Origin of the sequence: Photobacterium sanctipauli, from assembly GCF_003026495.1 — a bacterium.
GTDB lineage: Bacteria > Pseudomonadota > Gammaproteobacteria > Enterobacterales > Vibrionaceae > Photobacterium > Photobacterium sanctipauli.
Genome location: NZ_PYMA01000012.1, coordinates 57,672 through 115,342 on the forward strand (window position 1 = coordinate 57,672; position 57,671 = coordinate 115,342).

Consider the following 57,671-nt stretch of genomic DNA (forward strand, 5'->3'; position numbering starts at 1 on the left):
TTACCGTATCGACCACTACCTAGGTAAAGAAACGGTACAAAACCTATTGGTGTTCCGTTTTGCTAACGGCATGTTCGAGCCGCTTTGGAACCGTAATTTTATCGACTATGTTGAAATCACAGCGGCTGAATTCCTCGGTGTTGAAGAGCGCGGTGGATACTACGATGGGGCAGGGGCGGTACGCGACATGTTCCAAAACCACCTGCTTCAAGTATTGGCCATGGTAGGCATGGAGCCGCCTGCGGCCATCAATGCCGATTCAATGCGTGACGAAGTGATGAAAGTGTTCCAGAGCTTACAGCCACTTTCTAATGATGATCTTCAAAATAACTTAGTATTGGGTCAGTACACTGAATCCGATGTACGTGGTGATCACCTTGTAGGCTACCGTGAAGAGCCGGGCGTGGCAGAAGACTCACGTACCGAGACTTACGTTGGCCTGAAAATGTTTATTGATAACTGGCGTTGGAATGGTGTGCCGTTCTATGTCCGTACCGGTAAGCGTCTACCGACACGGGTAACGGAAGTGGTTATTCACTTTAAGAAAACACCACACCCAGTGTTCGGTGCTAATGCCCCGGAAAACAAGTTGATCATCCGCATCCAGCCTGATGAAGGCATCTTGATGAGCTTTGGTTTGAAGCAGCCGGGGGCTGGCTTTGAAGCCAAAGAAGTATCGATGGACTTCCATTACGAAAGCTTGGAAGAAACCCACATGCTAACAGCCTACGAGCGTTTGTTGTTGGATTCGATGAAAGGTGACGCCACCTTGTTTGCCCGTACCGATGCGGTGAAAGCGTGTTGGAAGTTTGTTGAGCCTATTTTGCAATACAAGCAAAACCCGGAACATTTATACGGCTATGCAGCCGGTACATGGGGACCAAAAGAAGCCGATGAGCTACTGTCTCGTGACAAGCGCGAATGGCGCTTCCCATGTAAAAACCTGACTAATACTGATTACTGTGAGCTATAAGTAAATGAATTATCAAGTATTCGATAGTTCAGCTGACGTTGTTGCTGCGTTAGCTGAAAGCCTGAAGGAATATAGCCAGCAAGGCCGTCCGGTTCATATTTCTCTATCTGGTGGCAGCACGCCGTCCCAGTTGTTTTCGTTCCTAGCAAGTTCTGACTATGCGACAAGCATCGATTGGTCGAACCTGCATTTCTGGTGGGGCGACGAGCGTTGTGTTGCTCCGGAAGACGAGCAGAGCAACTACGGCCAAGCAAAAGCCTTGTTGTTTGATCACATCCAGATCCCCGCTGAAAACATCCATCGTATTCGTGGTGAAGACTTTGCCGCAATGGAAGCCATCCGCTTTGCAGAAGAGATGCGCGAGGTGATCCCGGCAGAGAATGATGTGCCGGCATTTGATTGGATTTTGTTGGGTATGGGTACTGATGGCCACACGGCATCCTTGTTCCCAGGTCAAACCGATTACGAGACCACAGAAATTGCGGCCATTGCAGCGCACCCAGAGTCACGCCAAATCCGCGTGACGAAAACCGCGCATCTTATTCAGAATGCCAAGCGTATTACTTACTTGGTATTGGGTGCGAGCAAAGCCCCTGTATTGAAAGAAATTGCCGAACAAGCCACTGCTGCAAAAGCGTATCCAGCAGCACATGTGAAAGCCAACGCTGGCATCACGGAATGGTATTTAGATTCAGAAGCAGCCAAAGAGCTGGCCTAAGGAGAAGTAAATGAAAGCTGATATTGGTGTTATCGGTTTGGCGGTTATGGGTCAGAATCTGATCCTTAACATGAACGATAACGGATTCAAGGTTGTTGCATACAACCGTACAGTGGCGAAAGTCGATGAGTTTCTAAACGGTGCAGCGAAAGGCACAAACATCGTAGGCGCAACTTCTCTAGAAAACCTTGTTGAGCAGTTGGAAAGCCCGCGTAAAGTGATGCTAATGGTTCGTGCCGGTGATGTGGTTGATCAGTTTATCGACAACCTAGTCCCGCTATTGGATGAAGGCGACATCATCATTGATGGTGGTAACACGAATTACCCAGATACCAACCGCCGTGTTGCTGAGCTACGCGAGAAGGGCATCCGCTACGTGGGTGCTGGTGTCTCTGGTGGTGAAGAAGGTGCGCGCTTTGGTCCTTCAATCATGCCAGGTGGTGATCCTGAAGCATGGCCACATGTGAAGCCTATTTTCCAGGCGATTGCAGCGAAGACTGACCAGGGTGAGCCTTGTTGTGACTGGGTTGGTAAAGAAGGTGCTGGCCACTTTGTGAAGATGGTTCACAACGGTATCGAATATGGCGACATGCAGCTGATCAGCGAAGCATACCACTTCATGAAAGAAGGCTTGGGTATGTCTCACGATGAGATGCAGGCGACTTTTGCTGACTGGAACAAGACTGAACTAGACAGCTACTTAATCGAAATTACCGCTGACATTCTTGGCTACCGCGACGAAGACGGTGAGCCGCTGGTTGAGAAGATCCTCGATACAGCGGGTCAGAAGGGGACAGGTAAGTGGACGGGTATCAACGCACTTGACCATGGTATCCCGCTAACGCTGATCACAGAGTCTGTGTTCGCGCGTTGCCTATCGTCGCTAAAAACACAGCGTGAAGAAGCAGAGAAGGTGTTCAACAACCCTATCATGGCAGTTGATGGCGATAAGTCTGAGTGGGTCGACGCACTTCGTCAGGCGTTGCTTGCTTCTAAGATCATCTCTTATGCTCAGGGCTTTATGCTAATTCGTGAAGCTTCAGAGTCGAATAACTGGGATCTAAACTACGGCAACGTTGCTCTGATGTGGCGCGGTGGTTGTATCATTCGCAGTGCATTCCTTGGCAATATCCGTGATGCATTCGAAGCAAACCCAGAGTTGGCATTCCTAGGTCTAGACAACTACTTCAAAGACATCCTTGAAGGTTGTTTACCAGCATGGCGTAAAGTGGTTGCTAAGTCATTTGAGACTGGCCTACCTATGCCTTGTATGTCATCCGCGCTTACATTCCTAAATGGTTACACGACAGCACGTTTGCCGGCGAACATGCTGCAAGCGCAACGAGACTACTTCGGTGCTCACACTTATGAGCGCACCGATAAGCCACGTGGTGAGTTCTTCCACACAAACTGGACTGGTACAGGCGGTGACACCGCATCGACTACCTACGATGTTTAAGTGTTAGCATTTAGCGACAATTAAATTGGATAGAACGCAGACTTCGGTCTGCGTTTTTTTGTATCTGAGCTGTCTATTTTATTCTTCATAGGTTCATGATTTAGGCTATTGAAAGTGATCTATGTCTGCCTATACAGCGAAAAATTGTGATGTAGTAAAAATTTTTAGGTTTGTTCGCTTGATTATTGAACGATTTATCTGGCGGGAAAATATGGCTTCATGGTTTCATAGACTACGTGATTGCTTCTTTCCAGTTAAAATAACGTGTTGTTGTCAATTTGTTGCTGGATCGTGCTATTCCTCACGTTGAATTGAGTGATAAAATAAAACCCTTAACATTTAACTTACAATTTGCGTATTATACTGACGAAGCATTAACCAAGCAGACAGGGAGTTTTATTAATGCAGTCGTTAGTTGATTTTCTTAATGGAATAATTTGGAGCCCGGTACTGATTTATCTTTGCCTTGGCGCCGGTTTGTTTTACTCCATTACTACGCGTTTTGTGCAAATCCGTCATTTCCGCGAGATGTGGCGCTTGCTACTTTCAGGTAAGAGTTCAGCACAGGGTATCTCTTCTTTCCAGGCGTTAGCCGTTTCACTATCTGGTCGTGTGGGTACTGGTAACATCGCTGGTGTTGCTGCTGCTATCGGTTTTGGTGGTCCGGGTGCCGTATTCTGGATGTGGGTTGTTGCCTTCCTAGGTGCAGCGACTGCTTACAGCGAGTCTGCTTTGGCTCAGATTTACAAAGAAGAAGATGAAGACGGCCAGTTCCGTGGTGGTCCGGCTTACTACATCGAGAAGGCGATGGGCCAGAAGTGGTACGCATGGATCTTCGCAATCGCTACTATCTTCGCATGTGGTGTACTACTACCAGGTGTTCAGTCGAACAGTATCGGTAATGCGGTTGAAACTGCGTTCGGTTCAGGTGGTATGATTGAAACTACTATCGGTACATTCAGCCTAGCGAAGATTGTAACCGGTGCGTTCGTATCAGTAATCCTAGCCTTCATCATCTTCGGTGGTGTTAAGCGTATTGCGAACTTCACGCAAATCGTTGTTCCTTTCATGGCTTTGGCTTACATCGTTATTGCCTTCATTATCATCCTACTAAACATCAACATGGTACCAACGGTATTTGGTATGATCATCGGTGATGCCTTTACACCAATGGCTGGTGTGGGTGCCGCAATTGGTTGGGGTGTTAAGCGTGGTGTTTACTCGAACGAAGCTGGTCAGGGTACAGGTCCTCACGCAGCGGCTGCGGCAGACGTACAGCACCCGGCTCAGCAGGGTCTAGTACAGTCGTTCTCGATTTACATCGATACACTACTGGTTTGTTCGGCAACAGCGTTCATGATCATCATCACTGGTGCGTACAACGTACACGGTGGTGCAGAAGGCGCGTTCCTTGTACAGAACCTAGCTGCTGATGTTGGTGCTAACGGCCCAATGTTCACCCAGCTGGCTATCGAAAGCGCAATGCCAGGTATCGGTAAGCCGTTCATTGCATTCGCACTGTTCTTCTTTGCCTTTACAACCATTCTTGCGTACTACTACATCGCAGAAACAAACATCGCTTATATCCGCCGTACTATGAAGGTACCAGGCATGATGTTTGCTCTGAAAGTGGTATTACTAGTTGCAGTGTTCTACGGTACAGTGAAGACAGCAAACCTTGCATGGGCAATGGGTGATGTGGGTGTTGGCCTAATGGCTTGGCTAAACATCGTCGGTATTCTGATTATCTTCTTCTTGGCTAAGCCTGCACTTAAGGCGCTAAAAGACTATGAAGCACAACAGAAAGCCGGTGTAACTGAGTTTACTTTCGACCCAGTGAAGCTAGGCATCAAAAACGCAGACTACTGGGAGAAGCGCCTAAACGGTGGCAAGTCTAAACCAGCAGCGGATGTTGACGATAGCCAGGCAGAGCCTGTTAAGCCAACAGCATAATTAGATAAGTTATAAAGTAGAAAGGGTTAGCTTCGGCTAACCCTTTTTTTGTGTTTATCGTCGCTGTTCTCTGATGCTGAGAAACAAGACATTGGGCAAGTTGATCAAGCTGTGAGTATGAAGGCTGAATTACTTGAGAATGAAACGATACCGTTTGAAGGTAATAAGGATGCAAAGTTGTCATTATTAAGTTCTTAGACCACCTGTTAAATTGGCGACTGAAGCAGGTGTAGACTTAAACTCAATGAACTTGATGTATGTATGGTCTGAAGAGTTAATGCCGTCGATGATACTTGCGCAACAACTAGGCTTTAGTGATATCTCCGCTTATGTTGAGGCGGATAAACTACAGAAGGTAGTTGAATTAGCACTGAGCTAAAGTGTGAGTTTTTTTGCTAAAAAGGGCTAGCAATTGCTAGCCCTTTTATGTGTATATATCGTTTATCTAAGCTCTTTTTTATACAGCTGTTTGTAGCTGGTAAGCAGAACGCTCACTACTTAATCCCTTTATCAGGCTGGCACACATCAGAAGCAGAACAAAGGTAAACGGAAGGGCAGTTGCCACAACACCAGACTGCAATGCCTGTAGGGCTTCAGTACCACCAATCCATAGCATCGCACCGGCAATTGCACCTTCTACAGATGCCCAGAAGATACGCTGCGGTACTGGCGCGTCAATCTTACCACCGGCAGTGATGCTATCGATGACCATCGAACCTGAATCTGAAGAGGTAATAAAGAAAATCAGAACCAGAATAATTGAAAGCACTGAGATGATAGAGCCAAATGGCAGAGCATCGTACACATGGAATAAGGTTAGCGAGATATCCGTTAGCCCGTTTGCACCAAGTTCGCCGACTTTGTTGACGACTTGATCAATGGCTATGCCCCCGAAAATAGACATCCAAATGATCACCATCAGTGATGGAATGAAGATGACTGCAATTAAAAACTCTCGTACCGTACGGCCTTTAGAAATTCGTGCGATAAACATACCAACGAATGGTGACCATGAAATCCACCATGCCCAGTAGAATACAGTCCAACCATGCATCCAAGTGGTATCCTCGCGTCCGTGAGGGTTGCTGAATGCAATGATGTTGTCTGCATAAGCTAGAAGCGTGGCTGGCAGCGAGCTGATTACAAGATCAAAACTAACGAAAGCGACAAAAACAAGTAAGGCTAAAGCAAAAAGCATGTTGATTTTGCTTAGCTGTTTAACGCCGTTATCGATACCACGAACGACCGAAATAATGGCAATAGCAGTTACAAAGGCAATGACGGCAAGCTGCATACCGATACCACCTTCGGTACCAAACACATGATTAATGCCGCTGGTGGCCTGCTGCGCACCCAAACCAAGAGATGTGGCCAAACCAAAAAGTGTTGCCAATACCGCCATGATATCAATGGCGTGTCCTAGCCATCCCCATGCCCTGTCACCAAAAATCGGGTAGAACACTGAGCGAATTGATAGTGGTAGCCCTTTGTTAAATGCGAAGAAGGCAAGAGACAGTGCAACAATGGCGTAGATAGACCAACCGTGGATACCCCAGTGGAAGATGGTCGCCCCCATGGCTAATGCTTTGGCTTCTTCAGTATGCGGTTCTACATTAAATGGTGTGCCCCACCAATCGGTGAAATAGGCGGTAGGCTCAGCGACACCCCAGAAGAGTAGGCCAATGCCCATACCCGCAGCAAACAGCATAGACAGCCAACCTGCTGTCGAGTGTTCCGATTCAGCATCTTTACCACCAATTCGGATTTTGCCAAAGGGTGAAACAATTAGTACTAAAGCAAAGAGTAAGAAGAAGTTTGTCGACCACATAAAAAACACATCGAAGCTTTCGATAATGTTGTTTTTCACGCTATTAAGCGCATCTTTTGCTGTACCGGGTTCAATGATGAAGAGAGTTGAAAGGAAAAAAAGGATCAGTCCTGCGCTAATGCCGAATACGGGGTTGTGAATATCAAACCCCCATTTCTGAATATTATCCTGACCTACTTGATAATCGGTTGTTTCAATACTGTATTTCTTAAAATTAGTATCCATAAATAAACGTAAACGTTTTTGTCCTTAATTGGCTTTCCTAGCCAAAACTGCAAGCGCTAAAACTCTACAGTGGGTAATATCGTTAGACCTCTAAACAAAAATGGAAGGCTGATGGTAACAGTAATGTTGCAAGATCACAAATATGGTTGGTATTGATACATTTTCATATTGAATGTTGTGATGAGGGTTTATGGTGTTTTTGGCTTGTAATTTGTGCTCTAAACAATTTTATATAGACCAGAGGAAATTTACGGTTTGGCTGTTACTGGTGGCTTGTTTGTCATTTGTAACTGGGGAGTTCAAAAGTATAGGTTGCAAATCCCTCCCCATAGATAAAGAATGAGTCTGGTTGATTAGAGTTCTAAATTATTAGCTTTCTTATTACGCCACATTTTATATCCTTTATGCTGCATAGCTTTGCCGAGCAAATGAGCGGCGACGGGGGCGGTAATAAAAATAAACAAGATAGTGCCAATGACCCGTGAAATAACGGTTACCTCTGGCATGGAAAAGGCCACTGATAATAGGAGAAAACAAATGCCAACGGTGCCAGCTTTTGTTGCCGCGTGCATGCGGGTATAGAGATCCGGTAAACGTAAAATACCCAGACTGGCCACCAAGGTGAAAAACGTACCCAGCAGTAATAGTAAACTAATCAATATATCCATGGTTAGCCCTTATCTTGTTTCTGTTTGGTGATAAGCCTTGCAAAGGCAATGGTGCCAAGGAATGCGACCAAACCCAGTGTAATAGCCACATCTAGCAGTGATTTTTGGCCACTGTCTAAGGTGTATACCGCGATAAAACCAATAGTGACAAAAGAGATAAGATCCAAGGCGACGACCCGGTCTGCCAGTGTTGGGCCAAGTACCAACCGGATGAATGCCAGTAACAAACTGACGACCAAACCGAAGTAGGAAAGCTGAATGCTTAGGTTGAGTAGATCATTCACGAGTTATCTCCAATATACGTGCTTCCAATCCCTGTTTGATATCCTGTGCTACCGCTTCGTGATCAGGCGCGAACATCACATGCAGGACAAGGAATTTTTTATCGGGTGTAACATCCAGACTTAAGCTACCCGGCGTCAGCGATACCATATTGGCTAGCAGGGTAATTTCGAGGTCAGTTTCAGCATCGAGTGGAACATAGACAATGTCTGGTTGGCTTAAGTGGGTTGGTGTAATCACATCCCACACGACTCTTGCAACCGACACTATCATTTCGTAGCAGAAATACAGAAATAACAAAATAAAGGCTTTGAATTTTTTGAAATAACTGGTTTTCAGCCCGAAGGGTTGGCAAAGCTTAAGTGTAAAGTAGCCAATGAAAAAACCGACCATAAAATCAATGCTGCTATATTGCCCATTGAGCAGCATCCAAGCCATTGCCAGAAAGAGGTTTAAGAAAAAGTAGATCATCTGAATTCTCCCATTACTGCTCACCTAACACAGCGCGAATATAGCCGCCCGGGTTTAATAGCTGCTCCGCTGCTTCATTAGCAAAAACAAATACAGGTTGGGCAACAAGGCCAATCGTAATTGTCATCAAGGTTAAAACAGCGATGGGTAAGCAATACAGAAGGTTGATTGATAGTGGAAAAGTTTTTCCTGACAGAGTGTCTGTCGGTGCTTTCCAGAATGCTTCACTCCAAATCTTAGTCATTGAGAAAATCGTTAATAACCCGACGATAAGTGCAGTGGCGGCTAGCACGTTATAGTCATTGATAATGCTTGCTTTAATGACTAGATACTTGCCCCAAAAGCCCGATAATGGCGGAAACCCAGCAAGTGAAAATGCAGGGATCAAGAACAAGAATGCAAGCCATGGCATGGCCTTGTAGACACCACCCAAATGGCGAAGTTGGCTTGTGCCATATTTGCTTTCAATGAAGCCGCCAATCAAAAATAGATTAGCTTTTACGATAATGTGGTGAATGATGTAGAAAATCGCACCGGCAAGCGCGATAGGCGTATAAAGCGCTAACCCCATTATCATGTAACCGATTTGGCTAATAATATGGAATGACAAAATTTTCTTGATATCAAACTGACTGGCCGCGCCAAGTACCCCCGTGAGCATGGTTAATCCACTAATCCAAAGCAACAACGGCTGCCAACTGGTATCCGTTAAAGGAAATACCAAGGTAAACATACGTATTAAGGCGTAAACGCCAACTTTGGTCAGCAATGCGGCAAATAACGCCACGACAGCATTAGGCAGCGTGTGGTAAGACGCCGGTAGCCAAGCGAACAGGGGAAACAAGGCTGATTTGATAGCAAAGGTAAATAAGAACAAAGCAGACAGTAAAAAGGTGGTTTCCGGTGCAACATCCGTAAACTTCAGATGAAGATCGGCTAAGTTCAGTGTGCCTGTTGCACCGTAGGTTAGGCCGATGGCTAATAAAAAGACTAATGTGGAAATCAGGTTGAGCAAGACGTATTTTACTGCGCCATCGATTTGCTTACGTTCTGCATCAACGATCATCAAGCCGAACGAGGCAATGAGCATAACCTCAAACCAAACGTAGAGGTTAAAGATATCGCCAGTCAAAAAGGCACCATATACACCGGCAAGGAGTACATGGAATAACACATGGTATAGGCCATATGAAGCTTTGTGTCTTAAATCAGCCATGGCGTAGAAAACGGTAACAGCGCCAATAATGGCGGTAATCACAGTCAATGCGACACTTAAAAAGTCGGCGACAAAAACAATACCAAAGGGTGCCATCCAATTACCGAAGGCGACCGCATAGGGGCCGTTTGCAGTAATGTCTTTCAGCAGTAGCAAGCTGCATACCACCGAAATAGCCACGCTGGCGCCACTGATCCAATTGATGGCCCTAGGGTTACTTCTGACAAAGAATGCACCTGTTGCCGTCAGTAACGACAAGACAACAGGGAGTGTGATCCAAACTGAGGTCATTGATCCTCCTCTGAATGTTGCATAGCGTCGACATCAGCAGAGCCCGTTTCTTTGTAGGCGCGATAAAGCAACATCAATGCGAAGACTAATAGACCAAAGCCAATCACAATTGCCGTCAGGATCAGTGCCTGGGGCAGGGGATCTGCCGCACCATCTGGTGGTAATACCGCAGTGGCTTCGATAAGCGGTGGGTTGCCGGGGGTTAAACGCCCGGCAGTAAAAATGGCTAGATTGACGGCATTACTGATGAGAATCAGCCCGAGCAAAATTCGAATGATATGGCGCTCAAGCATCAGGTAAACACCTGCAATGACAAAAACACCGACAACTATGCTCCATAATATTTCCATTAATCGAGCTCCTCATTAACTCTCAGCAGTACCTCTAATACTCCTCCAATTACGGCTAGGTAGATGCCAACATCAAAAATAAGCGGTGTACCCAAAGGTAGGATTTGCTTCCACCAAATCCCGGTTAAGAATGGCTCACCCATGGCAAAGCCGATCACACCGGCCAGGAGGCTCAAAAACACACCGAATAAGGCAATGTTCATTGGCTTATAGCCCAGCCTTTCTCGCACATATTGCGGCGACTCAGCGAAGATAAGCAGTGTTAGACCAATCACAGCAATGAGTGCACCGATAAAGCCGCCACCGGGGGAGTTGTGACCGCGAAGTAGAAGATACAGGGAGAAAACCATCATCAGCACCGCGACAATGTGGGCGGTGGTACCAAAAATAAGTGACTGAATACGGTTCTTCTGAAGCGAGGTCGTTTTGAACAAACTGATAGCGGCAATGGCCGCAATAACGACGACGATGGCCTCTCCCATGGTATCGAAGGCCCTAAAATCTACCAGAATGACATTCACGATATTACGACCATGACCACCGGGCACGCTGTTCTGGGAGAAGAAATCGGCCAGCGGTGAATGCAATGGCGAATCAGTGATGGCAATGAGCAGCGCTGTGATAGAAAGGCCGATAATCCCCGCAATGGCGGCATGAAAAATACGCCTTCTCTTACCGTGCTGTTTGACTGTACTGAAATGCGGAAGATGGCGGATAAGCAAAGCAACAAACACGACCATCAAGGTTTCAACCAAAAGCAGGGTTTTGGCCACATCCGGTGCGCTGTAAATCATGAAAACCAATGTCATCAAAAAGCCAATGGCACCCAGTGCCGCAATGGACAGTAGGCGTGACGTAGAGAAGACACAGGCTATCGCGGATAAGATAAGCAGGAAGGCAATGGCAAACTCGTAGAGCTCAACCGTTAGGATACGAGCCAGGAAATCACTGGGGATCTTGAGCGGATTCAGTAACAAGATAGCGGCAAAAACAGTGAAAAATAGCGTGGCGTAAACACTTAAACGGCGCTGTTGCAGTTTCTGGGTTTGCCAAGTCGCGGTCTTAACCATCAGCGACATACATTGCTCGAAAACTTGAGTGGCTATGGGGAGTGGGGCCAATAGCTTATTCAACAGCTGGGTTAAGCTGGACATGTACTTATAGATAAGCAGTCCCAATGCCAGCGTAACACCACTCATTAGCAAGGGTAAGTTGAACCCATGCCATAACTTAACCGGGGACGATTGATCGACTTGGTTGATTTCGAAAATTGCAGTAGATAACACGTACTCGTTCAGCCAGCCTAAGCCAAGGGTTGGTACCACCACACTGCAGCATGCAAGCACCATTGGCGGGATCCAAAAGCCGACTTCCGCCTCAATAGACTTAACGGTGGGGTTATCTTTGATGGTGTGATTTAAAAATGGACGCGAGATCACTGCCAGTGCGAGGGCGACCATCACACCGTTGATGATGACCAGAGCCAGCATCACGATACTGTGTACTTCAAGGCCCGCCTTATAGGCGTACTCCTTACTTAAAAAGCCAAGCAAAGGTGGAATACCTGCCTTCGAAAGGGCCGCTATCAGGCCAGATGCGAAACTGAAGATAAGAACGGCTTTTAAGCCATACAGTAATCGTATATCGCGGGTGCCTGTTGCTTTGTCGATGTTACCAACCACCATGAACAAAGAGGCTTTATAGAATGCATGAGCAAGAATAAACAGGATGGCAGCCGCGAGTGCAGTTTCAGAGCCGATGCCAAGCAATAAAGTAAGAATGCCCAAGATGGTATTGGTACTGAAGGCCAGCATCAACTTGAGATCTTTTTGCATCAAGGCAATCACCGCAGACCAAAGCGCAGTGAATCCGCCAACGATAATAAGCGAATAAAACCATACTTCACTCTGCGCATAGACAGGCGACAAACGTGCCAGCAAATAGATGCCAGCTTTAACCATGGTGGCAGAATGTAAGAACGCACTGACTGGTGTGGGCGCGGCCATGGCGCCCGGTAGCCAGAAATGGAACGGAAATTGTGCCGATTTGGTAAATGCGCCTAAGAGGATAAGGACCAAAGATGGAGTAAAGTAGGCATGCTCAGAGACACTCTGGGCATCGTTAATTGCCTTGTCGATAATCGTACTTAGCTCATAACTACCTGCTATTTGCCCAAGTAGGATTAACCCCGCCAATAATGCCAAACCGCCAGCGCCTGTGACGACAAGCGATTGCAGGGCATTTTTGCGCGACTTTTCTTTCTCGTGATTAAAACCAATGAGCAAGTAGGACGTGATGGTCGTGAGTTCCCAGAAGACAAACAGCAAGATGATGTTGTCACTCAGGACGAGCCCGAGCATAGAGAGCATGAACAGTGTGAGGTACAGATGAAACGAGAAGCGCTCTGCTTTCCCTTTCATGTAAGCCAGTGCGTATAGTTGGACAAAAAAGCCGATACAACTGATTAGCCCGACGAAAACAAAAGATAACGCATCAAGCTGTAAGCTCAAATTAATGTCGAGGCTGGGAACCCAAGGTATTGACCAGCGCAGCCCTTCGGGTGACGGCTGGTAATAGGAAATGGCAGTAAGGAATAGCACAGCCGGAAACAACACAAACCCCAAGAGTGCATAGTTGTGTTTGCCCTTGTCGAGTATGGGTCGTTTGTTATCTGATTTTCTCGCTGCTGACTCTGCCACTGATGCTATATGTCCTTGCTCTGGACGAATTGAACAATGCGTTTATTCGCTCATCAATTCGTATTAATTGATATTGTTAAGGTTAATCCATTAACCCATCTCTCAGTTCTAAGATATTAGTTGCAGTTAATAGGCTTGAGTACCACTGTAATAGCGTTACATAATGTATGAATTTGTTAACATTGCATTAACTTTGGTGCTAGGTATTTGGTGTTGAGTGCTAGGTGTTGGCTTTAAGTGCCGAAATCAGGACTCCGGCACCATTGGGTATTAATCGATTTCGGATATGTACCGCTCAAGGTAGTGATTATTTCGTCTTTCCTTTAGGTTGTGGCTTTCTTCTTCGAGGCGAAATGCCTCATATCCGTCATAGATGCATTCCCCAATTTCATTCCTAGGACAAACATAAGCATTGGATCGATCAAACAGTTCTGTATTGCAGCAAGGACAGTACTTTTTCATCACTACCTCCACATGTATTACTGAAAATGTGCTGTATTGATTAGCTCTGATTACAATGTAGACGTGAAATAAATCTCGTGATGACGATTCACAATCGGTCTTACAGCTGTTTACACTCTATTACAGTTGAGAATAGTCGGACTCGACAGGTTACATCTTGTAAAGCTAATGCATTGAACTGGGCGTGAAGGGGGATGTGAGAGTTAAACACAAAAAATTCGCCCCTTATTTTACAACTAAGCGTCAAAGTGCTTTGCTGAATAGAATAGGGGGCGAGGAAATTTAATGAGTCAGTTTAAGCTTCTATCAAGTTCGTCATTTCATGGAGTAACTTCTCCCGTCTGACTGGCTTGGGTACATAGGCATCCATACCCGCATCAAAACAGCGCTGAATATCATCATCCACAACACTGGCTGTGAGGGCGATGATTGGAACCGGTGAGATTTCGTTGTCTGATTCAAATGATCTGATAGCCTTGGTTGCTTCAAACCCGTCTTTTACCGGCATCATACAATCCATCAATATCAACGCGAATTGCTGATTTTCAGAGTAGATATCAATCGCTTCCTGACCGTTGTTAGCGATATCGTACTCAAAGCCTGCTTTTTTGAGATGAAGCGAGGCGACTTTCTGGTTTACTAAGTTATCTTCTACCAGCAGCACTCGTTTACTCACAGTGCTATTTGTTCGGTTACTCTCTGAAGTGACAGAGGGTTGTTTAGAGATCGTGCGAGTAGAGATGATTGCCAAGATTTTTTCTTGTAAAACCTCGGCCTTGAATGGCTTAGGTATGTAGTCATCCATGCCCACATCAAAGCACCGCTGGATGTCATCATCAACCACGCTGGCCGTTAAGGCGAGGATTGGGGTTGGTTCGATTTGTTGCGCTTTTTCATAGGCTCGGATTTCTTCTGTGGCTTGCAGACCATCCATGACTGGCATCATGCAATCCATCAATACAAAGTGATAGTGGTTACCACTGGTGAAGAGTTCAACGGCCTCTTGCCCATTGTTGGCAATATCATAAGTACAGCCGGCCTTTTGCAGGTGCAATGACGCGACTTTTTGGTTAACCAGATTATCTTCAACCAGAAGCGCATGGGGCACTTGTACTTGTATATTGGAAGTAGCAGTTTGTTGGTTGATTTCTATGACTGACTGGTAACAGTGCTGGAATGCTTTTATTAACCGGCTGCCAAGCAACGGGTAGGTAATGAGTGCATCGATACTGTCGCCAAAGTCGGTCGCTTCGCTGCTCATGTTCCTGATTAAGCATAAGGTGCGGTGTTCACCCTTAAGTGCTTCAATTGTGTTGAGAAGGTCACTAAGCGGAGTTTGGTTATTTTCGCTAATAATGACTACTTGCTTGCCATCAGCCGTTGCCGGTGGGATGAGTGCAGGATCATTAAGGCGTGTATTGATATCAATGCCAAAGAACGCCAGCTCTTTTGTAATGCGAGAGAGTTTTAAAACATCGGCGCCCAGCAAGATAACCTCAGCATCTTGGGAGTGGGCTTTTTTGTCAGCGTCCCTTTCATCAACAGGCAAGGAAAGGGTGAAGTAAAAGCGGCTGCCCACGCCCTTGGTTGAATCCAATCCGATTTTGCCGCCCATCATCTCAATTAGCTGGCAACTGATCGCCAACCCTAGCCCAGTCCCCCCAAATTGCCGGGTGGTAGATTCGTCTTCCTGAGTGAAGGGTTCAAATATGCTGGCCTGACGATCTTCATCGATCCCTATGCCAGAGTCTGAAACTTCGAAGAGTAACTGGGTGACATTATCTGTGTCGTCTTGGCACTTAATCCCAATCGAAACGGTGCCTTTGTCAGTGAATTTGACCGCATTAGACATGAAGTTCATGAGAACCTGACGTATACGGTGATCATCGATAACGACACGGTTTGGCACGCTTTGATCAATATTGACATCAAGGTTGATCCCTTTCTCTTTGACCTTAGGCGCGACAATTGATGCAATGTCGTAGATGGTTTCGCGAATGGCTGTGGAATGGGCACTGATGTGTAACATGCCAGATTCGATCTTAGAAAAATCGAGGATATCGTTGATCAGGCTAAGTAGCAGGTGAGATGAGGTTTCTATCGTATTGACGTAATCTTTTTGTGTGGCGGTCAGTTGGGTATCTGCCAATACCTCTGAAATACCGATTACGCCGTTAAGTGGCGTACGTATTTCATGGGACATATTGGCAAGGAAGCTACTTTTGGCCTTGCTTGCTTGGATAGCCGCATTTTTGGCGGTATCTGCTTCTTCTTTGGCCTCGATTAGTTTCTGTCGCTGCTCAAGTCTTTCAACCGTTAGCCGTTTTACTTCCTTGGCAAACGTACTGAGTTCGTCTTTCCCATTCACGTTTACTGTGATGTGCGAGTCGTCACTGTCTTTTACGCTCAGGAACTTCAGTACAAGCTTCAAGTTGCCTGTGATCCTCATGCCCAAGCTAATACCAATTAGTAGCACGATAAGAAACAGCGATAAGCTAATCGCGAGAAATAGGTTCTTTTGGCTAGTGAAGACGGCGATAGATTCTTCAATCTCCAACCTAACTTGATCCTCGATTTGCATGCCAACAGATTGGAGCCGAGAAAGGCGGGCATTGAGCGCTGCTGTGCCAGCTGCCATCTCTTCGGGTGTAAATTTAGCGATGTTATCACTTTCTAGCAATTGTGCCCGGAAGTTGTTGCTCTGTTGGAATACAGGGTCTGAGAAGGTTTCAAGCAGCAATTTAACTTGCTCTTGATCGGCATTGATGGCCAAGAAGCGATTTAAGAATAATTGTTGGTTTTGGGCGAGCAGGCGGATCTCGTTCAATACTTCTGTACTACTGCGCGAACTGTCTTGGCTGTCGGCAGAAAGCAGCCACTGGCTAAACCAACCCTCTTCTTGGGACCAAAACATTAACCATTCTAATTGGTACAGTGCCCTTAGGTGGTTATCGACTGATTCAAGCAGTTCAGCATAATGTATCTTTTCTACTTCAAGTATGACTTGTCGATAGATATCGACTTGCCATTCAATCAGTTCAAGTAATTCTTCCCCACTTTCTGCACCTTTTATTTCAGTAATATTGGCAATGTAGTTATCAAGCAGCATGTTGACGTTTTTGGCATCTTCGCCGGTGCCAAAGAGTTGGACAACATCATTGCGGATATCACTTGCCAGCGAGTTAGCGGGCTGAGATTGATTTTCAACGATCGCTAAACGGTTAGAGAAGTGGTATTGCGATAAGTCTTCAAGAAACTTGACGGCATGTTGGGCTTTCTCAAGCGAGGTAACTTGAAGGTTGATATGTGAGAGTTGTCGATTAACCAAAAACAGTGAAAGACACAAGGGCATCGCAACGAGTAAGAATAATTTATGTTTTATTAGCAAGCTATTCCAAAACTGACTGAACACTATTTTCATCCTGAAATAATTTATGTGTTTAAAATTATTTTAGGATAAAAAATCAGCAGAAAAGCCAAAACAACAATATGAATGCAATTACATAAAAATTGTGAGTAATGTAGCGCTTTTTTACTTCTTTATGGGTATATAGCTAGCGATGGTATTTTGTTGCATACAAAAAAACGGCCCATTAAGGGCCGTTAACGTTTGAATGCAAAATCAATAGTTAAACAATAAACTTGCTCAAGATTTGATCTTGCTGGCGAACATTGTCTGTTTGCGCTTTTAGCGCAGACTCTGCTTCTTTAGCGGCAGTTGCCACTTCGACACTTAGCTCTTTGATATTAAGCGTATTAGTGTTGATTTCTTCCGCGACTAAGCTTTGCTCTTCGGCAGCAGAAGCGATTTGTAGGTTCATGTCGTTTATTTGCTGAATCGCATCACTGATTTTCACCAGTGCTTCATCCGCCTCTTGTGATTTAGCCACAGTGGTAGAAGCTGTGTGCTGGCTTTGTCCCATCACTGACACCGCAGATTGGGCACCTTCTTGTAGCTGCTCAATCATCTGACGAATTTCAGTGGTGGATTGCTGGGTGCGTTGGGCTAGGGTGCGCACTTCATCGGCAACCACGGCAAAGCCACGACCGGAGTCACCTGCGCGAGCTGCTTCAATGGCTGCATTTAGCGCAAGTAGGTTGGTCTGGTCGGCGATCTCATTGATCACTTTCAAGATAGATTCGATATTGGTGGTGGATTGCTCTAGCTGACGAACAACATCTACCGCCTGTTCAATTTGACCTGAAAGCTCTGTAATTGCGGTGGCAGTATGAGACACCAATAAGGTGCCGTCTTTGGTGGCTTCATCTGCTTGTTGCGCTGCGCTGGCTGCGTTTTGTGCATTATTGGCCACCTCACCCGAGGTTGCAGCCATTTCATGCATAGCGGTGGCGAGTTGGTCTAGCTCTTTTAGCTGAGATGATACCGCAACCGCTGATTGGTGTGCGCCAATGGCGGTTTGTTCGCTCCCGGCTAAAATCCCCTTGCTGAGTGACTTCGACTCAATAATGAGTTGCTGCAACTTCTCGGTAAAGCCATTGAACCCCTTGGCTAATGAAGCAAATTCTTCATCAGCATTGGTTGATAGTCGCTGGGTGAGATCGCCTTGGCCGGTGGCGACATCTTCCAGTGTGTTGTTAAGCTGAGCCAGCGGCTTCATCAGCATTTTTATGACGAGCAGTAGGGCTGCGATACCCGCAACAAGTGCAATAACCGAATAAATAATCGATTCGGTACGCAACTCGGAGACAGTGGCAAAGGCACGGTTCTCATCCAGTACTGCGCCGATATACCAGTCTAGTCCGTCAATCTTACTGAAAGAAAGCTGGGTAGGGTTGCCATTGAGCTCGATATTGGCTGTTTGAGTCGAGATAGGGCTGTCGCCCAGAAATTCTGACATAGGCTTGCCGTCGTAGCTTTTCTCTGGGTGAGCGATGACGGTGCCGTTTTCCGACACGATGAATAGGTATCCCGCATCAAACAAGTTAACTTTGTTAACAAGTTCTGCCAAGCTAGCAAGGCTCATATCAAAGAAAATTGCGCCTTCAAATCGGTTGTTAACCATCAGAGGGCTGGCAATCGAAACCAATAGCTCTTTAGTGACAGCATCGCTATAAGGGGCGGTAATGATGGTATCGCGAGCCTGTTTGCTGTCAATGTACCAAGGTCTTGCCCTTGGCTCCCAGTTAGCCCCTGGATCCCAGTTCGGGTCGTTACTTGTGTAACTGCCATCTTGCTCAAAGCCAAGTCCAGTCAGGACAAATGACTGTTTCACCACCGGCTTGTCAATCACGTTATGGATGCTATCCATATTGAGGTCGTCACTGACAAGGCTCGCAACATAACCTGCCAGTGACATGCTGCTGGACAACTCGGCATTGACGGTATTGCTCACACCGCTAATGATCGCTTTGGTGCTTTGAGTGATATGCGATTCTATCGATTGTTTGGTGTTGTAGTATTGGTTGATTGAAAGCAGCGATAGGGCTGCGAGTAGTATTGCTGATGAAGTAGCAACAACTTTATGACTGAACTTCATATAATCCCTCAAAAGTACAGGTGTTAAGGTGGTACAACTAAACTGCTTTTAAGCTTCTTGGCTCTTCTTGAAGGCGCTTAATTTTAGTTATTGATATTAAAGTAACTGGGTTTAAGTAAACTCGGCTATAGAGTATGTCGGCGCGGTAATAAAATTGTTAATACTGATTTGGTGTTTGTGTGATCGCACGCATTCTTTTACGGAGTAATTTACTGCTTTTGAGGGTTTTGGTAGGCGTTGCTGTCAGAAAAATAAGACAGGGTGGCTCGTTATGGGAGGCAAGGCTGATAAAGCAAGGAACTAAAAAAGGCAGTATAAAACTGCCTTTGGTATTTGGTGACTATTTGTGTAGGTATTAGTCAATTAGGCCGTACTGCTCACGAAGCACTTCGATGATTTCTGCTTTCGGGTTCTGGCTTAGTACGATTTTCTCGCCAGTCACTTTTTCGGCAATGCCGGTGTACACCTTAGAGACTTCCATCAGCGCTTCGACAGGCAGTTCGTTATCGCGAGCAAGGGCAAAGCGCTCATCCATACGATCTTTGTTTAGAAGAATGTCTGGCTCAGGGAAGTGGTTCAGCAGCATCTGGCGGAAGCCCTCTTTTGAGTTCTCGACAATCTTACCGTCACGGTAAGCGGCTTCATCCCAGATACGAGATGAATCCGGTGTACCGACTTCATCCATATAGATCAGCTTCTCTTGACCTGCTGCGTCAGTGACGTACCCGAATTCAAACTTGGTATCGACGAAGATCTGCGCCAGAGCATCAAGCTCCTTGCTGATCACGTTGAAGCCTTCTTGCAGCAGTTTTTCGTAATGGGCGATATCATCTTTGCTGCTGAAGTTGAATGCTTCGAAGTTCGCCTCAAGATCGTGGCGAGTCACATTCACATCATCGACTTCTGGTACGCCAGGAATGCCTTTCAAGATACCTTTGGTCGACGGTGTCATGAGTAGCTCTGGTAGCTTTTGATCTTTTTCCAAGCCTTCAGGCAGCTCGATACCACAGAAGTTACGCTCGCCCTTGCTGTAAGCACGCCACATTGAACCTGTGATGTATTGGCGGCAGATGGCTTCCACCATTACGGGCTTGGCTTTTTGTACAATCCAAACAAATGGGTGAGGGATATCAAGGATGTGGCTATCAGCAAGGCCATTTTCACGGAACAGCTTGAACCAGTGATTAGAGATAGCGTTAAGGGCCGCACCTTTACCCGGTACACCTTTCAGGCCACCTTCGCCGTGCCAGATGCAGTCGAAGGCAGAAATGCGATCACTGATCACCATAATCGCAAGTGGGGCATCAGGCTTTACGTTGTATCCTTTTTCTTCGATTAGACGACGGCTGTCGGCTTCGGTCAGCCAGTAGACAGAGCGTACTTTACCACTGTGTACAGGTTTGTCGGTACGGATCGGCAGGTCATCATTTACAGCGAGAACTTGATCAGCAAGGCTCATGGCGAATTCCTATTTCAGAAGATAACGAAGAAAGTAGGCTAGCGAGGGGCAGCGTGCCCAGTTCGCTACGAATTGCAGGGGATCATATCAGAAGAACTTTGCCCTTTCAGCAAGAAAAGCAAACGTTTGCGCAAAATTATATTACATACGAGTGAGAATCTGGTTTAACTGTTCGAAATTTCTGCACGGTGAGTAGTGGAACTGTGGCAAAATCACTGTCCTTTTGTTTCTTGCTAGGCCTGCTATGACCCGTTATACCACAGAACAATCTGCATTTATCCAGCACCAAGACGGCAATGCATTGTGTATCGCGGGGGCCGGAACGGGTAAAACGACCACCTTGGTTGGGCTGATTGAGCAAAAGCTAACGTCTGTGGCGGCAGAAGAAATGTTGGTGATGATGTTCAACCGTGATATTCGCACTGACTTTCAGGCCAAGCTAAAAGGGGCAGGAATAGAGCAAGCCGTCCCGGTTCATACTTTCCATAGCTTTTGTTTGAAGTTCCTTAATCAGACGGGTTTCTTACGGGACACCGGTTTTAGGGTGGACTACCAAAGCGGTGAGAGCGACAAGGCACTAGTGAAAGGCATATTGCGTGATATTGCCGGGCTAGAGAAGACCTACCAACGTCAGCAAACTATCAAAGATCCAAAAACTATCGAATTGTTGCTGAGCTTCATTGGCTTGGTGAAAGCCTACATGTTGTCGCCCTATGAAGTGTTCAAGCTGGCAGAAATCAATCGCGATTACCTGTTTATTATTGATGCCTACGAGAAGTTCGAAGAACTGCGCAAGCAACAGCGAATTTTGTTTTTTGACGATTGGCTGGTGGAAACCGTTAAGCTGCTAGAAGGCAATGATGCGATTCGCCAGCACTACCATCAGCATTGCAAGCTGGTAGTGGTTGATGAGTTCCAGGATATCAATACGGCACAGTACCGTTTGCTCAAACAATTGCTCGGTGAGCAGACCCAGCTTGTTGCGGTGGGGGATGTTGATCAGTGTATTTATAAGTGGCGGGGGAGCGCCCCGCAGTTCATGCTCGACTTTGAGCAGAGCTTTGCCCCGGCAAAAACATATACCTTGTCGCAGACCTTCCGTTTTGGCCATAGCTTGGCACTGGCGGCCAGTCATTTGATTGCCAATAACAAGCAGCGCTTCAGTGACTTTTTGACCACTTCTTGCGAGGGGGTTGATGATACCGAAGTCATTGAATGCGGTTCGGCCCGTCAAGTTGGGGAGATTGCCCAATCGGTACAAGACTATATTCAGCAAGGTGGAAAACCATCGGAAATCGCGATTCTGGTACGCCGTTGGTCACAAACCCTATTGTTTGAATTGGCGTTTTTAAGCAAGAAAGTACCTTACCAGATGCCGGTGCCTTCGGTATTGGCAAATAGCCGTGAAGTGAAATTGCTGATGGAGCTAATGTCGCTGGCTACAGGCCGTTACCAAGCACAAGCGCCACAGCAAAAATCCGCCTTGCTATTTAGCCTGATGAGCTTTCCTCACTGTTATGTGCCGAATAAAACCTTGAAGCCATTGTGCGGTCAGTTGTCGGATATGGAACCCAGTACATGGCTTACTTTCATGGGGCGCTATGAAAAAGCCAACCCGAGCCTAAAGCTGGAAACCATGATTGAACGGTTGGATCTACTGGCACGCTTGATGCGCAAAGGAAGCTTCAAGGCATCAGAGGTCTATAATCAGTACCGTAACGAAAGTGGCCTTGATAGCTGGATTTGGAAAACTGAAGCGACGGCCAGTGAAATTGAAGAAGCCATCGAGCGATTGGATAGCGTCAGCACGGTACTTGAATCGATGGACCAAGATTGTGCCAAGGCTTTGCAATACTTCGAATATTACACTTACCAGTCAGGCCTGCAGAATAGCGGTAATGGAAATAGTAATGGCGCTAGGCAAGGTCAAAATGGCGGGCAAAGTTACGAGGGCGGGCAAGACAGTGTCCAGCTGACGACTATTTTTCGCGCGAAAGGTTGTGAATACCAACAGGTGCATTTGCCGTTTTGGGATAAGGATGCTTTTCCTTATATGAACAAGTCATCAGGCAGTATCGGTGCCGATATCGAAGAAGAACGCAGGTTGGCTTACGTTGGTATGACCCGAGCCAAACAGCAGGCGTGCATCTATTACTCTGCGCCAGAGAAACCGTCACCGAAAGTCACCAATGCAAGTCGCTTTGTGATGGAATCAAAGATCAAGGTCGCGCAAGAGCTTGGCCCTAAGCTCTATAGCGAAGGAGAGCTCCCCTTTTACCGTAGCCCGGTGGTGGAGGAATATTGTCGTCGATTGGGCCGCGCTGAAGATGTAGTGATCCCGAAAACATCGATTTATAGCGAGGCGCATAGCATTGCCGACGAGAACTACAGCTATAAATGGGCCTTGATGCAGCCATTACCCGAGAATGCTGAAAAAGTGATTTCAGCAATGATTCGAACCAAAACAGCCAAGTATTTAGATACTGAAATCAGCCGAATTATCCGAGAGTTGAAAGCGGCAACCAAGACCAAGAAAAAGGTATTGGTTAACCGCCTAATTGTGACTTCGAATGCGAGAAGTCGGGTAAGAAGGTAGTATGGTTTTATGCCTATTCTTAATTGTCTGATTCTTATATACATTTATTGCTAAGTGTGACTGAGGTGTAAATAATTCTGACAGTCACTTCTGGTGAGCTTTTGTTTCTATTTATTGCGCGCCGCAGCACAGCTTTATCAGAGAGGGCTATGGGGCTGTTTCATTGCATGAAATGTAAATCGATTGATTCAGGGTAAATATTTACACATACATTGAGGCGCATTTTTATACTAAAGGCAGGCATATTAGATTACTCCCTTACCTAATTATCAGGATGTATTGGATGTGTAAAACTAACTGTTCTTTTGACTTATCTAAGCGAAACCTATTGAAGTTGTCTGCTGGTGCGGCGGCTTTAGCTGTTGTCGGTGGATTGCCATCTGTTTCTTTTGCGGCATCACTAACCCAGGAAGAAAGGGATGCTATGACACCCGATGAAGTGGTGAAGTCACTTCTTGAAGGGAACCAGCGGTTTGTAGCGGGAAAGACAGTTGAGCATGATTATCTGGCCCAGAAGCGAACCAGTCAGCATGGCCAGCATCCATCGGCGGTTATTTTAAGCTGTATTGACTCAAGGGCGCCGGCTGAAATTGTGTTAGACGCAGGGATCGGGGAAATATTTAACAGCCGCGTAGCAGGTAACGTATCGAACAGCGATATTTTGGGCAGCATGGAGTTTGCGACCGCAGTGGCTGGTGCAAAGGTTATTTTGGTCATGGGCCATACCAAGTGCGGTGCGGTTCAAGGGGCAATTGCCAATGTTGAGATGGGCAACTTGACAGGGTTGCTGGATAAAATTAAGCCAGCCATAGCTGAAACCCACTATGAAGGTAAGAAAGAACCTGAAAATTATGCTTACGTGGATGCTGTGGCAAAAACTAACGTTCAGTTGACCATTGAAGAAATACGAAAGAACAGTGGAACAATAAAAGACTTGGAAGAAAGTGGAAAAATAAAGTTGGTTGGGGCGATGTATGATATTTCCACCGGAAAAATGGAACTGGTGTAAATAGTGTTGAGCTGAAAGAAAAAGCCGTTGCTTGGCAACGGCTTCCTTCTTAGCTGACTAATTGATTAGATTTATTTTTTTGTCACAGCCTTACGTAGCCAGTAATCAGCACTGACGTAACGACCGCCACCATAAAAGAACAGTACAAGCAGCATGACAAAGTAAGTAATAGAAAACTCCATGCCGTTATTAAGGATCACCGGGTCGCCAAGTTCAGTAATATAGTTATAGCGGCCAGGGAAGTTCTCAGAAAGCCACACAATGAAGTTATTGAAGCGCATGGCTGATTCCATGTCATTGGAAGCAATCGCCAACCAACCGTGGCTCCAGTGAACCATTGCACTTGCGACTGTCATCACGACCATCATCGGAATAGAGATCAAACGCGTGAATAAGCCAAGCGCGATACAGATCAAGCCTGACACTTCTGTTGCGGTTGCTAGAAATGCCAGTAGTTCAGGGAAGGGCAGGTTTAAGCCGCCTTCTGCTTTTGGTGAGGCAAAGAACTCGACTGTTCCGCTAAATCCCATGACTTTTGAGTGAGCACCTTCATATATAACAGGCAATAAAAATAGCCTTACACCTAAAAGGGCAATAAAGTCGAATCGTTTACATTTGTCGAAAATACCATCAAAGAAATCGGTGATTTTTTGAATCATAATTTAGTTCCTGATTTTTTACAGAATGTGATTAAAGTAATTAGCTTTTGACTTTGTTAATCTTAATAAGCTCAGTCTGATTAAAATGTTGTACCCAATGAATGATGTGGTTTATTGATAAATTTTCATTGAACTCACTTAGCAATGATTCAAAAGTGACTGAGCGATATTGGCTAAGTGGTATTAATATCAACCGATCATTCATTTTCAGAGGCTGAGATAAAACTTGATGAACTGAATTTCGATATACCGCATAAGCTTGGGGTGTTTCTTCTACCTCATTAAATTGAACCTTGCTACCTTTGACTTGAAAGGGCACCTCTATTAACTGCAATGTTGGGTTAACTTCAATTACACAGTCAGAAAGCCATTGTGCAGACAATGTTTCTGGCAGTGTCATTGTGGTGAGTGGAACACTATTTGTGTTTATCTCAGTGCTAAACACGACCCATTCATACTCTAATAAAGAGGTTAACTGCGACGATAGCGTTTGATTATTTGATTGAACAAAACGCACAAATTCAGTCGCAATATGGTGGAATTCAGGCTCAATCGCATGGCTCTCTTTTATAAAGGCTGTCACCCATTGCTGAAGCGTTTCCTCTGTTAAGTTTTCAGAGAATAGCGGAAATGTTTGGGTGACTACGCTGTGTACATTACCCCATACAAACTCATGATAATTAGCGCTATCTTTATTGCTTAGCATAGGTTTTTTACGGACATTATCAGCAAAGCCTTGCATTAGAGCTTGCATACTCTCGGGCGGATAATGCATAACGTTCTGCCTCATTAGATTGAAGATTACATTCCATTGCAAAGTGATAGACATCATTAAGCTCTTGTGTGAGCTCCTCGATGGAGGGAACGAAATGATCCCGCTCTAATAGCAATGGCCTTGGACCATGAAAATCAATCACGTCTTTCGCTAACTGGATAACGTCGTTTGTTACAGCCTTACCGTGTGTATCCAGTAGGGAGTTATCATCTTGCTTTAAGTGACCTGCAATATGAAAATACCGAATGGCATCAGAGGGCATACCCTTGATCATTGTTAAAGCATCATAGTGATGATTATTTGCATTCACAAAGACATTATTAATATCCAGCAACAGCTCGCACTGAGTCATTTCAACAAGACGTGTAAAGAACTCTTCCTCTGGAATATCACCTGGGTAGTTGTAATAGTAAGAAATGTTTTCTAATACCAGTGGGCGTTGTAATATATCTTGAACCGCTTTAATTCTGTCTGATAAATAGGCTAAATTTTCTTTATGCCTTGGTATTGGCAATAAGTCATACAGGTAGCCGTTATTGTCTCGTGAAAAACTGAGGTGCTCACTATAAATCTCAATATTATACCGGTCGAGAAAACTACCCACTTGTTTAATGAAACTAATATTAAGTGGTTGCGTATCACCAATAGATAAGCTCAATCCGTGGGCAACCAGAGGGTATTTTTCTGAAATACATTCAAGCGCTTCTTGTTTTGCTCCTCCTATATTCATCCAATTCTCAGGTGCCAGTTCGAGAAAATCAATGTCATCGAAATTTGGCTGCTGGCAGAGCACATCCATGTGCTCGTTGCGAAGACCTATCCCTTTGCTTAAAAGGGTTATTGTCCGCATAGCCCACCTGCGCATTTGCCTGGTTGGGCGATAGTCGCTTCTTCCGGTGCTAGACCTTGGCCGGTTAGGCCGCATTTCCCGTCTCGAGCACGAACAAGCTTATCTTGGGGATCTGAATTTAGCTCAACTTTGGCAAATATCTTTTCAGTACCGCATTTGCCGCTGGCACATTTACCACCGTTGTTGCTACTTGGTGCCGATACAACAGGCTTTTGGGCCGCTGTTGCATTGTCTTGGGATTCAGCCTGCACCGTGCCTGCATTCATAGCCAGCACCGAGGTCATTGCGATAGATAGTACGATTTTATTGTGCATTGCTTTGCTCCATGATTGTGCTCATTGGGTAACTAGATATATCTCGGCCTGCGTAAATTGGCCCGTTGTAGTATTTTTTGACGATTTCAATATCTTCGTCTTTTAGCGCTAAGCCTTTGCCCATCCAGTGGTTGAGGACAAGTGCTTTAGGTTTAATGGTTTGTGCAATCTTGCCGATGACCGATGGAGAACCGTGCATAAAGTTAGAGATTTCATCGGCGTGTTCATCAATGGCCATTGGCATAACAAGCAAGTCAGCACCTTTGGCAAAGTCAAGGAAGCTTTCATCCGAGCCATTATTGTCTGCAGAAATGACAATCACGCCTTTCTCTGATTCAACACGGAAAGAGAGGGTTGGTGCATCGCCATGTGGAATGCCTTTGGCAAAAATTTTCAGTCCATCATCCTCGTAGACTTTTGTGCCAGTTTTTTTATGGAAGTCAACATCTTGGATTGATACCGGAAATAGGCCATCACTGCCGTCATATATACCGTTTAGGTAGGCGTATGCCCCTGATTCACGGTTGAACTGAGCATCCATATATTCGGTTAGGCTAGGGAAAGCGCCTTCGCCAGTTGGTCCGGCAATGGCCAGAGTCGAAGAGCGGTCAAAGAAGTAACCACCTTTCAACAGGGCTGGTAAATCAGTGACATGGTCGGTATGGAAATGGGTGACACCGAGAAAGTCCAGTTCTTCCATGCGTGAACCTGATTGCCCGAAGCGTAAGTAAACGCCGGCTCCGGCATCGATTAGGATTTTGGATTTGCCTTTCCACCAGATCACCTCACCAGAAGAAGCGCGAACATCATCTGTGATCGGGCCGCCAGAACCAAGCAACTGCAGGGTAAAGTCAGTATCTACAGGTTTTAGTGGGATTGCATAAGACATGCTTGAAGCGATGGATAAGCCCGTCGCAACAAGGAGTGTTTTTAATTTGAATTTCATAGCGCATACCTTTCTAGCTAAATAAACCTTTGTTCGACTTGTTCAATAAATTCGTTTTTATTGATATCGGTCAAAGCGTGGGGCTAAGATAAAAGATATGTCTGGTTAAGTATATTTGATTGTATTTAATTGCTTGTTAAGGGAAGCTTAATGATTTTGGTTGGGATAGTTGAGTAATACGAAGGGCTGTAAGGGATGAGAATTGCTTAAATAATAAACTCGCCCTAAAGGCGAGTTTTTTATTTATGGGAAGGGTTAATAAGCCCTAATAGGGGTCACAAAGGCTAATCTTGGCCATTTTTCCAACCCTGCTCTTTGCGTTCCATTCGAAAGCCATTAATGGCACCACAGTAACTGGCAAAAATTAAGCCTATTACCCAAACTACATACCACATGCCACTCTCCTTAATACAAGCTTGAATTATTCTTCTCGATATACTGTTCATCTAATCGGCCAAACATCTTGCGATAACACCATAGGGTGTAGCCAAGAATGGTTGGTACCATGATCAGTGAAACCACTGTGACTATGCCCAGCGTTTTCTCACTCGATGTCGCATCCCAAATGGTGAGGCTTTGTGATGGATTCAGGCTAGATGGAATGATGACGGGGAAGAGCGCAATACCCGCTGTCAAAATGATGCTCGCTGCGGTTAAGCTCGACATTAAAAATGCCGTGCCATCTTTCTTATTCCTCGCTGAAATAGCAGTAATTGCTGGCGCAATTGCCGCTAGGGCAGGGATTAACCATAAAATGGGGTTTTGGTTGAAGTTAGTGAATAAACCGTGAGCGACGGTACTTACCTCTTTGTTGAGTGGGTTGGCTGCAGCATCCGTTGCCAATTGGCTTGTGATGACATAGCCATCAAGGTTGTAGGCCCAAATACCCGATAAAACAAACAGTAACGTCGTGGCTAAGGCAGACACTTGAGCAAAATTGCTTGCTCGGTGGTGAAGGTAGCCTCGGGTTTTCATCAATAACCAGGTCGCCCCCTGAGTCAAAATCATACTCAGGCTCACCAAGCCACATAGCAGCGCAAAAGGATTCAATAAGCCAAAGAAGCTGCCTTTATAGCTGGTCATTAGAAACTCATTGAGTTCAAACGGGATCCCTTGAAGTAAATTGCCAAAAGCCACGCCAAAAATGACGGAGGGGATTAAACCGCCCAGACACAAAGCATTGTCACAAGTAGCACGCCAAGCTGGGCTATCGATTTTTGAACGGTAATCAAAACCAACAGGACGAAGCCACAGCGCAGCCAACGCTAGTATCATTGCTATGTAGAAACCCGAGAAAGAAACTGCATAGACTAATGGCCAGACGGCAAAGATGGCACCACCGGCGGTGATTAGCCAGACCTGGTTGCCATCCCAGTGTGGAGCTACCGAGTTAATCATGATGCGGCGTTCTTTATCACTTCTTCCTAAAATGGGAAGCAGGGCGCTGACCCCCATATCAAAGCCATCAGTAATAGCAAAGCCGATGAGTATCAGACCGATAATTACCCAAGCAATAAATCGAAGTGTTTCGTAATCAAACATATCACCCTACCTTAATGACTATTGGCGGAGTTTAGCGCCTTCTCAACAGGCGAAGTTTCGAAGTGGTAGCGGCCTGTTTTGATGGCGCTTGGACCTAGGCGGGCGAAGCGGAACATAAGGAAAGTTTCAAGAATCAAGAACAGGGTATACAGCACATAAACGATAGCCATAGAGATCATAATCTGGCCTGGTTCGAGCTGGGAAGCTGCCATGTTGACCGGTAGCACTTCGCCAACCGCCCATGGTTGTCGGCCGTATTCTGCCACCAGCCAGCCGGCTTCACTGGCAATCCATGGCAAAGGGATTGAAATCATTGCCAGTTTCAGTAACCAAGTTTGTTTGGTTAAGTTAGAGCGGCAGCTGTACCAACAGGCGGTGATAAACAGCAGTGTCATTAGCATGCCGCAGGCGACCATGACCCTAAAGCTCCAAAACAGTGGGGCAACTTGAGGAATGGTATCTTTGGTTGCTTGCTTGATTTGTGCTTCGGTCGCGTTAACGACTGTCTCGGTATAAGGTTTTAGCAGCAAGCCGTAGCCAAGATCTTTTTTGACAGCTTCAAATGCCTGTATGTTTGCAGGTGTTTTCTCGCCATTACGAAGTTTTTCAAGTAATCCGTAAGCCACCATACCGTTACGAATTCTGCCTTCGCTGATCTTCATTAGATCGTCGATGCCCAGTACTTCTTTATCTAGTGAGCGGGTAGCAATAATTCCCATCAAGTAAGGGATCTTGATGGCGTAGTCGGTTTCCATGGTTTCTTGGTTCGGGAAACCGAACAGGGTGAATGATGCAGGGGCTTCCTCGGTATGCCATTCCGCTTCAATCGCTGCCAGTTTGGTTTGCTGAACATCTCCCAATTCATAGCCTGATTCGTCACCCAACATGAGTGTGGCAAGGATTGCGGTGAGACCAAAGGCAGAAGCGACGGCGAATGAACGTCGGGCAAATGTAATGTCACGCCCCTTCAGTAGGTAGTAGGCACTGATACCCATAACGAAAATGGCACCGGTGGTATAGCCCGCCGAAACAGTATGAAGGAACTTCACCTGAGTGACTGGGTTAAATACAACCTCAGCAAAATCGACCATCTCCATGCGCATGGTTTCAAAGTTGAACTCAGCGCCGACTGGGTTCTGCATCCAGCCGTTTGCCATCAAGATCCACAAACCTGAAAAGTTGGACCCCAAAGTTGTTAGCCAGGTAATGGCCAAGTGCTGGCGCTTAGAGAGCCGATCCCAGCCAAAGAAGAAGAGTCCAACAAGGGTTGATTCTAGGAAGAAGGCAATGAGCGCTTCGATGGCCAGTGGCGCACCAAAAATATCACCGACATAGTGTGAATAATATGACCAGTTGGTGCCGAACTGAAATTCCATGGTAAGACCGGTGGCAACACCAATGGCAAAGTTGATACCGAATAGCTTCCCCCAGAATTTGGTCATGTCTTTGTATATTTGCTGGTCGGTAACCACATACATGGTTTCCATTATCGCAAGCAAAACAACTAACCCTATGGTTAAGGGTACGAATATGAAGTGAAATAGTGCGGTTGAAGCAAATTGTAACCGCGATAAATCAGCGACTTCAGTGAGCATAAAATTCCTCCCCGTCAGGCTGACTGACGGAATACTGCTTTATTATTTTGGGTTTGCTCTAAATGTTGAGCGACAGATAGAGCGGAGGGATGGTAATGCTGGTAAGGGGTTAAAGGTAGTCAAACATATGGAATGATAAGTTAAGTTATTCTTAACTTATGTATTGAGTGATGACTGGAATCTGTGATGCTGGGCTTGGTTATTGTCATGATGAAAAAAGAGCAAAGGTCTTATTGAACCTTTGCTCACAGGTATTGTTTGATTTGCCTAAAAGAACAATTTATAGCCCTTGCTGTTGCCAACTCAGTACAAACATACGCTTAGCATGTTGCGTACTTACTTCTTCAAGGTAGCGTGCCTCGCGGTTTTTACGTGCCACCAAAAGCGGATCAGTCACCTCTAGCGGGGTGAGTGATTGGTTGACAACCCAGCCTGCAGGTTCGATTTCAGCCCTTGCTAAATCGTCCTGTAAGTCTGCCGCCTCGTGTACTGGTGTGGTTTCCGGCAGTGTACAAATGAGCAGTCGAGTAAATGACGGATCGCGAAGGCGGGGCAGTAGTCCGCTCACTTCTTCCGAGTGGGCATCGCCTCGTTTTAGTACCTCTCGGTGGTAGCTCTGTGCGGCATCCAACAATAGGATTGTGTGGCCGGTTGGGGCGGTATCGATCACTGTGATCATGTCGTCGGCTTGGAACACGGTACGGGCAAACGCTTGGAAAACAGCAATTTCTTCGATACATGGCGAGCGCAGGTCCTCTTCTAGCAGCGCACGGCCATCATCGTCAAGCTCACCGGCTTCGCTGATCACTTCTTCCTTGTAGCGCTCAATTTCAGCGGCAGGGTCAATGCGTTCAACAGCAAGGTTTTCAGGTACTTCGCCGGCCGCATCTAGTACGTGTGCCGCAGGATCCGTCGTCGTTAGGGTGACAGGCAGCCCTTTGTTGGCCAGCTGCCTTGCTATCATGGCGGCAACAGAGGTTTTACCCACCCCGCCTTTGCCCATGGTCATGACCACACCACGACCACTGGTTGCCAATTCGTCAACAAACGCGTTCAAATCATCAATGTTGTCAGCGGAGAAAGTACCGCTGGCGGTTGTGCTTGCTTCGCTCGTACATTCAGGGGCAAAGAAGGTTGCTAGTCCTTGCAATCCCACTGGCGGATTGGCTTTCATTGCAATGGTCGTTTGCGGTAAGGCACGCAGTTGTTCAGGCATTGCCTCTAGCGCATCGCTGGCTCTTTTCGCTAAGGCGACGGCAACGGAATCTGCCGTGTCTGTGGCTTGGAACAAGCCGTTAATCACTAGGTGCTGATTGGTAATGCCTAAATCTAAAAGCTCAAGGCTGCTGCGTGCCGCTTCTTTCAAAGCAGCTTGATCGGGGCGTGTTACCAGCACTAAGCGGGTGTGTTTTTCGTTTGCCAATAGCTCCACGGCACGGGCATAAAGCTCGGTTTGTTTTTCTAGGGCGGCGAGAGGGCCAAGACAGGATGTACCTGTCGAGTTGTCATCGACAAAGCCGGTCCAAGCTTTAGGTAGCGATAGTAGCCTTAGGGTATGACCTGTTGGGGCGGTGTCAAATACAACACGGTCGAAGCCTTCCGTTGCTTTCTCATCGGCCAGTAGCTCGGTGAATGCATCAAAAGCCGCAATTTCCAGCGTGCAAGCACCAGATAATTGTTCTTCCATGTTTTCCAATACAGCGTCAGGCAGTACACCACGGTATGGGTCGATTGCTTTGGCGCGATAGTCTGCCGCCGCCGCACGTGGGTCAATGTTTAGGGCAAACAAATTATCAACATTGTTAACCGCTGTTGGTTTGTTACTTAACTCAGTTTCGAGTACTTCATCAATGTTAGAAGCCGGATCGGTGCTCACTAGCAGGACTTTTTCGCCAGTCGCGGCTTGGTGCATCGCGGTTGCACAGGCTGTACTGGTTTTGCCTACGCCGCCTTTGCCGGTGAAAAACAGCACGCGGGGGAGTTGGTTGAGAAATTCCATGATAGCGGCTCCTTAACAACTGCCAGTGCAGCAACAGTTATTAGATTCAGCATTGGCTTCCTCTGCTTGTTCCTTTTCGCCTTGGCTTGTTTTTGGCTTATTACCAGCCGCCATCAGGGCAAGTTCGGTACGCGTAGGGTAGGTACCATAGCTGACTAGCTCGCCGTCACGAAGAATGATAGGTAGCGCGTCTGTTTTATGGGCTTCTAGTAAGGCCTTAACGGTGAGGTTGCCTGCGAAAGCGGCAGGTTCTTGAGCCAGGTTATGGCGGGTAACGGCATGGCCTTGGGATTCAAGGAATTGCAGATCAGCAGAAAAGACCGATAATTTCTGATCTGGCTTAGGACCACAGACACCAGAAGAACAACACATTGCAGGGTCAAAAACTGTAATATTAGACATGGTTCGGGTTCCTTCTTTTTTCACGGAGAGATTGTGCAAACAGAAGTGATGCACAATAGAAAAACCTAAGTGGTAGTCGTTGTTGGTAGCAGTTTTAGCCCCAGTGTCCTGGGGCTAATCAATGGTAATTAGTAGGCGTGCGCCGTTGGGAATTTGTCGCGAGTACGGTTAGCGTAAGCAACCAGTGCCAACATAACCGGTACTTCTACCAGTACCCCAACCACGGTTGCCAGTGCAGCACCTGAGTGAAGGCCGAATAGGCTGATGGCAACGGCAACGGCTAGCTCGAAGAAGTTAGACGCACCAATCATACCGCCCGGGGCTGCAACACGGTGTGGTTCTTTCCACTTGAACATCCAGTAATACGCGATAGCGAAGATCAAGAATGTCTGGATGATCAGCGGGATAGCAATAAGAACGATGTCCAGTGGGTTCGCCAGAATTTGAGGCGCCTGGAAACCGAATAGCAGAACAACTGTGCTGATAAGGCCAAGGATAGACAGTGGTTTCACCTTGTTGCCAAAGCGCTGTAGTGCATCTTCTGTACGCAATATCTTACGTGTCAACAAGCCAGCAATCAGTGGGATCACGATGTATAGCACCACTGCAATAATCAAAGTACTCCAAGGCACTGTCACGTCAGTGACACCTAGCAAGAATGCGGCTAGCGGAGCAAAGGCGACAACCATGATCAGGTCGTTAACTGCGACTTGAACCAAGGTGTAGTTAGCATCACCTTTGGTGAGTTGGCTCCATACAAATACCATTGCCGTACAGGGTGCGACACCAAGCAGAATCATACCGGCAATGTACTCGTTAGCCAGATCTGGGGTGATAAGACCCATAAGATCGCTAAAGAAGTATTTGATGAAGACCACGCCCAAAAATGCCATGGTAAAAGGCTTAATTAGCCAGTTAACCGTCAGCGTAACAATCAAACCTTTAGGACGGCGGTGGATGTTTTTAACCGCAGTAAAGTCAATCTGCATCATCATTGGATAGATCATTAACCAGATCAGCACAGCAATGATGAAGTTGATATTGGCGTATTCTAATCCGCCCATAAAGGCGAAAAGATCAGGAAATGCGGTGCCACCAAGCAGACCAGCAACCATGGCTAAGCCAACCCAGACACTAAGGTAACGCTCAAATATGCCCATTATAAGTACCTTGTTAATCGGTTATCGTCGAATAACGATATAAGTATCAATAAAAAATGCCTGAGAGAAAATCCTATCAGGCACCCCATAAATTTAGTCGAGATAGCCCAGTAAATCTTTCATGCGCTGTAAGGCTTCTGGCTTGAGGCTAAAGCACGTACGAGGATGCTGTACTTCTGCATGAACCAAACCTGCTTGCTTGAGTACACGCAGGTGCTCAGAAATGGTGGATTGTGCAAGATCCAGCTGATCCACAAGATCTGAACCAAGACACTTATTGCTAGCAAGAATTTTTAGCAATCGTACACGGGCTGGATGGCTAATGGCTTTCGCAAAAGCAGCTAGCTCTACCTCAGTGGCTTCATCCAGTTCAATAGGGTCAAGGTTGGTCAAACAATCAGCCATAAGATTCAATTCACTGTATTCATCGTTAAATTACGATTAATGGTAAGACGGTGCTTTCGACTTTGCAACTACTTTTCTCGAAATATCGAAAATTCATCGGGCAGGAGGGTTAGAGATATTTAGTGCTTTGTTCCATTACCTCCGATTTTCATCAAAGTTTCACACTCTCTGCTTGAAATTACGTTGTTATGTTATAACATACGCGCGCTTAGAGGGAGAGCTGTTATGTTATAACGTAATTGCTGCATGAAATTTGCTAAATGTGTCATGGAATAATGAATAATTTGCGCTACGTACCGATTGGTACATTTTTATTATGTGTGGGGAGCGTATCCGCTTCTGAAGTAACAGATGAAGTCATGGTGGTTACCGCCACTTCTTATCAAACAAAAGCATCAACAGCACCAGCCAGTGTTTCAGTTGTCACGCAAGAAGACTTGGCATTGATGCCGTATAACAATCTTGCTGATGCGCTTACAACGACACCGGGTGTACATATTGCTGATCTGGGTCAGGGGCGAAAAGGCATTGAAATCAGGGGGATGGATGTTTCCCAAAGCTTGATACTGATCGATGGCCGTCGGGTAAGCCGAGCATCGGATTTGCTTGGGCATTCAAATATTGAACTGCAAAACATTCCAGTATCCGATATCGAGCGTATTGAAGTTATCAAAGGGCCGATGTCGGCACTGTACGGCTCTGATGCTTTGGGCGGTGTGGTTAATGTGATTACAAAACCAACCACCAATGAATGGCAGGGCAGTGTTCGCGGTGGGGGCTCGACCGTGATTGATGAGTCGGGTAATACAGCGAACATTGAAGTGAACACTTCTGGCGCCATCATTGAAGACAAGCTTTACCTGAAAGTGAGCGCAGGCCACGCCTACCAAGGGCTAATCAAAAGCCGGAACCACGAGCACGAAACCGATATTGCCGGCAACCGCAATACGTTTGTCGATGCTGAATTAAAGAGCATTCTAACCGAAAAACAAGAACTTGATCTTTTTGTACGCGTTGGCGAAAACGAAACATGGTATGACTATATCCCTACCAGTGGTGACGGCGAAGGCTTAAAAACACGCAGCACCAATGTGTTTGATACATTGGATTACGGGGTGACGCATTCGGGTTATTGGGACTTTGCTGATACACAACTTCGAATCTATGGTTCACGCGTTTCTCAAACCAATGAGAAGAATGTTGGTACTCCAAACACCGCCAATGATGTCGATGAAGATGTAATTGATGGTTATGCCCAGTTTTATGCGCATGACGCCCACCATGTCACTGTTGGCGGGCAATGTAGCGAACAGCGCTTGAAGAGTGCAGATCTAACTTCTGGCAAAGACTCCGCCGATCAAGCAGCCTTGTTCCTTCAAGACGATATTTCGTTAAACCAACAACTTTCGTTGTTGCTCGGTGTTCGCTACGACGATCATTCTGATTTTGGTAGCCATGTATCACCACGCGCTTACTTGGTTTATGCGCCAAGCGATAACTGGACGCTAAAAGGTGGCTATGGCGAAGGCTTTAAAGCCCCAACGATTAAACAGCTTTCACCTGAATACCTAAGCGTCGGCACGGGGCGACCTTTCGATATTCGTGGTAACGAAGATTTAGAGCCAGAAGTTAACAAGTCGTATGAAGTTTCAGCTGAGTACCGCAGTAGCCAGTGGGGAAGTACATTAACCCTGTTCCAAAACGATGTTGAAAATTTGATTGATGTCTCTTGTGTTGAAGGGTGCTCCGGCAGACCGCAACCGGGTAAGACTATCTATGAGTACTTCAATATCAACCAAGCCGAGATCAAAGGGTTGGAGTGGGCTGGCCATGTGGCATTGTCACCGGCATTTGATGTCAATATGAACCTGACGTTGTTGGATGCGACAGACAAAGATACTGGAAAAACCATCGATAGTAAGCCGGAGTCTCAGGCATACCTAGCGTTGAACTGGCATGCGACTGATCAACTGATTACCCAGGTAAGCATGCGTTATACGGGTGAGCAAACCTATGAAGATAACGATCTCCCGTCTTACCAGGTGTTTGACTTAGCGGCTAACTATAAGCTATCAGATATCGATTTCTCGATGGGGGTATCTAACGTGTTTGATACTTACCTAGCCGATAAATCTGAGCATTTCACCTATGCGATTCAACCGCGACAGGTGTACTTGAACGGTACGCTTAGGTTCTGATCATGCATGATTCTCTAATTAAAGCAGCTAAATTATTTAGCTGCTTTTTGTCACTTTTTACCTTTAGTGTGTCGGCGACCACGGTTGCCATCGTGCACACTGATTTTGTTCCGTCCAGTAAAATTGAGCGCTTAACTCAGTATGGTCAGTCGCAACAAGTCAATGTGGTGAGTATTACGCCAGCCACCTTTAACTTGAAGCAGCTGGCTGACGTCGACTTTGTTATTGCCGATACCCCAAGAATGCCAGATAGGCAACGGTTAACGGAGATCATGGCTTCGCTACCACAACACATAGATTGGGTCATGCTGGGGGGAGGACCACCAAGCGCATCAAGCCGTGTTGAGCCACCGTTTAACCGCCTATTGATGAGCTATTACCTAAACGGTACGTCGCGCAACTTTACCAACTTGTTCGCAGCCATTGATGCGCGCCAACAAGGTGAAAGTTGGCAAGGGCTTCCCAAGGCTGAGCGAATTCCGTCTTATGGTATCTATCATGATGAAAGTGTTGTTCCAAGCCTGAGCCAATACCTTAACCAAAAAGGCAATGATGCGACTTTACCGATCATTGCTTTTGCGATAAGCCGAAACCAAATCATTAACCAAGAATTCGAGCCGCTGGAGCAGCTGATTGAGGCAAGTAAAAAAGCAAGCCTAACCCCGGTTCTGTATTACTTGGATGATGAACACGGGCTTGATTGGCCCTGGGAACAGTACAAGCCTGCAGTGGTTGTTAACCTGACTCACCTACAGCAAGGAGATAAGCGCCAAGCAGAAATGAAGCGCTTGAATGTGCCGGTTATACAAACCCTGCATTATCGCGATGGCGATATGGATGACTGGCGAAAGAGCGATGTGGGTATTGATCAGCGAAGTGCTTCGGTGATGCTCTCAACCACAGAAACATGGGGGCTTACCGACCCATTGGTTATTTCAGCCGATAAAGACGGTGATAAAGCGTATATACCCGAGCAGCTTGAATTACTGTTTGGTCGTGCTCATGCCTATCATCGCCTTCAAAGCAAGGGGAATAATGATAAGGCGCTGGCAGTCATGTTTTGGAATGCCCCTCCCGGCGCAGAAAATATCTCTGCATCCAACCTGAATGTGCCTCTCAGTATTAAAAGTATTGCTGATGGCCTGAAGGCGGAAGGCTTCAACATACCAGACATTGACGAACAGCAGATGATTGCTGACGCGAAGCAGCTTTTGTCCGGTTACTATAATCCGAGCAAGATCGATACCCTTTATGAAGATCAGTATGCTGCTGCATTGCCGTTACGTAGCTATCTAAATTGGTATTGGCGACTGCCCCTTGATACACAGCGGTTTGTGAATCAGTGGTGGGGACACCCGATGAAGTTCGAAGGGCTATCGCAGGTCAATGGCGAGCCGTCATTTGTCTTTCCTATCCTAAAGCGTGGCAACTTATGGCTATTGCCGCAGCCTCCGCGTTCGGGAGCGGTTGGGCATGCTATTCACTCGGTTAATGAGCCACCCAACCACCTCTATTTAGCGGTGTATTTGTGGTTACAGCTACAACATCAAAATAATCACTTGGATGCTTTAGTGCACCTTGGCACCCATGGTTCCCAAGAGTGGACGCCGGGTAAAGCGAGAGGCTTGTCTCATCACGACATCCCGTATATGACACTGGGTGATCTACCGGTATTTTATCCCTATATACAAGACAATGTTGCTGAAGCTATTCAAGCTAAACGACGTGGGCGGGCAACCATTATCAGCCATCAAACACCCACTTTCGGGCCTGCTGGACTGTATGGCGAGTATGTTGCGTTAAACAGCCTACTGGGCGATTACCAAAATGCTTTACCTGGCTCGGTGAAAGACGAGCTGAAAGCGGCATTGACCAGCAAGATGGTTGAACTCAATGTGCTCACTGACATAGGGATAGCGAGTGAGGCGCTTGAACAAGATTTCGAACAGGTGCTAGCCACACTTGAGGAGCATATTGATCGCCTGGCTTCCTCGGCAGTTCCACTTGGTTTGCATGTCTTTGGCCAGCGTAAATCAGAGCAAGAGTTGCTTTATACCGTGCTGCAACAGCAAGGTGATGAACTCATTAGCCAGTTTGAACCTGATCCCCAAGTGTTTTGGAAGCGCTTTGACGGTAGTCTGGAAGCGCTTGATCAAACCAAGCCGGTTAAGTGGCTGACTTCTGTGCTTGAGGGGAGCCAAACTGACGATCCTGCTTTGCAACCTTTCGCTGAGTCGGCGGCAGCGGCTTTTGCCTCATTGGCAAATAATGGCGAGCTTGAAAGTTTGGTGAACGGCCTATCCGGCGGTTTCATTCAGGCCGGGGCTGGTGGTGATCCGTTAAGAAACCCGTCAACGACCAGCGGAACGAACTTGTTCGGTTTTGATCCTGCTAAAGTGCCAAGCCCTGCGGCCTATCAGGCAGCCAAACAAGAGCTGCAGAACTTGCTTGATGCACATATGGCAGAAAATGGCGAGTATCCACAGAAGGTTGCCTTTTCTTTATGGGCGGGTGAAACACAACGTCACTTCGGTATGCTCGAAGCCCAAGTTCTCCATGCGCTAGGTTTGGAGCCGGTTTGGGACAGGGGGGGTAATTTAGTTGATCTGAAAATCATACCTGCTGAGGAGCTTAACCGCCCGCGCATTGATGTGGTGATTCAGGCAACCTCCGTTTATCGGGATCAGTTTGATGGCTTCATGCTCAAGCTGAGTGCGGCCATTGAGGCTATTTCACGACTTGAAGACGGCAATACCGTTGCACAAAACAGTGAGCGTTTAAGTGAGACGTTACGAGAGTTGGGTTATGAGTCAGACAAAGCATCGAAGCTCTCTGCATTGCGCATTTTTAGTAACGAGCCGGGCGACTATGGCAGCGGCGTTAATGATCTTGCGATTCAATCCCAAGATTGGGAGAGCGATGATGCCTTGGGCAAGCAGTTTACCAACCGACTTCAATATGCCTACGGCAGCGAAGTGTGGGGCGAGAAACTAGGGGATGTAAATCTGTTCGAGTCCCAACTTGAATCTGTGGATGCTGCCGTTATGACGAGAACTAGCCGTTTGCATGGTTTGCTGTCAACGGATCATCCATTTGAGTACCTGGGCGGATTGGCAGCGGCGGTAAGGAATGCGTCAGGCAGCAGTCCTTCGCTTTATGTGAATGATCTGCGCCAATCCGAAGGGCGAACAGTGTCTGCTGACAGTTTTATTGCCGAGGAACTCAACGCTCATTATATGAATCCGGTTTGGATCAAGGCCATGCAAAATGAGGGGTATGCCGGTGCACTGAATATGTTGGACATTACCAACAACTTATTTGGTTGGCAGGCAACAGCCCCTGAGACGGTCAATGATCACCAGTGGGAAGCCCTCAGCGAAGTGTATATCGATGATAAGCATGACTTGGGGATCAACGAATGGTTTGAGCAGCATCAGCCAGCAGCTCAAATGCAGATCATTGAGCGTATGTTAGAAGCGGCCCGAAAGGGCTATTGGGACGCTGACGAAGAACGCTTGCGTACATTGATCGAGCGACACCAAGCACTTGAACCTATGGTTGAGTATCACCAAGCCCATGAGGTTACCCAGCAGTATATCGAGCAGACTGCGATGGGGTTTGGTCTTAGCGGTGCTGAAGGGCAAGCTCCAACGGAGCCTGTGTTCTCTGGTCAAGTCATGCAAGAAATTCCAGCCTTTGAAGCACCGACATTCAATGACCGTCAAATGATGATGCTCATCCTCTTCGTCTTACTTTGCATCGCTGCAGGGGCAGCAAAGCAGCATTTTATTTATCGAGAAAACTAGAATGAATCAGTTAGAAACAATCATTTATCAATTTGCCAATTTATTTATGCAGCCTGTGATGGTGTTGGTCATTATTGCTGTTGTGTACTCGTTGTATGCACTGGGCCGCTTTGGCATGGAATATATCCAGCGTCAGCGTAAAGGGTATGTGTCTGTGTTGCATCGTTATGCCAAAGAAAAAAATGTTTATCAAAGTGATCAGCTTGAACTGTGGATTATTAAACAATTAGAGCCATTGCGACTGATCAGTCGCTCGGGTCCAATGTTGGGGCTGGTAACCACCATGATAGCTATCGGCCCGGCATTGGTTGCAATGGGTGAGGGGGAGATCGACAAAGTCGCACAAGAGATGATTGTGGCTTTTTCAGCGTCTATCTTGTCCTTAATAGCAGCGAGCATTACGTTTAGCATTATGACGGTACGCCGTCGTTGGATGTTGGAAGACATGTGCATGATTGAAGAAAAGGAGCAGGCTTAATGCGTTTTCTTGAATCAGATGAACAGGATGATCCAATTCTATCCGTTGTGAATATGGTGGATCTATTTGCTGTGGTCATGGCGTTCTTGATGATACTGAATGTGACGGGCAGCCAGCTCCCTGAAAACTCTGTGTTAATCGAAAACCCGGGTGAAGAAAACATGCGTATCACCATTAAAGATGGTGAAAACATGACCCGCTATGAAACGTCAAATGAGATAGGGGAAGGAACAGGCCGGATCGCCGGGCAAACCTACATGCTTGATGATGGACGTCTTATCTACGTGCCTGCCGAAACGACAAATAGCAATTAAGTCGATGTAATGATGAGCCGTTTAGTCTTGATCTCAAGCTAAACGGCTTGTTTATATATCCAAGCTGCATCTTGAAGTCGCTTGGGTATAATTGTTGGTGATATTTGTAGCAGGATCCCAAATCAAGATGTATTACGCTTAAATGAGAACAATAACGGGTGTCCGTCTAATTTGTGACTCAGCGAAAGCAAGAGGGATCAGTGTCTCAGATTGTTTAGAAGGAACGGGCATAACTGAGCAAGATCTTCAGCAGGACGATCTTAAGCTGTCCAGCCAGCAAGAAATCACTGTCATAGAAAACTATGTTGCCTTAGCGAAGGATAGCATCGGGCTCGGCGCTGAAATTGGCTCACAAATGCATGTTAACGTGTTTGGGATATGGGGCTTTGCTATTTTAACCAGTCCGACAATGCGAACTGCATTCTCAACGGCGATAGACTACGTTCAGCTTTCTTTTGTGTTGGCAAAATTAGTGTTTAAAGAGACAGATGAAGGGGGAGAGCTTGTTTTCGATATGAGCGAACTTCCCAGCGCTATTGAGCCTTTTGTACTTGAAAGGCATGCCATGGTCACCCTTAATTTCTTCAAGGAAGGGGTATCACAGTCCGTACTCTCCGATCTTTACCTCAAAACGACCATTTCTGAACCAGGCCACCTAAAGCAACTGTCAGACGTGCTCGGCATCAAGGTGAAAGGAAGCATGGATTGCCATTCCCTTGTTATTCCGCAGTATCTGTTAGATTTACCTCGCCCTAAAAGTGACCCTGTCACACTTAAGTTTTGCCTAGAGCAGTGCGATGCAATGCTAAGTCAGGAATTAGCAACAGAAGCCCAGCCAAATGAAGAAAAGCTAATTGAAGAAAAGCCGTGGACAGAAAGAGTGAAGGAAGTGGTGTTAGACGATATCACGATAGAAAAAACACTCAATATGGTGGCTAGTCAGCTTTCGGTGACCGAGCGTACCTTAAGAAGAAGATTAAGCGAAGAGGGAACGACATACCGAGAGCTGTATGCTGATATTCGGCTAACCATTGCCAAGCAACTGCTTGAGGCATCATGCCTAAATGTCGATACAGTCTCGTGGCGAGTAGGGTACGCCGAACCCGCTAGTTTTGTTCGTGCTTTCTCGAAAAAGTTTGGCTGTTCTCCTGGTAGTATCAAGAAGCACTGCTAAGGTCTGGTACAAAAGCATGATGCCAACACCAATAAAGGCGAAGGCATCACTTACTATTGATAACGACGATTGAGCAACGTTAAAACTTCTTCAATCGCTTAAGTTGGAAGTTGATGAAGGCGTTGAACAGCTTATTGCCCCATGGCGCAGCAATGTACTGGCTAGCATCAAATCGGCCTTTAACGACGATCGACTTCGCTTTCGAGAAGTTCAAAAAACCTTCTTTGCCATGGTAGTGCCCCATGCCTGAAGAGCCAACACCACCGAATGGCATATCGTCGACCATGGTGTGGGTCATGACTTCATTAATGCAGACACCGCCCGAGTGGGTGCGACGAATGACCTTGTCTATACGGTTTTTATCCCAATCAAAATAGTACAGTGCAAGTGGACGATCATGGTCTTGGACGTACTGAATCGCATCGTCAAGCTCATCGTATGGCAGGATCGGTAGGATAGGACCGAAGATCTCTTCTTTCATGACCCGCATATCTGATGTTGCACCTTTCACCACATGCATGGGTAATTTGCGCGTGCCTGAAAAGTCCTCATTGGCTGGGTTGATGACAACCACTTCAGCACCTTTTTCTTTGGCATCATGAATGTTGTCGAGCAAGCGATCACGCTGTCTTTCAGTGATGATAGAGGTGTAGTCGTTATTATCTTTCAGGGTTGCGTAGTGTTTGGCAATCGCTTCTGAAAAGGCAGCAGCGAAACTATCTACCTTATTGCGTGGTACCAGAATGTAGTCAGGCGATACACAAACTTGCCCTGCATTCAAACCCTTGCCAAAGGCGATGCGTTTGGCGGCTTCTTCGATTGGAAAATCATCATGAATGATCACCGGGGATTTACCGCCAAGCTCTAGGGTGACAGGGGTTAGGTTTTTCGCTGCGGCTTGCATAACAATACTGCCAACCTGAGTTGAGCCGGTAAACACGATATGGTCGAAAGGTAACTGGGTAAATTCAGTGGCGACTTCCACGCCGCCGTTGACCACTACGATTTCATCCGAGGTGAAGTATTCGGCAATCATCTCTTTCATCAGCGCACCGGTTGCAGGGGCAAACTCAGACGTTTTTATCATAGCCAAGTTGCCTGCAGCCAGTGCGCCAGCCAATGGTGACAATCCGAGGAAGATAGGGAAGTTCCATGGCACCACAATGCCCACGACACCCAAAGGTTGATAGTGAACTTGGGTGCTTGCGCCAAAAAGCATTAGCGGTGTTTTTCGTGATGAGGTTTTCATCCATTTGCGAAGATGCTTTTTGTTGTAATGGATCCCTTCAAAAATTGGCAGCAGTTCGATCATGAGGGTTTCAGCGCTGGAGCGGCCATTAAAATCACGATCAACCGCTTCGATAAGACGATCCTGATAAGCGACCAAGGCTTGGTGCAAGCGTTGAAGGCGCTCGATGCGCTGTTCGGCGCTGGGAGATGGGGCTTGCAAAAAAGCGTGCTTCAAGTTGTCCAAAGCAGGGCGAAGGGCGGTTTCTGGTTGGACGATATCTAGAATTGGCTGAGCTGACATATCTGACTCCTCAATGAATCATTTGTATTTATAAGCCAGATTATGTCGTTGGCAACAGGGCAATCGAATGTTGATAGAGGACAATTTGTTGTCCATAGCGGCCAAATCAGCCAAGCAGCTTACGTATGAATATGTAACTGACTCATGAATGTGGCCGCAGTTGTTCATTATGGCTGGGAGTATGGTGCTTGATGGAGGCGGTTAAAAATTTTGTCTAAATAGCTCAATCAACACTTTTACTTTTTCAGGTAGATAAACCGAAGATGGATAAACCAATGTCAGGCTATGGTCGGGGTATTCAAATGGGGGAAGAACTTCAACCAGTTGGCCGTCCTCCATGGCTTTTCTAGAGTGCGCTTCTGGGATAAACGCAATCCCACTCCCGGCAATGGCCATGGTTCTTAGCAATGTTAGGTCATCTGACTGGACTGAAATATGAAGCTCGCTCGGAAGCAACCCGGCATTGTAGCGGTTGGTTAATAGTCGATGCGCTTTCAAATCTGCCAATGACGCTATGGGAGGAAACTGAGATAAATAGGCTTTTGAGGCAACTAAATGGCTGCGGTAAGACAGCAAGCTAAATTGGATGTAGCTATCGTCGCTGACTTTTACCACGCTTGGTAATAGCTGTAAATCAAAGGCTTGCCTTTTAAGATCAACACTCTCTTGGTGGTTTTCGATCTCGACGCGAATGTTGGGGAAGCGCTTGGTGTATTCAGTGATCACTTCGTTGAAGGCTGAAAGCGTCATGATTGCTGTTGGTATTGCCACTCTTATCGTGCCAGCAAAGTTCGATTGTTGCTCGCAGAATACTTTTAACCCTTGCTGAAGGAGTTCGATAGGCTGAGATGCCATATCGTAGAGTTGTTTTCCTTTGTCGGTCAGCTCAATGGTTCTGGTTGTGCGTATCAGTAGCTGGCAACCAAGTGCTGATTCAAGCTCCTGTAAGCGCCGGCTGATCTTGGAACGCTGTAAATTATTCGCAGCGGCCGCCGCGCTGATCCCGCCATGCTCAACAGTTTGAATAAACAGGCTTATATCATCTAAGTTTAATTTCATTGTCCTATTTTTAGGTCGAAAGTGTGCCAGTTATCATTCTACTTTAACACAGTTGAATTCTTTATAATCCGCGAAAATTCGTATATTGGAGTGAAGGATGAACGCTGACAAACAATTTAAACTTTGGATGCGCACACTTATTGTCCTGTTTATTGTGCTATTTGCATACGTTATTACTGCTGACCGACATGCACCGTTTACTACAGAAGGGCGGGTTCAAGGCTATGTTGTGCAAATTGCGCCAGAGGTGTCTGGCAAAATTACCCAAGTGCTGGTTGAGAATAACCAGCGCGTCAGCATGGGCGAACCACTGTTCATCATTGATGATCGAAAATATCAAATTGCGTTAGAAAAAGCGCAATTATCGTTGCAGTCTGCTTTTGAGCAGGAGGCGACACTGTATTCCAAGAAAGAAGCGGCGCTGGCGAATATCAGCCGGGCAAGTGCAAACTATGAGCACGCCAATAAAGAATTCAAGCGCTTGAAAACACTGTCGGATCGAGAAGTGATTTCACATTCCAAATTGGATGATGCCATTGCACAAGTGCGAATTACCAAAGCTACCCTTCGTGCTGAGAAACAGAATCTAAAAGTGATTGAATCACAATTAGGAGACGCTGTAGGGCAGAGCACCCCTGTACTGGCCGCCAAAAATCAAGTTGAAAGGGCTGAGTTGGATCTTGCCAATACGGTTGTGGTCGCGCCAAGCAATGGGGTGGTAACCAACTTGCAATTGGAAGAAGGGACTATAGCGAATGCAAACGCACCATTGTTAACGTTCGTGCCTTCTGGCTCTTTGTGGCTAACTGCTGATTTTCGTGAAAAGTCAGTCGCTGCAGTCACACATGACTACGCCGCATGGGTAACGTTCGATGCCTATCCAGGGGAGATTTACACGTTCAACCTTAACAGCCGAGACTTTGGTGTCGCAACAGCCCAGCAGCAGCCGAATGGGTTATTGACGCAAGTCGAGAGTAACAACCGCTGGGTACGTGATGCGCAGCGAACCAGAATTAATTTAACCAGTGAAGCGTCAATGCCGAGCGCACTTTTTGTTGGTTCGCGAGCCACTGTTGTTATATTTCCTGAGAAAAGTGTGTTTTGGACAACCATGGCGAAGATCCAAATCAAGCTCGCCAGTTGGCTTCACTTTATTTACTAAGGCGTGCTCATGAAAACACTGCGGATCTGGTTCGGTTGTGCCTTGGGCTTAGCCCTGAGTATGTTGTTCGATTGGTCATACGGCTTTTTCGCCATTATGCTGCCGCTGTTTATGCTTGGTAAAATGGATAAATTCAGCTTTGCTGCCCACGCCATGGTTTTTGTGTCAGCAGTTTGGACAACCCTGCAAGCTACTTTTTTGATAGAGCTATTCCAATCTCAACCCGTGTTACTCACGGTTATGGTCGGCATCATGATGCTTGTGAATTGTATCGCAATGATGAAGCCGACAACTTATCTGTTTGGCTTCGTTGGTTTGTTTGTTGGCTCTATCGTGCTGAGTTTCGCCAGTTACGATTTCATTGATATCGAAGACTTTAACGTTAACCTTTGGGTGATCACGGTGGCCAATATTGGTGTTTGTGCGCTGGCCTATTATCTTTTTCCCGAGCAACCGCAGAGCACCCGTGAGAAGATAAATACGCCAGTAAAGCAAGACAAGGACTACACCGCGCAAGTAGCGCTTGGCTGGGTCGTGGTAATGGTGGCTTTTATCGTATTTCAAGTGGCCGACTTATACGACTCACTTTCTGCACTTGCATCCATCATTATCTTATTGACGCCAATGACACTGGCAGGCTCGATGGGGGTAGCAAAGATTCGGATAATCGGTACTGGCTTGGGCTGCATGGCTGGGGCGGCAGTTCAAATATCTCTTGGCAGGTGGTTTGGTAATGGCATGCTGTTTTGGTTAGCTTTTACCATTGCAATGGGGTGGTTTTGCCACTGGCAAACCAAAGGCGAGATCAAATCGGCAATTGGTTTTTCGGCTATGTCTGCATTGGCAGTACCTTTAACCACTTCGTTGGTACCGGAGCAACAAGATGCTTTTTTCTCGATACTTTATCGCTTTAGTTCGATATTCGTCGCGGTAACACTCACCGTCATGTTGATTTGGGTTGTTCATCACTGGCTTCGGGTGTGTTGGCTTCGATAATGTCGAACGCTAAGTTGGTGGAAGGATAACCTGTAAAATCGACAAGGATTTCTGGGATATGTATAAACATCCTCTTGCCTGAATCCATACAATGCTCTCATTCCTTGCAAATCTGATTGAGAGAATCTGCACATGACTAAAGCAAACTGGAACACAGAAATGATTGGCGATCAGACTGGTCGACTAGTGGTAATTACTGGCGCTACCAGTGGTATTGGTAAAGAAACGGTGAAAGTGCTGGCAGGTAAATATGCCACGGTCATTATTGGCGCACGGAACCTTGAAAAAGCAGAAGGCGTTATAGAGGAAATCAAAGTCCAATACCCTAACGCCAATCTATCAGCGAGAGAGCTAGACCTAACCAGTTTGGTTTCAGTTAAAGCATTTGCAGATTCTATTCTGACGGATTTCGATAAACTGGATGTATTGATCAACAATGCGGGAATCATGGTTTGCCCATACGCTAAGACTCAAGATGGTTTTGAAATTCAAATGGGTACCAACCACCTTGGTCATTTTGCCCTAACAGGCCGTTTGATGCCGCTCCTAAAGCAAACCGAGAAGTCACGTATTGTTATTCTTTCTAGCTATGCACATAAGTTTGGCGATATAGATCTATCTGATTTGAATTGGGAAACACGTGAGTACAATACCAATAAGGCTTATGGTGACAGCAAAATTGCCAACCTGTATTTCTTGTATGAACTCGTTAGCCGACTAGCCAATGAAAGTACAGGTGAAGGTTATACACCTATTGTTTCTGCCGCTCATCCGGGCTGGACAAAAACTGAGTTACAGCGCCATACCAAGCTGGTTGGTTTTTTGAATCATTTCTTTGCACAAGGCGCTGATCAAGGGGCACTACCCACATTAAGAGCCGGTTTTGATGATGAAGTTCGCCCTGGCGATTATTATGGCCCATCAAAGTTTTTCGAGATGCATGGTGCCCCAGTCAAAGTGGCTTCCAATACACTTTCTCATGACAAAGTGATTGCGAGAAAACTATGGGTGCAATCTGAAGCGCTGACTGGTGTAAGCTTTTAGTATTAAGCCCGGCAATACAATACTTTAATGATACGGTAGGAAAGCGAGATACCATGAGTGATATTATTCACCTTAATTCGATATCAGAAACGCATCGACTGCTTGGTTTGGGCAAGCCGAAGCATCCACTTGTGATGGTGATCCCGAACAACTGTGTTCATGCAGATATTGAAAAGGCCAGCTACCGATCTGATTTGTATATGATATCTATGAAAGGCGGAATGTCGGGTTGTATGAAGTATGGTCGAAGCACTTATGACTTTGAAGATGGTGTGATGATCTTTCTTGCCCCAGGTCAGGTAATAGAGCCGACTGATAGTATGATTGAGAAAGATGGGCAGGGGTGGACGCTGCTCTTTCATCCTGATTTGATCCGCCGTTCCTCATTAGGGCAGAAAATAAATCAGTATTCGTTCTTCTCCTATGATGTGAATGAAGCGCTCCATATCTCGGATACTGAAACCCAGACACTCACAGAGTTAATGCATAAAGTTAGCCGGGAGTTGGAGCAGAGCATCGATAGGCATACCGAAAACTTGATTTGCAGTAATATCGAACTGCTACTTGATTATTGCACCCGATTTTATGACCGTCAGTTTTATACACGCTCCAACCAAAACAAAGACACGATCATTGAATTCGATGCTTTTCTTAGGGACTACTTCAAAAGCGATATGGTGTTAGAGCAGGGGATCCCTAGCGTGGCTTATTGCGGCAAAGCATTGGGTGTAACGCCCAATTACCTGAGTGATTTGCTAAAGAAGGAGACGGGAAAAACGGCCAAAGAGCATATTCATCTATTCATCATTGAATTGGCGAAAAACAAACTACTGGGCTCTGAAGCCACGATCAGTCAGATCGCTTTCGATCTTGGATTTGATTATCCTGCACATTTTACCAAGTTGTTTAAAAAGTCAACGGGGCTGAGTCCTTCCCAGTTTCGAAAGGTAAGCTAGTTGATTGAACCAATAGCTGTGAGCATTCAATATAAGTCATTTGGCGACAATTAAATCCGGCCCTATTTCATTTAAGATTGTTACTGCTAGAATTGCCCCGACCTCGCGTTAACAGCGCTGGTTGCATAAACGATACTGACAACCTGAATATTGCTTTATTTTGTTGTCGGCATGATCTTAGCCGATTGGATGTTGGCTCGTGATTGCCAGAGCAGTGATTGTGGCTCACCTTGAAACAGGTAGTAGGCAGTTAGTGAATAGTTAATCCTTACGCTAAGCACCAGATCAGCCCGCGTTTTGCGGGCTTTTTTGCGCTTGAAAACGAGCAACATGGAAAAAATCGATTTAGAATACGAGTTGAAGGCCATCAATAACACTTTGAAAAGCCTTAATGCCATTGAAAGCCGACTACGAGAAAAAGAAAATGAATTATTGGATTTACTCAAGACAGCTTCCAGAGAGTTGGCAAGTACTGAGTTTGTAAAAAAGGAGACTTTATATCATCGTGCTTGGCTTCTGAATGAAATAAGGGTGAGGGATAAGAACGATTAACTCATATAACTAACCGATTATTATTCGCTTCGAAATAAATTGAGTTTCACACTTATAGCAACATTAAGTTAATCCCATTTATGCATTTTTAGGCATAGCTGTAAGTTGGCTTAAAGTCACTAAAGTGTAAATGAAGTGTGATATGTATACAGTTTTCTGCGTTTAACCATTGCACGAGATACATAAGCTGGATAATTATTTCGCCCCGTAAAACAACTTTACGGCCAGGGATAATTGATATGAAACTTAAAAAATTGATGAGTGCAGCTATTATATCTGTTGCAACTCTCAGTTCATTTTCTAGTTTTGCTGACACAGCGCATGTAGATAAGATAATTGAGCGGCTTCAAAATGCGAATGATCATCGAGATCACGTAATGATTGTTGCACACCGTGGTTTGTGGATTAAAAATGGCGAACCGATCTACGCTGAAGGGTCTATAACGGCAATTGAGAAAGCAATCGAACTTGGAATTGAAGCCATTGAGCAAGATATTCGAAGGACTAAAGATGGCGTATTAATCGGTATGCATGACGAAACACTCGACAGGACAACTACTTGTACGGGTGCCGTTGCTGAAAAATTGTGGGCCGAACTTCAGAAATGTCGTCTAGTTATTACGGATAACCTTGGAAATAATCGTATCGAGACAGAAGATAAGATTCTGACTCTTGAAGAAATTTTTTCTGCGATTAAAGGTGACATTCTACTTAACCTTGATAATAAGATAGGTGTAGAGTATTTTCCTGAAATGTTTGAACTTGCTAAACAAGCGGGTGTAGAGCATCAAATCCTTGCAACAATTAATCAAAATGACGAAGAGCAGCGTAAAGCTGCGACCAAAATGGTTGCTTCCTTAGAAGGCTCAAAAGCAAACTTTTTACCGAATTTATATGATTCACATGTTGATCTAGATGTTGTTAATCGCTCTTTAGAAGAGTTTACTCCAGCAGCGATTCAACTACGAAATTACCATGCTCCAGATGGAAAAATAACAATGGATGGAGGAGTACTTTTTAGTGCTGAGTCACGTAAACTAGCAGAGAAGTATAATACGCATATGTGGATTAATACACTCTACACATATAGAGAGATGGCTGGAATGCGCTCTGGTGGACGTGGCGATGAGATGGCTGTTTACGCTAATCTTCCGTCTGAAGTTTATGGTTTTTGGGTAGATAAAGGCGTAACAATATTCCAAACAGATGAGCCAGAGTTTGCAATGAAATGGCTTCAAGAAAATGGATATCGTCAGCCATATAACTAGCTGAATTAATGATATAAAGTTTTGCCCAAGCATACTGCTCATATAAGTATGCTTGGAGCTCAAAAGTATCGAGAGTCGAGCCAATGCAGCCAATGCAGCCAATGCAGCCAATGCAGCCAATTGCCAAGAGTGTACCCTAGTAATCCAGCAATAAGCTGGCCATTGTCATCATGGACATAAGCACTAAAGTAGTCTTGCTATTCTATCTCTGAGCCATCGGGTGATCTGGGTTCAGCTGAAGCAGGTCCCATAGGTTACCGTATAAGTCTTCGAACACCGCGACGGTCCCGTAGTCTTGCTCCGCTGGTGGGCGAACGAAATTGATACCAATGGATTTCATACGTTCATAGTCACGCCAAAAGTCATCGGTACTAAGGAAAAGGAAGACCCTTCCTCCGGTTTGATTACCGATGAAATCGTGTTGCTCTGGTTTCGATGCTTTAGCCAGTAACAAAGTGACCCCGTTAGAATTCGGTGGGGAAACCACAACCCAGCGCTTATCCTGCTCTGGCTGGTAGGTATCTTCAATTAGCTCAAATTGTAACTTATTCACATAGAAATCAATGGCTTCATCGTAGTCTTCAACGACCAGAGCAATATGGATAATGCCTTGTTTCATATGATTTTCCTATTATATAGCTAAACGAGAGCCGATGTTCTTAGTTGGTGAATCATATCGTATTGGCTGGAAGTACTTAACCACCGATAAGGCAATTTTCACTCCCTTAAACAGCTATCCAAGTCTGTACTACAGTTGAGTAGAACTTGTTCTTGTCTGATGACCGGTAAAAAAGGAGAGGGTGATGCGTCTAATCATGAAGTTTTCAATTCCTGTGGTGAAAGGGAATGAAGCGGTATCCGATGGCAGCTTGAAGGTTGCATTTCAGAAAATGGTGGAGCAACTTCAGCCTGAAGCAGCTTATTTCCACCTGGTGGATGGTTGCCGAGGCGGGACGATTGTGTTTGAAGCAGACGAACCATCGCAAATGGCTGTAACCTGTGAACCGCTTTTTGCGGCATTGAATGCAAAGATCGATATCCAGCCAGCCATTAGCTTGGATGAGTTATTGGAAAAACTGTAAAACCTTTCGTGTTCATATGTGCCTTCATTCGATGCTAATAAGTTGTATTTTCTGACTTTGGAACCGTCCTCATTAGAAAATGGGGACGCAATCACAACGCTCGCTTAGCTTAATTAAGCAAGTTGCTACTCATTTTATCCTGGCATGATAAATGTCTAAGCGCTTTATTCCGATATCCTCCCACCTTCAGGTAAGTCTCAACGGATATAGGTTGTTGCTCAAAATACTCAACCTTTAGTTTTGACTGTGGTGAATAAAGTCTGCGTCATGAGTTCTGCTGTTATGCTTTTATCAAAAAACAACTTTTTTTGGGTCGGCGAGTTACCGGATCAATACTGTAGTGAAAGCTTTTTGCATGTGCAGAGTATTGATGAAATCCCTTTAGAATTTGGTGGCATGGTTTGCATTAGCTATCAAGATGGTGGTCAAACAGATGAAGCCCTTAAGCGGTTTTATCAACAAACCGGTCGTTGGTCTTGGTGTGTTTACGTGACTGATTCAACACCGTACTCAGAATGTGTGACTGACGGTGTCTTTGAAGAAGAAGTAGCACTTCATGAATGGCAAGAAGTTCGGCGTAGGCTTGAGGCAATGCAAGATTATCAGTCAATTGATCCTATTATCGGTTGGCTAGGTGTTAATCGTCGTCGTCGTATCATGGCGCTAAAGCGTCTTGAGTCTTCCACTATATACTCTTACCCAATCATCGATTTATTCTTCCCTGATGTTTATTCGACATATCGGTATGTCCTTTCCGAACAAAATCGAGGGGTACTCGAAGCTGAACATTTAATCTCTCGCATACGGGTATGTTCAAACTGTAATAGCGGTCATCTCAATTATGTCGAGGTTTGTCCTGAGTGCAGCAGTATTGATATCGATTCACAAAGCTCTTTGCACTGCTTCACTTGTGGCCATGTTGGTGATCAGCAAAGCTTTCAACGCCGCGGTAAGCTTGAATGCCCTAAGTGCCTAACGCAATTACGTCATATAGGCGTGGACTACGATCGGCCTTTAGAAAATCATGTGTGTAATAGCTGCACGAGTTTATTTGTTGAAGCGGCGACTATCAGCCAATGTTTAAGCTGCGATGAGAAGATCAAGGTCGAAGAGTTGGTTATTCGCAAATTATACCAACTCAAATTGGGCGAGGTGGGGGAGTACGTTTCTACCAGTATTACAGCAAAAGCTGTCGACACTTGGTGAATTGATTGAAGAGAGTAACTTTGAGCTAAGCGTTTTCTCATGGGAGTTGCCAGATAGCGCTATTGAAGGCGGTGTTGACCTTTGGGCGGAAGCTTTAGTAGGTGAAATCTATGCTGCAAGATAGTCTTGTCTTACTCGACTATTTAAGGGGTATGCTGTTAGAAAATGGGGAGTTATGGTTCTTGCTATTCCCTGTGATGATTTTGATTGAGATGCCGTTATACCTGTTGGTATTAACTGGCATTTTCCGTTGGTCGCATTCATTAGGCCCTCAGGATCTCACACGTTTTCCCTCAATTAGTTTTGTGATTACTTGTTATGGGGAAGGGGACGCGATTGGAATCACCATTGATACACTGGTTGAGCAAGTGTATCCAGGTAAGATCGAGATACTTGCCGTAGTTGATGGCGCAGTACAAAACCATGATACCTATCAAGCGGCATTGGCAGGTGAAAAACGCCATGCGGGTGTAAGAAATCGTAAAGTGCGGGTATTGCCCAAATGGCAACGGGGGGGGCGAGTCTCGACGCTCAATGCCGGTTTGTCAGTTGCCTGTGGTGAGATTGTGATTAACGTTGATGGTGATACATCATTTGATAATGACATGGTTTACACCATGATGAAGCAGTTTGAATCAACAGACGTTATTGCAAGTGGGGGGGCGTTAAGGGTACGAAACCATGATGCTAATATCCTTACTAAGATGCAGTCGCTTGAATACATGTTGTCTATGCAAGCAGGCAAGACCGGCATGGCAAAGTGGGGAGTGTTGAACAATATCTCTGGTGCTTTTGGCGCATTTCGCAAGAGCTTGCTTAAGCAAGTTGGAGGGTGGGATACCCATACCGCCGAAGATCTTGATTTGACGATGCGACTAAAGCAATACAAGCGACGTTATCCAAAGAATCAGCTGGCCTTTGCAACTCATGCCATTGGTCATACGGATGTCCCCGATACGTTGAAAGGCTTGGTTATGCAGCGTCTGCGATGGGATGGCGATCTACTATTTCTATTTTTGCGAAAACACAAGAAAGGATTATCTCCCTCTTTGCTCGGGTGGGGTAACTTTCTTTTCACCTTAACTTATGGGGTTTTGCAAAATGTGTTATTGCCATTTCTAGTGGTGATTTTTACTTTCTATATGCTGATTTTTTATCCCCTAAAATTTGTGCTCGCGCTATCCATCGTTATTTATTTTGTCTACCTGCTGCTTTCTGCATTGTTATTTATTGTGTATATCGGCTTAGTCTCTGAGCGCAGGAAGGAGGATCTGAAATTTGCAAAGTGGTTACTTCTGTACCCTATTTACCAATTTGTTATGAGGCTAATTAATGCATTTTCAATGGTGAATGAAGTGGTAAGGCGCAGTCATGAAGAGTCGAGCATGGCACCGTGGTGGGTATTGAAACGTGGGAAAAAATTCTAGCATGAAAGTTAATTTTCACTTAGACAAACAGCAAAAGCCACAATCGGAAAGTGGAATGAAGGTCGTATATGGCCAGGCGAAGCGTGGGGGATACCGCTTACGTTGGTATTTGATCTTAATGATTGTAATTAGCCCATTGCTGTTTATGGTCTATTACTTGTTTCGTACTCACGTGTTTGTGACTGCACCTGCAATAGTTACATCATACCCACTCACGGTAACAGCGACACAATCGGCTGTTGTTGGGCCTATTCCTGTTGAAGTGGGCGGTGATGTCGAGAGGGGGCAATCCTTGCTTTTACTTGGTAGCAAGGCCTTGGAGGAGGAGGTAACGTTTATTCAACGGGAGCTATTAAAACTGTCGGATGATCAGGTGAAAAATACCGATGCGCTTTATTTGGATGCGATTGCCAACACCCAAGAAACCCTTGAAAAAGTAGAACAAATTCAAAGTAATTACGATGAGTTTCGAAAAAAAGGGCAAGTGTCCGAAGTTGACTATGCTTCTGTTGTGAGTGTCAGTAATGCACTAAATAGCCAATTGAGTAACCAAAAGATTGCCTATGCAGATGAGTCTCGTCATATACAAGAACAAAAGTTAGCTGGACCAGTTTCCCAAGAGTACCGTGCATTAATGAGAGAGCTTGTCGTTAAGCGTGCGCAGCAAGAAAGTTTGACGCTCCGTGCCCCTTTTGAAGGCCGCGTGTTGGATATTTATGTCCATGAAGGGCAGCGCGTAACTGAAAACACGCCATTGTTAACAGTTGCCCGTAACATAACACCAGAGATCACTGCTTTTCTTAACCCTAAGTACCTTGAATATACGCGCTTCAATACTAAGGCAAAAGTGGTTTTTCCAGATGGTAAAAAGTTTGCCACAACGGTGACTAGGCCAGTGGAGGTAGTCAATAAGCTTCCTCAAGAATTGCAAAGCCCATTTGAAGGGCAACCTGCTTATTTAAAAGTGACATTGAGTTTCGACGAACCTCTGCACAAGAGCCAATGGATTGAAGGCGTGGAAGTCGAGGTGCGGTTTTAGTTATGGGCACATTGCGTATGTGCCCAAACTAGCAGAGTGTTAACTAAACACAACTTCCTGCTCTTTAACGCTACTGCGAATAAAATGGAGAAAATCGTCGGCGGAAAGCGGTGGTGCGTAGAAGTAGCCTTGGTGTAGGTACACATCGAACTGGTTGAGATAGTTGACCTGCTCTTGGGTTTCAACACCTTCTGCCACCATGGTTAAATTGGCGGTTTTTGAAAACTTGATGATCCCTTCGAGTACCTCATTGCTGACTTCTTTTTTTCCAACAGTATCGACAAAAAGGCGATCAATTTTCAGTACGTTAAAGCCGAGTTCTTGCACATAAGAAAAGCTACCATAGCCCGTACCTGCATCATCAAGTTTGATGGTGATACCAGCAGCAGAAAGTAACTTGAGGTAGCGTTTGACCCTAGGTATGTCTTTAAATGGCTCTCGCTCAGTGATCTCAATGGCTATATTTAGTTCATTCTTAAATAGGGCAATTGCAATGAGCTTATTGATAAAAGACGGTCTTTCAATTTGCGACGGCGTGACATTGAAAGCGTAAATAGTATTACCTACTTCAGGGTGCTTCAATTTATATTGAACAGTTTGCTGATATAGAGAGAAGAATAGATCATCGATCAAACCACTCGACTCTGCTAATGGGATAAATTGAGCTGGTGGAATGACTTTTCCGGCAACTATCCATCGTGCTAACACTTCGGCGCTATGTATTCGACGAGTCTTACTGTTCATAATCGGTTGAAAGTAAGGCTTTACCTGAGATTTGCTTATTGCTTCTTTTAATTCATTATAAAATGACTTCCGGCGGAATAATCGAATAATAAGTAAAGTACTTAATAAGGAAGCGGTGAGAGCAATTAATAACGAAACAGTCAGTGCTTTATTATTAATGTAGTGCTGGACGTTGCTTTCAATAAAGGTAATGCCAATATCCATGCCGCCCAATTCAATTTTACTATCAACATACTGAAAAGCATCAGAAGAGGGTAGAGATAGCATTAGGCAGTTACTGCATTGCTCAATGGAAGAGGCGAGATATCGCAGATCAAGCGCGGCATATACCGTTTTATCTGGAGCTGTTGTGACTATCGCTAGCTCAAAGTGATTTTTTAAAAGCTTAACTTCTAGCAGAAATGCATCAGGAAACCATTGCTGCCTTGAGGTGACATTGAACTTGTTGTTGTACTTGGTATTGTTGAGGTAAGGGCGACTGGTACAGATCGTTTTGTCATTATTAATCCAGCCTAAATAATCGATAGTAAAGTTAGCACGTTCTAGGTCGGTGATTTTGGCCTGAGTGCCAGGATCACAGGTTTTTAATGTATAGCTCAGCTTTTGTATCTGCTGATAAGTTATTTCAGACTGCTTAAAAATTGTTCGCTTGAGTTCTTCAGTGATGTCAGTTTTGTATTTTGTCTCTAACGACCAAGTTAGTACTGGGTAAATTAGCGTCGTCACAATAAGTGGCAGTAAAATCAAGCCAATAGATGTGATGACTAATTTGTTATGAAGTATGTTGCTTAGCTTGGTCATTATTTTCTCGAAATGGTGTCCTCTCGGTGA

At 45.6% G+C, this 57,671-nt stretch carries 48 protein-coding genes (1 of these 48 only partly in view); 22 read left to right on the forward strand and 26 right to left on the reverse strand.

Features of this window, described 5'->3' with window-relative positions; all coding sequences use genetic code 11:
- From zwf to C9I98_RS27045, 5 genes are all read left to right on the forward strand, one after another.
- Nucleotides 1-973 carry the 3' portion of a glucose-6-phosphate dehydrogenase gene (gene zwf, locus C9I98_RS17460; protein WP_036822048.1) on the forward strand. The gene continues 527 nt to the left of window position 1, outside the view, so the window shows 973 of its 1,500 coding nt (coding positions 528-1,500); its start codon lies off the left edge, out of view; it ends in the stop codon at nt 971-973.
- A gap of 4 nt (nt 974-977) precedes the next feature.
- A complete protein-coding gene (gene pgl / locus C9I98_RS17465; protein WP_036822047.1) occupies nt 978-1,691 on the forward strand; it encodes a 6-phosphogluconolactonase in 714 nt (237 codons plus the stop codon).
- A gap of 10 nt (nt 1,692-1,701) precedes the next feature.
- Complete coding sequence (gene gnd / locus C9I98_RS17470) at nt 1,702-3,150, forward strand: decarboxylating NADP(+)-dependent phosphogluconate dehydrogenase (protein ID WP_036822046.1); 1,449 nt, start codon at nt 1,702-1,704, stop codon at nt 3,148-3,150.
- Between the two features lie 402 nt (nt 3,151-3,552).
- Complete coding sequence (locus C9I98_RS17475; protein ID WP_036822043.1) at nt 3,553-5,103, forward strand: alanine/glycine:cation symporter family protein; 1,551 nt, start codon at nt 3,553-3,555, stop codon at nt 5,101-5,103.
- A gap of 244 nt (nt 5,104-5,347) precedes the next feature.
- Nucleotides 5,348-5,482 carry a hypothetical protein gene (locus tag C9I98_RS27045; protein WP_275451431.1) on the forward strand — a complete coding sequence of 45 codons (135 nt, stop codon included), beginning with the start codon at nt 5,348-5,350 and terminating at the stop codon, nt 5,480-5,482.
- 78 nt (nt 5,483-5,560) lie between these two features.
- Here the strand turns inward: C9I98_RS27045 and C9I98_RS17480 are convergent, their stop codons facing one another.
- The 10 genes from C9I98_RS17480 to C9I98_RS17530 all read right to left on the reverse strand — a co-directional run bounded on the left by C9I98_RS17480 (nt 5,561) and on the right by C9I98_RS17530 (nt 20,552).
- Nucleotides 5,561-7,156, reverse strand: a complete 1,596-nt coding sequence (locus C9I98_RS17480) for a BCCT family transporter (RefSeq protein ID WP_107272273.1) — start codon at nt 7,154-7,156, stop codon at nt 5,561-5,563.
- Between the two features lie 353 nt (nt 7,157-7,509).
- Complete coding sequence (mnhG, locus tag C9I98_RS17485; RefSeq protein WP_036825795.1) at nt 7,510-7,824, reverse strand: monovalent cation/H(+) antiporter subunit G; 315 nt, start codon at nt 7,822-7,824, stop codon at nt 7,510-7,512.
- Nucleotides 7,825-7,826: 2 nt separating this feature from the next.
- Nucleotides 7,827-8,108, reverse strand: coding sequence for a cation:proton antiporter (locus C9I98_RS17490; RefSeq protein WP_036825793.1), 282 nt, complete (start codon nt 8,106-8,108; stop codon nt 7,827-7,829).
- Nucleotides 8,101-8,577, reverse strand: a complete 477-nt coding sequence (locus C9I98_RS17495) for a Na+/H+ antiporter subunit E (protein ID WP_036825790.1) — start codon at nt 8,575-8,577, stop codon at nt 8,101-8,103. The genes C9I98_RS17490 and C9I98_RS17495 overlap by 8 nt, the downstream gene beginning before the upstream one ends.
- A gap of 13 nt (nt 8,578-8,590) precedes the next feature.
- Nucleotides 8,591-10,084: a proton-conducting transporter transmembrane domain-containing protein gene (locus C9I98_RS17500; protein ID WP_036825787.1), complete on the reverse strand. Its 1,494-nt coding sequence runs from the start codon at nt 10,082-10,084 to the stop codon at nt 8,591-8,593.
- Nucleotides 10,081-10,434, reverse strand: coding sequence for a Na+/H+ antiporter subunit C (locus C9I98_RS17505; RefSeq protein ID WP_036825785.1), 354 nt, complete (start codon nt 10,432-10,434; stop codon nt 10,081-10,083). The genes C9I98_RS17500 and C9I98_RS17505 overlap by 4 nt, the downstream gene beginning before the upstream one ends.
- A complete protein-coding gene (gene mbhE / locus C9I98_RS17510) occupies nt 10,434-13,058 on the reverse strand; it encodes a hydrogen gas-evolving membrane-bound hydrogenase subunit E (RefSeq protein WP_107272298.1) in 2,625 nt (874 codons plus the stop codon). Before mbhE ends, C9I98_RS17505 begins: the two co-directional genes overlap by 1 nt.
- 832 nt (nt 13,059-13,890) lie before the next feature.
- Nucleotides 13,891-17,016, reverse strand: coding sequence for a response regulator (locus tag C9I98_RS17520; RefSeq protein WP_170111225.1), 3,126 nt, complete (start codon nt 17,014-17,016; stop codon nt 13,891-13,893).
- Nucleotides 17,017-17,224: 208 nt separating this feature from the next.
- A complete protein-coding gene (locus tag C9I98_RS17525) occupies nt 17,225-19,093 on the reverse strand; it encodes a methyl-accepting chemotaxis protein (RefSeq protein ID WP_036821332.1) in 1,869 nt (622 codons plus the stop codon).
- A gap of 355 nt (nt 19,094-19,448) precedes the next feature.
- Nucleotides 19,449-20,552: a phosphoribosylaminoimidazolesuccinocarboxamide synthase gene (locus C9I98_RS17530; protein ID WP_036821331.1), complete on the reverse strand. Its 1,104-nt coding sequence runs from the start codon at nt 20,550-20,552 to the stop codon at nt 19,449-19,451.
- A gap of 244 nt (nt 20,553-20,796) precedes the next feature.
- Between C9I98_RS17530 and C9I98_RS17535 the strand changes: the two genes are divergently transcribed.
- Nucleotides 20,797-23,148: an ATP-dependent helicase gene (locus C9I98_RS17535; protein ID WP_107272274.1), complete on the forward strand. Its 2,352-nt coding sequence runs from the start codon at nt 20,797-20,799 to the stop codon at nt 23,146-23,148.
- A 283-nt stretch (nt 23,149-23,431) separates the two neighbouring features.
- Nucleotides 23,432-24,157 carry a carbonic anhydrase family protein gene (locus C9I98_RS17540; protein WP_107272275.1) on the forward strand — a complete coding sequence of 242 codons (726 nt, stop codon included), beginning with the start codon at nt 23,432-23,434 and terminating at the stop codon, nt 24,155-24,157.
- A gap of 71 nt (nt 24,158-24,228) precedes the next feature.
- On the opposite strand, the gene C9I98_RS17545 is transcribed toward C9I98_RS17540, so the two are convergent.
- From C9I98_RS17545 to C9I98_RS17600, 12 genes are all read right to left on the reverse strand, one after another.
- A complete protein-coding gene (locus C9I98_RS17545) occupies nt 24,229-24,816 on the reverse strand; it encodes an HvfX family Cu-binding RiPP maturation protein (RefSeq protein ID WP_036825772.1) in 588 nt (195 codons plus the stop codon).
- Nucleotides 24,817-24,856: 40 nt separating this feature from the next.
- Entirely contained in the window at nt 24,857-25,558 is a 702-nt protein-coding gene (locus tag C9I98_RS17550) for a DUF2063 domain-containing protein (protein ID WP_036825769.1), read from the reverse strand.
- On the reverse strand, nt 25,542-26,441 hold the full coding sequence (locus C9I98_RS17555; protein ID WP_081879010.1) for an MbnB/TglH/ChrH family RiPP precursor modification enzyme: 900 nt from the start codon (nt 26,439-26,441) through the stop codon (nt 25,542-25,544). The genes C9I98_RS17550 and C9I98_RS17555 overlap by 17 nt, the downstream gene beginning before the upstream one ends.
- Nucleotides 26,429-26,755: a hypothetical protein gene (locus C9I98_RS17560; protein ID WP_036825766.1), complete on the reverse strand. Its 327-nt coding sequence runs from the start codon at nt 26,753-26,755 to the stop codon at nt 26,429-26,431. The genes C9I98_RS17555 and C9I98_RS17560 overlap by 13 nt, the downstream gene beginning before the upstream one ends.
- Nucleotides 26,745-27,701 carry an MBL fold metallo-hydrolase gene (locus tag C9I98_RS17565; RefSeq protein WP_107272276.1) on the reverse strand — a complete coding sequence of 319 codons (957 nt, stop codon included), beginning with the start codon at nt 27,699-27,701 and terminating at the stop codon, nt 26,745-26,747. The genes C9I98_RS17560 and C9I98_RS17565 overlap by 11 nt, the downstream gene beginning before the upstream one ends.
- 284 nt (nt 27,702-27,985) lie before the next feature.
- Nucleotides 27,986-28,096 (reverse strand): cytochrome bd oxidase small subunit, CydX/CbdX family, encoded by a 111-nt coding sequence (locus C9I98_RS17570; RefSeq protein WP_158262693.1) that lies wholly within the window; start codon nt 28,094-28,096, stop codon nt 27,986-27,988.
- Between the two features lie 10 nt (nt 28,097-28,106).
- On the reverse strand, nt 28,107-29,243 hold the full coding sequence (cydB, locus tag C9I98_RS17575; RefSeq protein WP_036824943.1) for a cytochrome d ubiquinol oxidase subunit II: 1,137 nt from the start codon (nt 29,241-29,243) through the stop codon (nt 28,107-28,109).
- Nucleotides 29,244-29,254: 11 nt separating this feature from the next.
- Entirely contained in the window at nt 29,255-30,838 is a 1,584-nt protein-coding gene (locus C9I98_RS17580) for a cytochrome ubiquinol oxidase subunit I (RefSeq protein WP_107272278.1), read from the reverse strand.
- Nucleotides 30,839-31,118: 280 nt separating this feature from the next.
- On the reverse strand, nt 31,119-32,837 hold the full coding sequence (arsA, locus tag C9I98_RS17585) for an arsenical pump-driving ATPase (RefSeq protein ID WP_036832778.1): 1,719 nt from the start codon (nt 32,835-32,837) through the stop codon (nt 31,119-31,121).
- Nucleotides 32,838-32,849: 12 nt separating this feature from the next.
- Nucleotides 32,850-33,239, reverse strand: coding sequence for an arsenite efflux transporter metallochaperone ArsD (arsD, locus tag C9I98_RS17590; protein WP_081879167.1), 390 nt, complete (start codon nt 33,237-33,239; stop codon nt 32,850-32,852).
- 128 nt (nt 33,240-33,367) lie between these two features.
- The gene (arsB, locus tag C9I98_RS17595) at nt 33,368-34,399 is read right to left on the reverse strand and encodes an ACR3 family arsenite efflux transporter (RefSeq protein WP_036832777.1); all 1,032 of its coding nucleotides are present in this window, start codon (nt 34,397-34,399) and stop codon (nt 33,368-33,370) included.
- A gap of 93 nt (nt 34,400-34,492) precedes the next feature.
- A complete protein-coding gene (locus C9I98_RS17600; RefSeq protein WP_036832776.1) occupies nt 34,493-34,804 on the reverse strand; it encodes an ArsR/SmtB family transcription factor in 312 nt (103 codons plus the stop codon).
- 275 nt (nt 34,805-35,079) lie between these two features.
- On the opposite strand from C9I98_RS17600, the gene C9I98_RS17605 reads away from it, so the two are divergent.
- The 5 genes from C9I98_RS17605 (at nt 35,080) to C9I98_RS17625 (ending at nt 42,774) form a co-directional block, all read left to right on the forward strand.
- The gene (locus C9I98_RS17605) at nt 35,080-37,002 is read left to right on the forward strand and encodes a TonB-dependent receptor domain-containing protein (RefSeq protein ID WP_036832774.1); all 1,923 of its coding nucleotides are present in this window, start codon (nt 35,080-35,082) and stop codon (nt 37,000-37,002) included.
- A 2-nt stretch (nt 37,003-37,004) separates the two neighbouring features.
- The gene (gene cobN, locus C9I98_RS17610) at nt 37,005-40,808 is read left to right on the forward strand and encodes a cobaltochelatase subunit CobN (protein WP_036832772.1); all 3,804 of its coding nucleotides are present in this window, start codon (nt 37,005-37,007) and stop codon (nt 40,806-40,808) included.
- Between the two features lies 1 nt (nt 40,809).
- Nucleotides 40,810-41,286, forward strand: a complete 477-nt coding sequence (locus tag C9I98_RS17615) for a MotA/TolQ/ExbB proton channel family protein (protein ID WP_036832771.1) — start codon at nt 40,810-40,812, stop codon at nt 41,284-41,286.
- The gene (locus C9I98_RS17620; protein ID WP_036832769.1) at nt 41,286-41,600 is read left to right on the forward strand and encodes a DUF2149 domain-containing protein; all 315 of its coding nucleotides are present in this window, start codon (nt 41,286-41,288) and stop codon (nt 41,598-41,600) included. The genes C9I98_RS17615 and C9I98_RS17620 overlap by 1 nt, the downstream gene beginning before the upstream one ends.
- A gap of 142 nt (nt 41,601-41,742) precedes the next feature.
- Nucleotides 41,743-42,774 carry an AraC family transcriptional regulator gene (locus C9I98_RS17625; RefSeq protein WP_036832767.1) on the forward strand — a complete coding sequence of 344 codons (1,032 nt, stop codon included), beginning with the start codon at nt 41,743-41,745 and terminating at the stop codon, nt 42,772-42,774.
- A 79-nt stretch (nt 42,775-42,853) separates the two neighbouring features.
- On the opposite strand, the gene C9I98_RS17630 is transcribed toward C9I98_RS17625, so the two are convergent.
- Together C9I98_RS17630 and C9I98_RS17635 are read right to left on the reverse strand one after the other, a co-directional pair.
- Complete coding sequence (locus tag C9I98_RS17630; protein WP_107272279.1) at nt 42,854-44,305, reverse strand: coniferyl aldehyde dehydrogenase; 1,452 nt, start codon at nt 44,303-44,305, stop codon at nt 42,854-42,856.
- Between the two features lie 201 nt (nt 44,306-44,506).
- The gene (locus tag C9I98_RS17635) at nt 44,507-45,364 is read right to left on the reverse strand and encodes a LysR family transcriptional regulator (protein WP_107272280.1); all 858 of its coding nucleotides are present in this window, start codon (nt 45,362-45,364) and stop codon (nt 44,507-44,509) included.
- Nucleotides 45,365-45,461: 97 nt separating this feature from the next.
- Between C9I98_RS17635 and C9I98_RS17640 the strand changes: the two genes are divergently transcribed.
- From C9I98_RS17640 to C9I98_RS17665, 6 genes are all read left to right on the forward strand, one after another.
- Nucleotides 45,462-46,526, forward strand: coding sequence for an HlyD family secretion protein (locus C9I98_RS17640; RefSeq protein ID WP_036817567.1), 1,065 nt, complete (start codon nt 45,462-45,464; stop codon nt 46,524-46,526).
- 9 nt (nt 46,527-46,535) lie between these two features.
- Nucleotides 46,536-47,522 carry a DUF2955 domain-containing protein gene (locus C9I98_RS17645; protein WP_036817568.1) on the forward strand — a complete coding sequence of 329 codons (987 nt, stop codon included), beginning with the start codon at nt 46,536-46,538 and terminating at the stop codon, nt 47,520-47,522.
- A gap of 132 nt (nt 47,523-47,654) precedes the next feature.
- On the forward strand, nt 47,655-48,566 hold the full coding sequence (locus tag C9I98_RS17650) for an oxidoreductase (RefSeq protein ID WP_036817569.1): 912 nt from the start codon (nt 47,655-47,657) through the stop codon (nt 48,564-48,566).
- Between the two features lie 53 nt (nt 48,567-48,619).
- Complete coding sequence (locus C9I98_RS17655) at nt 48,620-49,522, forward strand: helix-turn-helix domain-containing protein (protein ID WP_036817570.1); 903 nt, start codon at nt 48,620-48,622, stop codon at nt 49,520-49,522.
- A gap of 330 nt (nt 49,523-49,852) precedes the next feature.
- Nucleotides 49,853-50,074 (forward strand): hypothetical protein, encoded by a 222-nt coding sequence (locus C9I98_RS17660; RefSeq protein WP_036817571.1) that lies wholly within the window; start codon nt 49,853-49,855, stop codon nt 50,072-50,074.
- A gap of 239 nt (nt 50,075-50,313) precedes the next feature.
- Nucleotides 50,314-51,342, forward strand: a complete 1,029-nt coding sequence (locus C9I98_RS17665) for a glycerophosphodiester phosphodiesterase family protein (RefSeq protein WP_051901892.1) — start codon at nt 50,314-50,316, stop codon at nt 51,340-51,342.
- Between the two features lie 202 nt (nt 51,343-51,544).
- Here C9I98_RS17665 and C9I98_RS17670 read toward each other — a convergent pair whose 3' ends face one another.
- Entirely contained in the window at nt 51,545-51,961 is a 417-nt protein-coding gene (locus tag C9I98_RS17670; protein ID WP_036817572.1) for a VOC family protein, read from the reverse strand.
- Between the two features lie 184 nt (nt 51,962-52,145).
- On the opposite strand from C9I98_RS17670, the gene C9I98_RS17675 reads away from it, so the two are divergent.
- From C9I98_RS17675 to C9I98_RS17690, 4 genes are all read left to right on the forward strand, one after another.
- Nucleotides 52,146-52,424: a hypothetical protein gene (locus C9I98_RS17675; protein ID WP_036817574.1), complete on the forward strand. Its 279-nt coding sequence runs from the start codon at nt 52,146-52,148 to the stop codon at nt 52,422-52,424.
- A gap of 267 nt (nt 52,425-52,691) precedes the next feature.
- Complete coding sequence (locus C9I98_RS17680) at nt 52,692-53,630, forward strand: TackOD1 domain-containing metal-binding protein (RefSeq protein ID WP_245907177.1); 939 nt, start codon at nt 52,692-52,694, stop codon at nt 53,628-53,630.
- Nucleotides 53,631-53,740: 110 nt separating this feature from the next.
- Nucleotides 53,741-55,057: a glycosyltransferase family 2 protein gene (locus C9I98_RS17685; protein ID WP_036817576.1), complete on the forward strand. Its 1,317-nt coding sequence runs from the start codon at nt 53,741-53,743 to the stop codon at nt 55,055-55,057.
- A gap of 1 nt (nt 55,058) precedes the next feature.
- Complete coding sequence (locus tag C9I98_RS17690; protein ID WP_036817578.1) at nt 55,059-56,096, forward strand: HlyD family secretion protein; 1,038 nt, start codon at nt 55,059-55,061, stop codon at nt 56,094-56,096.
- Nucleotides 56,097-56,135: 39 nt separating this feature from the next.
- Here C9I98_RS17690 and C9I98_RS17695 read toward each other — a convergent pair whose 3' ends face one another.
- Nucleotides 56,136-57,641, reverse strand: coding sequence for an EAL domain-containing protein (locus tag C9I98_RS17695; protein ID WP_051901894.1), 1,506 nt, complete (start codon nt 57,639-57,641; stop codon nt 56,136-56,138).
- Nucleotides 57,642-57,671 lie beyond the last annotated feature (30 nt).

Coding starts and splice junctions, on each gene's coding strand:
- pgl (WP_036822047.1), top strand. CDS start 978: ATGAATTATCAAGTATTCGATAGTTCAGCTGACGTTGTTGCTGCGTTA.
- gnd (WP_036822046.1), top strand. CDS start 1,702: ATGAAAGCTGATATTGGTGTTATCGGTTTGGCGGTTATGGGTCAGAAT.
- C9I98_RS17475 (WP_036822043.1), top strand. CDS start 3,553: ATGCAGTCGTTAGTTGATTTTCTTAATGGAATAATTTGGAGCCCGGTA.
- C9I98_RS27045 (WP_275451431.1), top strand. CDS start 5,348: ATGAACTTGATGTATGTATGGTCTGAAGAGTTAATGCCGTCGATGATA.
- C9I98_RS17480 (WP_107272273.1), bottom strand. CDS start 7,156: ATGGATACTAATTTTAAGAAATACAGTATTGAAACAACCGATTATCAA.
- mnhG (WP_036825795.1), bottom strand. CDS start 7,824: ATGGATATATTGATTAGTTTACTATTACTGCTGGGTACGTTTTTCACC.
- C9I98_RS17495 (WP_036825790.1), bottom strand. CDS start 8,577: ATGATCTACTTTTTCTTAAACCTCTTTCTGGCAATGGCTTGGATGCTG.
- C9I98_RS17500 (WP_036825787.1), bottom strand. CDS start 10,084: ATGACCTCAGTTTGGATCACACTCCCTGTTGTCTTGTCGTTACTGACG.
- C9I98_RS17505 (WP_036825785.1), bottom strand. CDS start 10,434: ATGGAAATATTATGGAGCATAGTTGTCGGTGTTTTTGTCATTGCAGGT.
- C9I98_RS17520 (WP_170111225.1), bottom strand. CDS start 17,016: ATGAAAATAGTGTTCAGTCAGTTTTGGAATAGCTTGCTAATAAAACAT.
- C9I98_RS17525 (WP_036821332.1), bottom strand. CDS start 19,093: ATGAAGTTCAGTCATAAAGTTGTTGCTACTTCATCAGCAATACTACTC.
- C9I98_RS17530 (WP_036821331.1), bottom strand. CDS start 20,552: ATGAGCCTTGCTGATCAAGTTCTCGCTGTAAATGATGACCTGCCGATC.
- C9I98_RS17535 (WP_107272274.1), top strand. CDS start 20,797: ATGACCCGTTATACCACAGAACAATCTGCATTTATCCAGCACCAAGAC.
- C9I98_RS17540 (WP_107272275.1), top strand. CDS start 23,432: ATGTGTAAAACTAACTGTTCTTTTGACTTATCTAAGCGAAACCTATTG.
- C9I98_RS17545 (WP_036825772.1), bottom strand. CDS start 24,816: ATGATTCAAAAAATCACCGATTTCTTTGATGGTATTTTCGACAAATGT.
- C9I98_RS17550 (WP_036825769.1), bottom strand. CDS start 25,558: ATGCAAGGCTTTGCTGATAATGTCCGTAAAAAACCTATGCTAAGCAAT.
- C9I98_RS17555 (WP_081879010.1), bottom strand. CDS start 26,441: ATGCGGACAATAACCCTTTTAAGCAAAGGGATAGGTCTTCGCAACGAG.
- C9I98_RS17560 (WP_036825766.1), bottom strand. CDS start 26,755: ATGCACAATAAAATCGTACTATCTATCGCAATGACCTCGGTGCTGGCT.
- C9I98_RS17565 (WP_107272276.1), bottom strand. CDS start 27,701: ATGAAATTCAAATTAAAAACACTCCTTGTTGCGACGGGCTTATCCATC.
- C9I98_RS17570 (WP_158262693.1), bottom strand. CDS start 28,096: ATGTGGTATGTAGTTTGGGTAATAGGCTTAATTTTTGCCAGTTACTGT.
- cydB (WP_036824943.1), bottom strand. CDS start 29,243: ATGTTTGATTACGAAACACTTCGATTTATTGCTTGGGTAATTATCGGT.
- C9I98_RS17580 (WP_107272278.1), bottom strand. CDS start 30,838: ATGCTCACTGAAGTCGCTGATTTATCGCGGTTACAATTTGCTTCAACC.
- arsA (WP_036832778.1), bottom strand. CDS start 32,837: ATGGAATTTCTCAACCAACTCCCCCGCGTGCTGTTTTTCACCGGCAAA.
- arsD (WP_081879167.1), bottom strand. CDS start 33,239: ATGTCTAATATTACAGTTTTTGACCCTGCAATGTGTTGTTCTTCTGGT.
- arsB (WP_036832777.1), bottom strand. CDS start 34,399: ATGGGCATATTTGAGCGTTACCTTAGTGTCTGGGTTGGCTTAGCCATG.
- C9I98_RS17600 (WP_036832776.1), bottom strand. CDS start 34,804: ATGGCTGATTGTTTGACCAACCTTGACCCTATTGAACTGGATGAAGCC.
- C9I98_RS17605 (WP_036832774.1), top strand. CDS start 35,080: ATGAATAATTTGCGCTACGTACCGATTGGTACATTTTTATTATGTGTG.
- cobN (WP_036832772.1), top strand. CDS start 37,005: ATGCATGATTCTCTAATTAAAGCAGCTAAATTATTTAGCTGCTTTTTG.
- C9I98_RS17615 (WP_036832771.1), top strand. CDS start 40,810: ATGAATCAGTTAGAAACAATCATTTATCAATTTGCCAATTTATTTATG.
- C9I98_RS17620 (WP_036832769.1), top strand. CDS start 41,286: ATGCGTTTTCTTGAATCAGATGAACAGGATGATCCAATTCTATCCGTT.
- C9I98_RS17625 (WP_036832767.1), top strand. CDS start 41,743: ATGAGAACAATAACGGGTGTCCGTCTAATTTGTGACTCAGCGAAAGCA.
- C9I98_RS17630 (WP_107272279.1), bottom strand. CDS start 44,305: ATGTCAGCTCAGCCAATTCTAGATATCGTCCAACCAGAAACCGCCCTT.
- C9I98_RS17635 (WP_107272280.1), bottom strand. CDS start 45,364: ATGAAATTAAACTTAGATGATATAAGCCTGTTTATTCAAACTGTTGAG.
- C9I98_RS17640 (WP_036817567.1), top strand. CDS start 45,462: ATGAACGCTGACAAACAATTTAAACTTTGGATGCGCACACTTATTGTC.
- C9I98_RS17645 (WP_036817568.1), top strand. CDS start 46,536: ATGAAAACACTGCGGATCTGGTTCGGTTGTGCCTTGGGCTTAGCCCTG.
- C9I98_RS17650 (WP_036817569.1), top strand. CDS start 47,655: ATGACTAAAGCAAACTGGAACACAGAAATGATTGGCGATCAGACTGGT.
- C9I98_RS17655 (WP_036817570.1), top strand. CDS start 48,620: ATGAGTGATATTATTCACCTTAATTCGATATCAGAAACGCATCGACTG.
- C9I98_RS17660 (WP_036817571.1), top strand. CDS start 49,853: ATGGAAAAAATCGATTTAGAATACGAGTTGAAGGCCATCAATAACACT.
- C9I98_RS17665 (WP_051901892.1), top strand. CDS start 50,314: ATGAAACTTAAAAAATTGATGAGTGCAGCTATTATATCTGTTGCAACT.
- C9I98_RS17670 (WP_036817572.1), bottom strand. CDS start 51,961: ATGAAACAAGGCATTATCCATATTGCTCTGGTCGTTGAAGACTACGAT.
- C9I98_RS17675 (WP_036817574.1), top strand. CDS start 52,146: ATGCGTCTAATCATGAAGTTTTCAATTCCTGTGGTGAAAGGGAATGAA.
- C9I98_RS17680 (WP_245907177.1), top strand. CDS start 52,692: ATGAGTTCTGCTGTTATGCTTTTATCAAAAAACAACTTTTTTTGGGTC.
- C9I98_RS17685 (WP_036817576.1), top strand. CDS start 53,741: ATGCTGCAAGATAGTCTTGTCTTACTCGACTATTTAAGGGGTATGCTG.
- C9I98_RS17690 (WP_036817578.1), top strand. CDS start 55,059: ATGAAAGTTAATTTTCACTTAGACAAACAGCAAAAGCCACAATCGGAA.
- C9I98_RS17695 (WP_051901894.1), bottom strand. CDS start 57,641: ATGACCAAGCTAAGCAACATACTTCATAACAAATTAGTCATCACATCT.